Raw genomic sequence first — 57,671 nt, 5'->3', positions numbered from 1 at the left:
TGCAAACATTCGATTGGTTAAAACTGGCCGAAGGCATGCAAATGCATTACGAGGAGTATGAACACCGGCAGGTGCCCGATAAAAACAGTTGTGTACTATGGGCTAAAGAGGTGCTGGAGGCTGTTTTAAAGCAGCAGGAAATGGCGGAAAAATTCACCCGGCAACTTGACCAGTTATTACCCAATGCACCGCAGGATGGCTACCAATTTCTACACCAACGGGTTTCGGCCGGAAGCACTTACTTTTTACAGGCCATGGAGGAAATGGAAAGCTCCATAAAAAACCATACGGCCACTATAAAAGTAAAACCGAAGGCTAAAAAATACGTATCAACCCTGCAACAGTTAATACTGCTGCCACAACGAAAAATTCAACAATTAAAACAGGCTGTACAAATTACGGAAGGACTGATGAATGGCGTAACCGCCACCGATTTGCTCGACCTGGTTGAACAGAAAAGAACGGAAGTCGTTAAAACAATAGAAGAACCGGAAAAGAAAACGGCCAAACCTCAAAAAGGCGATTCGAACCGGATAAGCCTGCAATTGTTTAGAGAAGGCAGGAACATTCTTGAAATAGCTACCCTGCGTGAATTAGCCCCTTCAACCATCGAAAGCCACCTGGTATCATTTATAAAGACCGGCGAAGTAGACGTAAAAGAACTGGTTGCTGAAAGTAAGATAACCGTTATTATTCAGGTTATAGAAGAACTGAATTTACAAACGGCGGCCACCACCCCGGTCAAAGAAAAACTGGGTGATGAGTTTACCCATAGTGAAATAAGAGCAGTGCTAAATTACAGGGAATGGTTACAGGTTAGTAAAGCCGCTGATTAACTGGTATTAATATATAGCATATGGACCAAACGAATCTGTCGCCCCAGGAAAGAAAGGTAGCCGACAAAGTGCTTATTCTTTCAAAAGATCTGATCATTTTACTGGGCATATTCACCATTAGCCTTTTCGGTTTTGTGGTGATCGCCTTCCGCGTTTTCTATCTCGATAAAACCGGGGCCGATAATAAAGCTTTTGACTTTGCTCATTCGCTGGTAAGTGATAAAACCACGAAAATAATGGAGTTTATAACCTTTTTCGGGTCGCATTACTTTTTAATTCCTGCCAATATTTTATTGTGTGTTTATTTCCTGCTGCGCAAAAGATCGCGCTACTCAATCAAGATCAGCGCCATTGCACTCAGCAGCTTGTTGATCATGTTGGGATTGAAATTGTTGTTTAACCGCCATCGCCCCCTGATTCCCTTGCTTGAACCGGCCAGGGGCCTTAGCTTTCCCAGCGGTCATGCCTTTATGAGCGTATGTTTTTATGGCTTGCTGATGATCATTATCTGGCGCGAAGAAAGACCGCATCCGGTGTTGAAATGGGTATTATTAATATTGGTGGTCATGCTGCTATTATGCATCGGCTTTAGCCGTATTTATTTACGGGTGCATTATTTTACAGATGTGCTGGCCGGCTTTTGCATTGGCTCTACCTGGCTATTCCTCAGCTCCTATTTAATTGACCGCATACGACCCGCCGGGCTGAAAAAAGCCTGACCTTGTGCGACCGGATCCACCCGGGGGATTACGCTTTATTGATCACCGGTTTGGGCGCCACTTTACGCGTCCAGCGTGACAGTTCGGTTTGATCGAACATAAGGATCAGCATGCCACTCTGTAGCTTGTAACTGTTTGTACGTAACAGGCTTTCGAGAAATGCCTTCTCATTATAGCCAACACAAACCATTTTAGTGGTAACGATCCGCTGATTGAATTGCAAGGTGGTATCGGTAAAATCGAAACTACCGCTCATATTATTGCAACCGGTGTTCCCCGTGAATTTTTTAGTGGCCAGGTTAAATTCCAGCCGGGGTATTTTACCCGTTGCCGTATCAGAAGCCAGCACCGGTTGTAAAAACCACAGGCCACCTAATTTGGTGGTATCCTTTGGTATTTGCGCAGGCGCCAGGGCAATAGGTGTGTCTTTTTTTGCCGGTTCTGTACTATCGTTAGCCGGTAAATGGTTGTTGGTAGAACTATTACAAGACAGTACCAGCATACATATATAGGTAAACGGTCTCATAGGAGAGTTACCTTAAAAAATAATGCCACCCCGGGGTTCCAGGTGTGGCATTTAATATTGTTGAGCTCTATATATTATTGAATCTCAAACTTCAAAATCAATTCAGGGAAGGATCGTTAAATGTATTACCCTGGCTCATATCGCCGGTTTCAAATCCCTTTTTAAACCAGTATACCCGTTGGGCCGAAGTGCCATGGGTAAATGACTCTGGCACTACATAACCGCGGGCTTCCTTTTGTAACCGGTCGTCCCCAATAGCATTGGCTGCATTCAGCGCTTCTTCAATATCATTTGCTTCCAGAATGTTTTTCATCCGTTGGGCGTGATGCGCCCATACACCGGCCAGAAAATCGGCCTGCAATTCAAGCTTTACAGAGTATTTGTTGTATTCTTCTTCGCTCAATTGTTGACGTAAACGGGCCATTTTATCACTGGTCCCATTCAGTTTTTGAATATGATGCCCCACTTCATGCGCTACTACATAAGCCATGGCAAAATCACCGCTTGCATGTAAGTGGTTTTGCATTTCTTCAAAAAACGAAAGATCGAGATATACTTTTTGATCGCCCGGGCAATAGAAAGGTCCCGTTGCAGCACCAGCCATACCACAGGCGCTTTGTACCGATTCCCTGAAAAGCACCAGCGTGGGGTCCTGGTACGTTTTACCGGCGTCTGCAAACAGCTTGCCCCAAACATCTTCAGTATCTGCCAGCACCACTTTTATAAAACTGGCCCGCTCATCATCCAGCTTCTTTTCTTCAGCACTCATTTCCTGGGCAGGCGCATTTTGTGGCAGGGCCTGGGGAAGCTCGGAAACGTCTCCGCCCAAAAACACCTTTAATAAAATGACAATTACGCCAATAATACCGCCGCCAACAGCCAGTCCGCCCCCTGAAATACCCCTGCGGTCTTCAACATTGGTGCTTTCGCGCCGTCCGGTCCATTTCATATTTAATGATTTTATATTACAAAAATAGGTACTAACCTCTTATAAAAATATTATACCCCGGGCCTCCTTTTTTCATTTTGGCGGTTTCATTTCCATGACCACGGTTTGCTAATTCGCCGGAAAAACCTGATTTAATCTACCTGTTTTACTGACAATGTTCATGTTTCGGTTTGACTCACATCAATAGCCGCCTGCTTCTTCGCATATAGCTTTGTTACACCAAACTAACCCATACCAACAGCTAAAATTTAAAAAAGAATTACAAATGAAACCTTTCATTAAAACTACACTGTACACTTTAAAAATAATCACCTGCACCCTTATTATTTATAGTGTAAGCGTATTCAACACAGTTAATTCCCAAACCACCTATCAGTCAGCAGGCCCTGTTAAGATCACGATCGAAGGCACATCCAACATTCACGATTGGGAAATGAATGCCGACAAAGGCAACAGCACCGCGGTATTTGTAACAGATGCCCACGGCGCCATTAACAGCCTGTCGTCATTAACATTCACCATGCCGGTAGAAAGCCTGAAAAGTGAGCACACAGCTATGGATAAAAATGCCTATAAGGCTATGCGAACCGACAAATATGCCTCACTTACGTTTACCGTGCTTTCTGCTTCGGTTCGGCCTGCGGGTAATAACTACCAGGTATATTCAAAAGGCAGGTTAACAATCAGTGGAGTAAGCCGCGATGTGGATGTAGTGGCCATCTGCACGGTAAATGCCGACAAAAGCATTTCAGTAAACGGCTCTTACAAACTTAAAATGACAGCTTATAATGTAACACCGCCCAGTATCATGCTGGGAACCATAAAGACCGGTGATGACCTCACCGTAAAATTCAACCTCCTCTTTAAAGCCCGTTAATTAAAAAATTAAAAAACCAAAAAAAATTTACGACTATGAGATACAATTCATGGCTTATAAAAGCCCTCCTGATAACAGCCTGTTGCGGCCCTGTAGCCCTGATGGCCCAGTTCAGCGACAGCATCGCCTATATGCGGTATAACGACAAACGAGGCATCAATGTATTTGAAACGCCTAAAGAAACTTCCATTCAGTATACCGGTTTAAAGGTTCGCTTTGGCGGTGGCTTTACCCAAACCTTCCAGGGACTGAAACATGAAAACAGTTATGGGAAAAATACAACCATAAAACTGTACAACATCACCCCCGGTTTTAATACAGCAGAAGCCAATCTTACCATGGACGTTGCGCTGGCAGATGGCATCCGGTTGAACCTTACCTCTTATCTTTCATCAAGACACCATAACGAAACCTGGGTAAAAGGCGGATACATTCAGTTTGACAAACTGCCTTTAAAAGGCAAAATATTCGATGATATCATGAAAGTGACCACCATTAAAGTAGGTCACATGGAGATCAACTATGGCGATCAGCACTTCCGCAGGTCAGATGGCGGCCATACCTTCTACAACCCATTCATCGAAAACTATATCATGGATGCCTTTTCAACCGAGATCGGTGGTGAAGTATATGTTCAGAAAAATGGTTTCATTGGTATGGCTGGTGTTACCAACGGTTTAATAAAAGGTAATGTAGATACAGTAAAAATTACTGACCAGGACCAGGTTCAGCACAAAAGCCCTTCTGTTTATTTCAAAGGCGCTTTTGACCGGCAAATAACTAATAACGTACGCGTAAGGCTGGCTGCTTCTTACTACCACAATGGTAGCGCCGGCACAAATGGCAACACCCTGTATGGTGGCGACCGCACCGGTTCCAATTATTTCATGGTGCTTGAACCCGCATCAGGTAGTTACTCCACTAATGCCTTTTCAGGACGTTTAAACCCCGGATTCACCAAAAAAATAGATGCAACCCAATTCAATGCATTTTTAAAAGTATACGGGTTAGAAGTGTTTGGAACTTATGAAAAAGCCAGGGGAAGAACCAATAGCGAAACCTGGTCAAGAAAAATGAACCAGTTTGCCATCGATGGCGTATACCGCTTCGGCCAAAATGAAAACCTGTTTATTGGCGGACGTTACAATTATGTAAAAGGAAGATTGCAGGATATAGATAATGAAGTAAGTGTTGAACGGTTAGTGGGCAGCGCAGGCTGGTTTGTAACCAGAAATGTGATGCTGAAAGGCGAGTATGTAACACAAAAATATTTCAACTTCCCGTCAAACGATATCAGGAACGAAGGAAAATTCCATGGCTATATGATTGCAGCTTCTGTAGGATTCTAGCTTCAATCTCGACAACAGAAGGTCCCGCCCGTGTGCGGGGCCTTCTCTTTCAAGACACTTCAAATCCTTCCGGTTATGATCATTATATTCTTTCTCCAGTTGTTGGTTGGCCTGCATTGCTCAAATAATAATAACGCAAAGTCCATCTTAAAACGCTGGGCGGTTGACAGCAACAGTTCTTTAAATATTGAAGGCCGGTCGAATCTAAACACATTTTATTGCGAGGTTACCAAATACCTGGAACCAGATACCCTGGCATATGTGAACAATGAAACAACCCGGCAGTTTGTTTTTACCAATAGTTGCCTTTCGGTCGACATCAATGATTTTGATTGTCACCAACGCATGATTACCAGTGATTTCAGAAAAACCCTGAAAGCCGATCAAAACCGATTTTTAAAAATACATTTTATCAGCCTCGATGCTTTCGATGTACGTAATCATAACCAGGTTGTAAAAGGAAAAGTTGAGATCCTGCTGGCCGGTCAAATCAAATGCACCACTATCGATTTCCAAATAAATACAACCCCTACCGGTCTTATTCAAATGAACGGATCAAAGAACATGTTATTCTCCGAATTCAATGTGGCGCCACCCAGCAAACTGGCAGGATTTATAAAGATCAAAGAAGAGATAAAAGTAAACTTTCAATTATTGTTTAAACCGGTGGCATGAGCCCTGGGGACCTGGTTATTTCAGGTATTTCAAAATCACTTTGAACAACTCATCGGGGTTAAATGGTTTCACAACAATATCGGTAAGTCCGGCATTTTGTACATCTTCTTCAACTTCAGCCGGCAGGCTCGCAGTCAATGCAATAACCGGTAAGGTAACTCCACGGGCGCGCAAACGCCGGGTAGCCTCAAACCCATCCATTACAGGCATATTCAGGTCCATTAACACCAGCCGGTATTTTCCGGGTTGAATTTTTTCCAGGGCTTCTTCCCCATTATTGGCAACATTTACAATAGCCCCGCTGCGCTCAAGCAACGATTGCGCTACCATTATGTTGAACGGATTGTCTTCCACCACTAAAATGGGAACATCCTGCAGCTGCTTTTCAGGCACTACGTTCTTATTGAGTTGGTCTTCTGAAGTCAGGGGCTCATTGCTTAAGGAAAATGTTTGCGTGTAATAAAACTCCGAACCTTTGCCTGGTTCACTGAAGAGGTTCAGCTCAACACCCTGCAGCTCCAGAATACGTTTGGTAATGGCCAGTCCAAGCCCGGTTCCACCATAACTGCGCGAGGTGGACGAATCTGCCTGCGTAAAGCGATCGAATATCAATTGCTGCTTCTCCGGTTCAATACCAATACCCGTATCGGCAATGCGGATGGTAAGCGTTATCTGGTCTTCGGTTATTTTCTCAACCCGTATCGCTAAAAGAACAGATCCCGCTTCAGTGAATTTGATAGCATTATGCACCAGGTTAAAAATGACCTGGCTGGTGCGTGTAGGATCACCGATAATTTTGCCGGTGATCCGGTCGTCGATCTCCGTAGTTAAAGTAATATTCTTTTCAACCGCCTTGCTGCTTAACCCGCCGGTTATATGCTGCGCAATGAAAACAATATCCATGGGGATCATTTCAAAATTGACCTTGCCGGCTTCAATCTTATTATAGTCCAGAATATCGTTTACGATCGACAACAGGTTATTGGCCGAAAACAACAATACATTCAGGTTCTTCTCCTGGTCTTTCCGCGGCGTATCGCGCAGCAGCAAATGCGTCATGCCGATCACCACGTTTAATGGAGTGCGTATTTCATGCGACATGGTCGACAGGAATTCGGTCTTTGCCCTTAAGCCCTGTCGTGCATCATCGGCAGCCTTTCTAAGTGTAAAGGCAAACCGGTGCGATAATACCAGGGATTGTAAAAAGAAGAACAGCACGTAGCCGGCAAATACAATCCATTTATCAGTGCCAACCAGCTGGAAATAATTCAGGTTGATGATCAAAAACACCAGCAGCATAACGGCACAGCTCATGAGCGCAAAGGGCGCGCCCACCCGTTTATATTTTACAGCCCGTATACAGGAGTAAAACGCAAACCCGATATACAGGAACATGACCACCAGGAAGGGTATTATGCCTTTGGTAAAGATCCAGGTGGGAGTAACCAGGACCAACAGGGAATAGAACAAACAGATCCATACCACGATATTCACGATATGCCTGTTGGCGTCTTTTGGATATACGCTTTGAAAATACCGGGAGAACAGGGCTACACCAAGCGTAAGGCTCAGGTATTCGATGCGGATGGTCACAAACCAGCTGAGATCAGGAAAAACCGAATGCAATACATACAGGCTGGTCCCGATCATGCGGTAACTATACACAATACAGAACAGCGAAAAATACAGGATGGCTTTATCGCGGCTGCCAAATGCATAAAAACCAAAAAAGAACAACCCGCCCATGAACAAACAACCCGCCAGCAACAGATCATACGCTTTGTCCCGTTGCAGGTGTATGGTCAGCTTCCGGCTTTCACCAATGAACAACTCTTTATAAGTTCCGCCCTTTGTATGCCAGTAATTGGCCACCTGCAATAATAAACTCAGGGTATCGGAGGTGGCAGGGAGATCAACGGTTTGGGTAAACCAGCCGGGAGCAGCGGTTTGAACCGATGTATCGGGGCGGCCATTCGAAAGGTAGAGTGAATCGTTTATAAACAACCGGTACGAACAATACACATCAGGCATCAGCAATGCCAGGTGCGGCCGGCTTTTTGGCAATAGTACAGTGAGAGAATAAGTAGCATACCCTTCAACGGGAAGTGTTTGCCCATGCAATTTGATCCTGTTCCAGAGCGAAGGGTAGGGAACAAAGTCGGGTGAGGCAGAGATGGTATCGCCCGGTTGCAATAACCGGCGCCAGTAAAATTGCCATTCGCCACTTAAAGAAAATGAGCCCTCGTTCAAATTGGCTGAACGCAGGTCAAGTACTCCGTGGCGGGCAGGTATTTTAGTCAATGGTTCATCCTTTGCCAGGCAAAATGGCAACAAGCCCCCTGTTAAAAGGGCAAACAAAATGATCCATCTGACGTGTTTCATAATAACCGGTCTGGGCGTTTCCTTAGGGTTTCGTTTCTCAAACGAATCGCAACCTGAAAAATGATCGACGAACGGACAAATTATCGCATTCACAGGGTTTGTAAAAGAAATAATGTCATTGAAGACTAAAATTAAACATCATTGAACAAATTTTAGGTAAAATCACTTAGAACCATACCCGCATTAAAAAGGCCTCCCGATCTATCGGGAGGCCTTTGATAATTTGTAAGGATAATTATCCTTATTTCTTAGGCTCCAGTAATTTAAAGAATTGATCAAGCTGTGGAAGGATCACGATCCTTGTTCTGCGGTTGGCAGCACGGCCTGCAGGCGTATCGTTTGGTGCTACGGGTAAATATTCACCGCGGCCGGCAGCTGCGATATGGGCCGGGTTAAGACCATACTGGTTTTGCAGCACACGTACAACAGCGGTAGCGCGGTGCACGCTCAGGTCCCAGTTGTCGAGCAGCAAGCCTTTTGCAAATTTCACGTTATCAGTATGGCCTTCTACCATGAATTCAATATCAGGTTGCGCTTTTAATACTTTAGCCACTTTACCGAGCACTTCATTTGCTTTCGGGGTTATAACATAGCTGCCGCTGTTAAACAGCAATTTGTCGCTAATGTCAATGTATACAACGCCTTTGTCAACCTTGATGTTGATGTCCTCATCGGCCAGGTTGCCAATAGCACCTTTCAGGTTCATCACCAGCGCCATGTTCAATGAATCTTTACGCGCCATGGAAGCCTGCAGGTCCTGTATATAGGCATCTTTAGCACCGATATTATCCAGTGATTTCTTTATGCTCTCGGCTTGTGTGGAAGAAATAACCGACAGATCCTGCAGCTGCTTCAGGGCTGTCGTATTGTTCTCCTTTAAAAAATCATTTTGCTTTTTCAGATTTGCAATTTCGTTTTCCAGGGCTGTTTTATTACGGGCATATTCAGCTTTAGCATCTTCACAGCTTTTCAGGTCACCCTGCACTTTGATATAGTTACCATTCAATTCATCATACTTTGCCACCTCCCCTTTAAATTTCTTTGAGCTAACGCATGAAAAAAGTAACAGAGAAGAAAGCCCTGTAAATAACACCTGTTTGCATTTCATATTTATGTTGTTTTTATTGATTAGCCAATTGCCTCACGATCACTTCCCTTTATTGAGCCCCTTACGCAAGTATTGTGCCCAGCAGTCGCAAAGGTATTGATGAAACCATTTAACCCGCTGTCAATTTTGTATAAATCAGGAATTTAAGATCGTTTTAATAAATTTTTTTTGCTATGCGGTGTATAGCATACAAACTGACATTTTTTTTAACGCGTGCAACCGAAGCGCTTCACGTTTCGTCGCCGTAGCATTGCCTAGACAACCGCTTTTGGAACATACGTACAAACTAACGGCGAATGGTATTCGTTACGCAATGCATGGTAACCGGAGATTATTTTAACAAAGTTCTTTTTCGATCCGTTGCACCGCAAACCAAAAAACGGGTCGTGGCTTACCTGGTGATTACGCCTTACGCAATCGTGTGCCTCCTTTGAGAATGTCAAAATTACCCTCCCGGTTGTATGTTCTCCGGAGCACATCGCCGAATAATACCAATTGCTGTTACACCCATTACATGTAAAAAATCCTGCTTGTATAATTTGTAATTGGCAGATTGTCATGCCAAATGCTGATCTAAATGGTGTATGCGCAAAACAACCCGGTCTTTTAAACACAACCCGTGACTAAAAAATACCACTAAGTGGTATTGATTGGTATTGGGATTTATTGTCACTTTGTTGCCTCACATGGTTTCAGCCATTGCCTTTTCCAGAAGTAGTTTTCTCTAGAAATTTCATGTGGGTAACCCTGCTACGTCGCGCTGGCAGGGTTTTTTATTTTGTTACCGGTTACCGGGATGCCGGTTACCAGGTAGCTGAAATCTCAGGATTCCCGATAATAATTAGTAGTCCCGAATGCTAAAGCCCGGAAACCGGAAACTGGTAACCGGTAACTTATGAATCTTCCTGACAACCAGGTATCCCCAAAATAATTAGCCCTTTATTACTAAAATAATTAGTGTTGATAATATAATTTTCTCTACATTTGGCAATCGGTAAATTTGAAAGAATTAAAAACAACCCATTATGTCACAGAACGAAAAACAAAAAGCGCTTAAGCTAACTATAGATAAAATTGAAAAAGATTTCGGTAAGGGCAGTGTGATGATGATGAATGAAAAGTCAACAGAGCCCATGGAAGTAATTTCAACCGGCTCAATTGGCCTCGATTCAGCCCTCGGTATTGGCGGTTTGCCAAAAGGCCGTATCGTTGAGATCTACGGACCTGAATCTTCCGGTAAAACAACCATCGCCATACATGTTATCGCTGAAGCCCAGAAAAAAGGCGGGATGTGCGCCATTATCGATGCGGAGCACGCCTTTGACAGCCTGTACGCCAGAAAGCTGGGTGTTGATGTAGACAACCTGCTCATTTCCCAACCCGACTATGGTGAGCAAGCCCTGGAAATAGCCGACCGCCTTATATTATCAGGCGCGCTGGATGTAGTGGTGATCGACTCAGTGGCCGCCCTGGTACCCAAAGGTGAGCTGGAAGGTGAAATGGGCGATAGCAAAATGGGTTTACAGGCCCGCCTTATGTCACAGGCCCTGCGTAAACTGACCGCCACTATTAATAAAACAAATACCATCTGCATCTTTATTAACCAGTTGCGTGAAAAAATAGGCGTCATGTTCGGTAACCCCGAAACCACAACCGGTGGTAACGCCCTGAAATTCTACGCTTCGGTTCGTTTGGATATTCGCCGCACCGCACAAATAAAAGACGGTGACGAAGCCATCGGTAACCGGGTTAAAGTAAAAGTGGTAAAAAATAAAGTAGCTCCTCCTTTCCGTGCAGCAGAATTCGATATCGTATTTGGCGAAGGCATCTCAAAAGCCGGTGAAATCCTCGATATGGGCGTTGAACTGGGTATTGTGAACAAAAGCGGTAGCTGGTTCAGCTATAACTCTGATAAACTGGGACAGGGACGCGATGCGGTTAAACAATTATTGCTCGATAACCCCGAACTGTCGAACGAAATTGAAGTCAAGATCAGGGAAAAGATCAAAGAAATGCAACAAGCTTCATAGGTATAAATGATCAGCGATGTAATACCACCCTCAACTATACAGGTATTACAGCTTAAAAGCCTCGTCGCAGATCAGTAAATAGGTTCAGTTGAATTATATGGGTTAGTAAGTAAATGTCCCGACTTTCGTCGGGACATTTTTTTTGGAACAAATTTTATTAAAGCGAAATATATCGGGTAGGTTAGTACGACAGTTGTATAAAATAAAAAAGGGGTCTGAATAGAAATTCAACCCCGCTTTTAAAATCCAATATCCTATGAAAAACCGAGGTAAAAATAGTGTTGAATTCTGATATCTGCAATACCATTTTGTGGTAATAGTAAAAATACCAAGGTAAATGAGGCCTTTTATACCTGATTTTACGTATAAATACACACTTACTTTATCCCTATAATAACAAGTAAATCAATTATATACATATTAATACTTAGCCTTTTGGCGAATAACAGGATGGCAGATCAGGAAAGTTATTGACATTTTGAAACAGCAAGTTCCTTCAACATGCTATTATCGGTTGAGCATGGTTTCTTTAATTTACTCTTTTAATTCTTCAGTAATTTTTCCTGGGTAAGAAGCCCCGTTGTGTGATTGTTTATGCGCAGAAAATAAATGCCTTTCTCGAGCCCGCTCACATTCAAAGTTTGCAGCCCCTGCAAATTGTTTATACCGATCCGTTGTTTACCAACTGCATCAACAACCTGAATATCGAGTACTGCTTCAGACCGTATAATAAGGATATTATCTACGGGGTTAGGATAAAAGCGAAAAGAAATATCACCCGCAATTAACGTTTCTACCGCCTTTGAATAGGCTGGTTGTACTTCTTTACCTGAAAAACGAACCCGGTATAAACTGCGGCCCTTGGGCGGCGCTTCGTCTATCCATTCATTTTCGGGTTTTATCTCCGATTGTTTCAGCACAGCCACAACCTCAAAATTACGGCCACCGGTGCTTCGTTCTATAACAGCAAATGTGAGGGAAGTATCTTCGGGTTGTTTCCAGTTGAGGATGACCCGGGCGTTTTCAAAAATGCTCACTGAAAGATTGGTGATATACGATGAACTGTCTGCAGGAAATTGGTTTACCAGCGGTGTTACCGTTGGTACTTCCTGCGCTATACATACATGCACGAGCAGGCATATTAAATATACCAGAACGCCTTTCTTCATGAATTTAATGGGTCAAAAATCAGAACATCACTATTAACAATTACTGTGCCCGAATGTGGAAAACGTTGAAGGCGCTAATAAAATTCAAACCGGGGAGTTAAAGTTTTTCAAAAGTCAATTACCTTGTTCCCCTATATAAAATATCATCAAGAACACAAGTCTATGCTTAAAGTAAGAAAATTAAACGCCCGTAAACGCATTGCTTTGGTAGCGCACGATAACAAGAAAAAAGACCTGATAGAATGGGCAGAGTTTAATAAAACAGTACTGGCCCGGCACGAACTGTATGCGACCGGAACAACCGGCAAACTGTTGGAGAACAGCCTCGACCGCCCGGTAAGAGCCTTGCTCAGCGGGCCTTTGGGCGGCGATCAGCAAATTGGCGCCATGATCGCCGGCGGCGATATAGACATGTTGATCTTCTTCTGGGACCCCATGGAAGCACAACCGCACGACAGTGATGTAAAAGCATTATTACGGGTAGCCATTGCCTGGAACTGCATTGTCGCCAACGACCGGGCAACAGCCGACTTCATACTTACCTCGCCCCTCATGAACGAAGAATACATGGTGAACATTCCTGATTACACAACCTATCTCAATAGAAAAATTTAACATTTCACAAGCTACCGCGACTATGCGATAAGCCAACCCTTATTCAAATTGATGGTGCTTTTCCGCAGCCTTCCCCAAATACCCGGCTACCAAACAGGTGCGGGTTTACCGGCAGGAACCACTCAGCGCCCCAACCCCCAGCGGCTTCCCCATCCATGAACATTTAATAGCCCGGTTCGTTTTAATATAAACACTACCCTTTCCAAAGCCACACAACTTTGGAAAGGGACCAGGTGGTAAATTTGTGAACGGGATTGCACCTTTGTGTTAGTCTTTACACGAAATTTACCAGCTCCTATCTACACAATAATATTATGGCCTTTAAATTATTCGCTCCATATCAACCTGCCGGCGATCAGCCGGAAGCTATTCGCCAGCTCACAGCAGGACTGCGGGACGGTGAAAAATACCAAACCCTGCTGGGGGTAACCGGTTCTGGTAAAACCTTTACCGTTGCCAATGTTATTCAGCAGGTACAAAAACCTACTTTGGTGCTCACCCATAACAAAACCCTGGTAGCCCAGTTGTATGGGGAATTCAAACAGTTCTTCCCCGAAAATGCCGTAGGGTATTTTGTAAGCTATTACGACTATTACCAGCCCGAGGCCTATATGCCGGTGAGTGATACTTATATTGAAAAAGACCTGAGTATCAACGAAGAACTGGATAAACTGCGGCTGCAGGCCACCACCGAATTGCTCAGTGGCCGCCGCGATATCATTGTAGTAGCCTCGGTAAGCTGTATCTATGGTATCGGTAACCCTGCCGAATTCGAGAACGGGATCATCCGCATTCACCAGGGCCAGGTGATCAGCCGCCAGGGCTTTTTGCATGCATTGGTTAACTCCCTGTATTCGCGCAGCACGATCGATTTTAACCGGGGTAATTTCAGGGTACAGGGCGATACGGTTGATATCAACCTCCCTTATGTTGACTTTGGTTACCGCATCACTTTTTTTGGCGATGAAATTGAGACCATTGAAACCCTCGATATAAAGACCGGCAAACGGATCGGCATGGTAGAAAATGCCGCCATCTTCCCGGCCAACCTGTACCTGGCGCCCAAGGATATGATACAGCAGATCCTCGCCGAAATACAGGATGAAAGCGCCGCCCAGGTTGCTTATTTTAAAAGCGTAGGAAAATTTATTGAAGCCCAGCGCCTCAACGAGCGTGTGAATTATGATGTGGAAATGATCCGCGAACTGGGTTATTGTAATGGGGTAGAAAACTATTCGCGCTTCTTTGACCGCCGCTTCCCCGGCACCCGGCCGTTCTGCCTGCTGGATTATTTTCCGAAAGACTTTTTATGTGTAATAGATGAAAGCCACCAGACCGTGCCCCAGGTTAGCGGCATGTATGGGGGCGACCGCAGCCGTAAACTGGTGCTGGTTGACTATGGCTTCCGCCTGCCTTCTGCACTGGATAACCGGCCTTTGAACTTTCACGAGTTCGAGACCATGCTCGATCAAACCATATTTGTATCGGCCACGCCCGGCGATTATGAGCTGGAAAAAACAGGCGGCGTCGTAGTGGAACAGGTGGTGCGCCCAACCGGTTTGCTCGATCCGCCGATCGAGATCCGCCCCAGCGTGAACCAGATCGACGACCTGCTCGATGAAATTGACAAACGGGTGAAGAAAGGCGACCGGGTACTGGTGACCACGCTCACCAAGCGGATGGCCGAAGAAATGGACAAGTACCTACATCGCATCAATATCAAATCAAAATACATTCACAGCGAGGTAGATACCCTGGAGCGGGTTGAAATATTGCGGCAGTTGCGCCTGGGTGAAATTGACGTACTGGTTGGGGTGAACCTGTTGCGCGAAGGACTCGATTTGCCCGAAGTATCGCTGGTAGCCATCCTCGATGCCGATAAAGAAGGATTCCTGCGTAATGAAAAATCGCTGACCCAGACAGCCGGCCGCGCCGCCCGTAACGTTGACGGACTGGTGATCTTTTATGCCGACACCATGACCGTAAGTATGCAGCGCACAATTGATGAAACCAGCCGCCGCCGCGAAAAACAGATCGCCTTCAATACCCTTCACGGCATTACTCCCAAAACCGTGAAGAAATCGCGCGACCAGGTTTTTGCCCAAACTTCCGTGCTGGATATTAAAGGGTACGATCCGGCCAACCCATACGCGTTGGCGCCGAATGAAGAGCTGGTGACCACCGCGGCCGAAGAACAGGTTGTTTATCAAACCATACCCCAAATGGAAAAGGCGATCGCCAAAACCAAAAAGGAAATGGAAAAAGCCGCACGCGACCTCGACTTTATGGAAGCTGCCCGCTTACGCGATGAAATGTTTGTCTTGCAAAAACAATTGCAGGAAATGAAGGGGTAGGAAAGTGCCCGTCATATTGTTAATCACTAAATCTTTTTTGCCTAAGATATAATATTATCCACATCGGCCCGTTTTTAAAGTGTTCTGAATCAACCCCTAACCCCAATATCTTTTTATCATGAGAGCCCGTCGTATGCGCCGTCGTTTATTCAACCTGTTCGCATTTGCCTTACTGGCATTTGCTATTTACCTGGTAAAGTTTTCAAAAACTGAAGACATGAACCCGAATCACACTGCACTTAAAAACAGTCCTAAATCAAGTACTGTTGCCACCACTCATTAATAATGTAGTGAGCAGTTCATTTTACATTGTAACAACCATGAATACGCTGCCCATCTGCCGGCTGGTGGATGGCCTTCTCCATATTAGGTTAATTAGCCATCGGGTTTTGCACCGGTATAACTATCGGGCCGATGGGCTAATTAACCGTCTTTTTTAAGCTTCATAGTTCCTAACTTCGGGGCATTGTGAAACTTAACCAGAGGATACCATATGGAGAATCAATCAAATGATAAGAAAGTTTTTTTGCTCGATGCACTGGCACTCATCTTTCGTGCCTATTATGCCCTTATCCGCAACCCACGAATAACCTCAAAAGGCAAGAACACCAACGCGCAATTTGGTTTTATTAATACCCTGCTCGACCTCATCAACAACCAGAAGCCTACACACATGGCGGTTTGTTTCGATACGCAGGCGCCCACCGAACGGCATACAGAATTCACCGATTACAAAGCCAACCGCCAGGAAGCGCCTGAAGACCTGCTGGCCGCTATTCCGGATATTAAAAAACTGATCCGCGGCTTTAACATCCCGGTACTCGAAGTTGATGGCTATGAAGCAGATGATGTTATAGGCACCCTGAGTAAAAAAGGCGCCGCTGCCGGTTATGAGGTCTTTATGGTTACACCCGATAAAGATTATGGCCAGCTGGTCGATGGCAATATCAAAATATACAAACCCGGTTACCAGGGCGGCGATGCAGAGATCCTTGGCGCCAAAGAGGTTTGTGAAAAATGGAATATCAAAGAAGTTCACCAGGTAATTGACATTTTAGGTTTAATGGGCGATGCCGTGGATAATATTCCAGGCATTGCCGGGGTGGGTGAAAAAACAGCAGCCAAACTACTGGCCGAATACGGCACCCTGGAAAATGTGCTCGAAAATGCCGACAAAATAAAAGGCGCCCTGGGCGAAAAGGTGCGCAATGGCAAGAACTCCGCCATCCTTTCCAAAAAACTGGCCACCATTATTACCAATGTACCCATCGAATTTCATGAAGAAGATTTCCGCCTGAAAGAATGGAATCGCGATCTGCTGAAAGAAGTTTTCATAGAACTGGAATTCAAGACCGTTGCCAAACGCATTTTGGGCGAAGAGTTAAGCATTGTTCCGGGGGCAGTACCACAGGGAGTTCAAACCGATCTGTTTGGTAATGCAGTGGAAGGAAAATCAAAAGCGGAGCCAAAAACCCCCAAAGCGGAAGTAGCAGAAGAAACAGGCGATACTGATCGTGCTGAAGATGGAGACATTGTGCATGCCGGCAAAAATATTCAAAATACCGCCCACCAATACCGCACCATACAGGAAGAGGCCGCAATTAAAAACCTGGTAAAAGAATTACTCGAAGAAAAAGAGATCTGCTTCGATACCGAAACCACCGGTATAGATGCCAACGATGTGGAGCTGGTAGGTATGAGCTTTTCTTTTAAACCCGGCGAAGCGTATTACATTCCCTGCCCCGCCGACCAGGAAGCAACACGCGCCATTCTGAAACAATTTGAACCCGTATTCAATAGAAAAGATGTACTGTGGATTGGCCAGAACCTGAAATACGACATGCTGGTGTTGAAATGGTATGGCTATGAGTTATTTGGCGAAACCTTTGATACCATGCTGGCGCATTATGTTATTGAGCCCGATGGAAAACGCAGTATGGATATGCTCAGCGCCCGCTTTTTGGGGTATGAACCGGTTCATATTGAAGAACTGATCGGTAAAAAAGGAAAGAACCAGTTGAACATGCGCGATGTAGCCATTGATAAGATCAGCGATTACGCCGCAGAAGACGCCGATATTACCCTGCAATTGAAACAGGTGCTTTCTCCGCTGATTAAAAGCAAAGAGGTTGAAAAAGTATTTCATGAGGTAGAAAATCCGCTGGCAAAAGTGTTGATGGAAATGGAATATGAAGGCGTAAAGGTAGATCAGGATTTTCTGCACGAATACTCAAAGGAGTTGGAACGCGAAGCAGCCAAAGCAGAAGACAGCGTATATGAACAGGCGGGAGTAAAATTCAACCTGGCTTCGCCCAAGCAATTAGGGGAAGTGCTTTTTGAGAAACTGAAGCTCGATCCCAAAGCCAGGAAAACAAAGACAGGGCAATACGCTACAGGAGAAGATGTGTTGATGAAACTTGCCCACGAGAACAAGATCGTTGAAGACATTCTGGCATTCCGCGAACTCACCAAACTCAAATCAACATACGTTGATTCGCTGCCCGAACTGATCAATCGTAAAACCGGCCGCGTGCATACCTCCTATGCACAGGCTGTTGCCGTAACGGGCCGGCTCTCCAGCAATAACCCCAATCTGCAAAACATACCTATCCGTACAGAAAGGGGCCGCGAAATTCGAAAAGCATTCGTTCCGCGTGATAGCAACCGGGTACTGATCTCGGCCGACTATTCGCAAATTGAATTACGCATTGTGGCCGGCATCAGTGGCGACCCGGCCATGTGCGATGCCTTCAAAAAGGGAATCGACATTCATACCGCTACTGCCGCAAAAGTGTATGGGGTTGAAGAATCTGCTGTAACCAAGGAACAACGCTATAAAGCCAAAAGCGTAAACTTCGGTATTATCTACGGCCAGGGGGCATTTGGGTTGGCCGACAACCTCGGTATCAGCCGCACCGAAGCCAAAGAGATCATCGACAACTATAAAAAACAATTTGCCGGTATCGATACCTATATGGAGAGTACAAAAGCCTTTGCACGCGAAAATGGCTATGTACAAACGCTTATGGGTCGCAAACGCTGGTTGCGTGATATCAATTCATCAAACTTTACCGTGCGTGGTTTTGCCGAACGAAACGCCATCAACTCACCCATTCAGGGAACGGCCGCAGATATGATCAAACTGGCCATGATAAAGGTCTATCATGAATTCCGCAAACATAAGTTCGAATCAAGAATGATCCTGCAGGTGCATGACGAGTTGGTGTTCGATGCGGTGAAAGAAGAAGTGGAAACTATTAAACCCATCATTCTCGATTGTATGCGATCGGCATTGCCATTACCCAATGAAGTGCCGGTTGAAGCAGAAATAGGATCAGGTATTAACTGGCTCGAAGCGCATTAAAAACATAAGATAAAGCCCTGGCAACAATAAGCTGCCAGGGCTTTATCTTATACGATCGTTCTGCTATTACTGATTTTCCGCATTCAATTGTTCTATCCCCAGCATCGACGCTACCTTGTTCCAGATATCATGGGCGATAAGATCAGGCGTACGGTCGCCATTGACCATAAATATTTTTTCAAGGGATTTCAATTTCTCAAACGCTTCCACATACTTTGCCCGCACCAGTTTCTGGTTGTCAATTGTTTCATAGATCTCCATGTTGTCTCTGCTGGAGTGCAGACGCTGCATGCTTATCTCGGGCGAAACATCGATAAAAATATTTACATCGGGTCGCAGTATTTGCGCACTCATGGAGTTGGCCTGTATTACCCAATCCATATCCATATGCGCACCCTGATAGGCATAGGAAGAAAAACAATACCGGTCACAGATCACCGTATAACCTGCTTCTATTTTTTTCACAATCCCATACTCCTCATTCAATAAATGATCTAAACGGTCGGCCACAAACAAACCGGCAACCACCCGGTTATCGGCTTTCACCTTACCACTGAAAATGTTTCTGATCATTTTACCGATCTGGTTATCGGTAGGTTCAAAAGTGCTGTATACTTTGTGGCCCAGAGCCGTTAATTTTTCCGTTAACAATTTCGTCTGGGTACTTTTACCGCTGCCATCGATTCCTTCCAGGGCAATAAATAAGTTTTTCCGATTTTTCATAACTCGCTCAAAAATACACGTAAATGGCTAAATGTCAGTGATTGCAACAACCACCTTGTTAAAAAGGCATAAATTTATCCACCAAACCCGCTCCGTTAACATTTGATTTGTCTAATATTTTGTCAATGTTCCGTTATTTACAAACCTCACACTAAAACTGCCGTCTAATTTGTAGTAAATTAAAGTAAGAAAATCGTCGTAATGGACAATTGTAAAAAAATAAACTTTCCCATATGAAGATCTTTACATTGGTGGCCGTTTTGTTAGGTAGCATGATCACGCATTTGGTCATGGCGCAGGAGAATTGGCCCAAAACTGCCACCACTTCCGAAGGGACCATCATTAAGCTGTACCAATGGCAGCCCGAATCATATGCCGATAACACATTGAAAGCCCATGCAGCCATTTCTATAGTGGAAAACGGCAAGTCAGAACCAGTGTTTGGCGTAGCCTGGTTAAAGGCCACTACCGAAACCCATGGCAAAGAAGTACAGGTAAAATCAATTTACATCACCAACATTAAACTCCCGGGTGTTACCGATGACGACAAACTCGAAAGCATCGCCAACACTATGGAAGACAAAGTGCCTTCCTGGGATATTTCATTTGGGGAAAGTGATTTGCAAACTTCGCTTGACCTGAACAAACAACAGACCAACCTGGCCACTCAAATCAACAACACCCCACCAAAAGTTATTTACACCAACGTGCCTTCCATCCTGGTTTCAATTGATGGCGCACCCAAACTGCAAACCAATAAAGACTGGGGTGTTGAAGCAGTGGTGAATACACCTTTTGTTATGGTCAAAAACCGCGACAGCAGGTATTACCTGTACGGTGGCAAGCACTGGTATATGGCGCCCGCCGCAACCGGTCCTTATAAAATGATCTCCGACATTCCTTCCAATCTCCAGAAAATTGAAGAGGCAATGAAAGAGGCGGATAAGAAAAACCCGGAAGAAGGAAAGGAAACAGATCCCAATACCATTTACAATATTGTAGTTACCACTGAACCCGCAGAATTGGTACAGTCAAAAGGCGAAGCCAATTTTGCAGCTGTTCAAAATACCGGTTTACTGTATGTGTCCAACTCAGAGAATGATATTTTCATGGACATCAATTCACAGGAATATTATGTGTTGCTGTCAGGACGCTGGTACAAATCAAAAACCCTGAGCGGCAACTGGCAGTATGTGGCGGCAGATCAGTTACCGGCCGATTTTGCAAAAATTCCCAAAGGCTCGCCGAAAGACAATGTACTGGCCAGCGTAGCCGGCACCGATCAGGCCAATGACGCCATTGCCGAAGCACAGGTTCCGCAAACCGCCAAAGTAGAGCGCAATAAAGTACATGAAGACGTAAATTATGATGGAGACCCTGAGTTTGAAGCAATTGATGGAACCGACATGTACTACGCTACCAATACACCGGTATCGGTACTTCGCTGGCGCGGCCGCTACTATAGTGTTGATAACGGTATCTGGTACGAATCGTACAACGCAGTTGGTCCCTGGAACGTTTGTATTAACCGCCCATATGCGGTAGCGCTCATTCCGCCCCGCTATCCCGTGTATTACATGAAATATGTTTACATCTATGATGTTACACCCGATTATGTTTACATGGGCTACACACCAGGTTATTTGAATGCTTATGTATACGGTCCTACAGTAGTATATGGAACCGGTTATTACTATCGCCCCTGGTACGGTCACTACTATTATCCCCGCCCATACACCTGGGGATTTGGTATCCGTTACAACCCCTGGTTTGGCTGGGGATTCGGCCTCGGATTTGGTTACGATTGGTTTAATGTAAGCATAGGATATGGCGGTTACAATCCCTGGGGTTACTGGGGTTATGGCGGCTGGTGGGGACCACGCGTTTACCGCCCCTGCTACTATGGACCATCCTATTACTACCGCAGCGGATATTACGGCTACAACAGCTACAGATCATATCGTCAGTACAACAATGTAACGGTTATAAATAACTATTATGCCCGTACCAACATATACAACGGCAGAAACGGCGTAGTGACCCGGAATTATCGCCCCAATGGTCCCGACGGAGGTGGCCGTTATGGCGGTGGTTATAATGGGGGCCGCATGGATGTGGCAGGTAACGGACGCTTCAGCAGCAACGGTAACAATAACGGCCGCAATCAACGTTTTGGTAATGGCGGTTCCAACAATCCGGGTTACGGAATGTACAACCGCGACAGACAGAACCCAGGCAATAACGGCAATGACAGAGGTTGGAGAACCCCGGGTAATTCAAACCCCGTGGTAAGTCCGCAAAACCAGGGCGGCAGATTTAGCAGCCCATCCAACAACGGCAACAACAGTGGCCGTGATTGGAATAGCAATTTCCCCAGCCGCGGAAACGGCCGGGAACTGCAACCACAGAACAGTCAGTCCGACCGAAATATTCAACGCCCCAATGGTGGCTGGCAGAACCAGGTTCCGCCACAGCGTAGTTTTGATAATCCAGGTGGTAACAGAGGAGGCTATGGCGGAGGCAGAAGCTTTGAACAACCGAGCCGGCCTGTTCAACAACCACAAGGTAATTACTCACCACGTGGCGGCGGCGGCGGTAATGGCCCCGGTTTCTCCCGGCCTTCAGGTGGTGGAAATTTTTCAAGACCTTCGGGCGGAAACAGTGGCAACAGCGGTGGCGGTTCATCTGGTGGCGGTGGCCGTTCTTCCGGTGGTGGTTATGGTCGCTTCGGAAGACATTAAAACAGGGTAATAAAAATTATATATAATCCCTCTGGTTAAACCGGAGGGATTTTTTTTGCTTTGTCCGCTGAATCCGCCAGCCGGCTAAGAAGGCGCGGGCATTGCCCGTTGTAACTGTAGCGAAGGCGGGTATCTGGGTATTATTGAGACCTACCATCAAAAAAATTTAGATAATTTGTTTTCCGGTGTTATTCTTTTCATGCTGATAGAAAAGGCCCGGGAAAAGATGAAATAATAATTATATGCAATTTGATCGGTTCATTAGCGGCCATCATATAGATCTTGAACGATTTACAAATGATCATATTTCCGAATTGGAATCAATTGTATTTGATGAAAGGATCTGGAAGAACCTGCCCTATAACCCTGTTGATAAAACGTCCTTTGAAGAATTTATCAAAGACATCCAACATAAAAATGGGAATGAGGAACGGGTAACATATGTTATCAGGAACAAAACAAATAACAAGGTTTGTGGCAGTACCGGATTCAACTTTATTGATGCAGTGAATCAACAGGTGGAGGTAGGCCCCAGCTGGCTGTCACCAATTGTTTGGGGTACAAAGGTTAATATAGAAAGTAAATATTTACTATTGATGCAGTGTTTCGAAAGACAGCAGATCATGCGCGTAGAATTCAGAACGAGAGAAACCAATATACGATCGCAAAAAGCCATTGAAAAGATCGGCGGCATCAGAGAAGGAATACTGCGGTGCCATCGAAAGAACGACGACGGAACATTCCGCAACACGATTGTTTACAGTATTATTCAACCAGATTGGCCTTCTACAAAAACCATGTTGGAAGCATTGATTAGTAAATGATTGATAAAGGTTTTTTTAAGCAAACATTTCACTTTTACAGAAATATTTTTGATCTTTCGGCGTTCTTTTTACAGAAACTCGTTTCTGTGAATTATACCCTTAATCTTATACTATGAAACGAATTTTAGCTATTTGTGTCATTTGCTTTTTATTTATTTTCACTCTGTACGCCCAATACGACACTTCTCAGTTTACGGGTTTGTGGGTACTGCAGTCTGTTAAGTTTAAGCACCCCGTTGATCTCAATAAAGATGGATATCGTTCTTCAGATGCTTTTTGGGAATATGATGAATGCAGAAAAGATCAGCAAATGGAATTACTTCCCGACTTCAACGCCAAAACCTATAATGGTTGCAGCCACAACGGATGCACCAACGAGATCAGGTTATACAAGTGGAATTTGAAAGAAGAATTGGTAAAAGAAGTGAAATATGATATGGGCAAAAGAGTGGTTGATGAAAGAAGACCAACCGTATTAAAGCTGAATGACGCAACCGGTAATGATGCACAGGTGTTTGTTGTGATCGGCGTTGATGAAAACATTCTCACGCTCAAAGGCCTGGTAAAAACCGGTAAAAACACCACCGAAGAAGCCATTCTCATTTACAGGAAAAGAAAAAAATAACAACAAAAAAAGTACTAATATCTCTACCGGCAACGGCTATCTGTGTAAGCATAGATAGCCGTTTTTTATTAAATTTTGCAAGGATAGCTGTAATTTCATTATTAATATGGAGCCCGTCATCTTTTATTGTTACGATGCATATTGCAACTGGTGTTATGCATTTAGTCCGGTTATGTTACGAATAGCTGAAGACTATAAGAACAAGGTTCAGTTTGAAGTGCTTTCAGGCGGTATGATCATTCCTGAAAACCCCAAACCAATCAGTGTAATGGCCGATTACTTTATAAACAATTGCCAAACGGTGACAACACATACCGGCGCCCGCTTTGGAGAAGATTTTCTATGGCATATTAAAAACCCCGGTCTAAGTGACTGGTTCCCCAATTCGTTAAAACCGGCCATAGCCATGTGTGTATTTAAAGAATACCATCCCGATAAACAGATAGCATTTGCAGCCGATCTGCAATATGCCTTACAATACGAAGGACGCGATCTGTGCGATGACGAGGCTTATCGGCATTTGCTGGAGAAATATGCCATTCCGGTGAATGAGTTTTATCACCTGTTGAAAGACCCTGCGTATAAAGAAAAAGCTTTCCACGAATTCTCCATCTGCACCCAGCTAAAAGTAACCGGGTTCCCGGCAGTATTATTGCAGGTCAATGAGTCGAAGTTTATTATGCTGGCATCAGGGTATACAACTTACCATGACCTGCAGCAACGAATTGAAAGCGCGTTACAGGATACAGATCACCCGATCAGGGATGGTGTTTAGGTCCTGAGCATCCTCCCTTTTACACCACCGGTTTCCAATTGCAACCAAATGCACCTAATTTGTCAAAAATTTGTTGCATGAGGACACTAAGCATCATCGCCGGTTCCCTTCTACTGCTTCATACCGCCTGTGCGCAATCATCGCACATGGATTTTGAAAAATATACGCCAACATCAACGCTTGTTGTACCGGAACATAAATTAACCCGCGCCAAATATCCATTCATCGATGTACATAATCACCAACGAGGCATGTCGCCCTCAGATCTCAAAGACCTGGTAAAAGACATGGACAAACTCAATATGGCAGTGATGGTGAACCTCAGTGGCGATAATGGTAAAAGCCTGCAAAACAAGATCGACAATATTCGCTCAACCAGCCCCAAACGGTTTATTGTTTTTGCCAATATTGATTTCAGTGGTATAGGCGAAGCCGGCTGGACGGAAAAAGCGGTGAAACAATTGGAAGAAGATGTAAAATATGGCGCCAATGGCCTGAAGATATTCAAGAACCTGGGACTATCTGTAAAAGACAATACCGGCAAACGGGTAACGGTTGATGATCCCCGCCTCGACGCCATTTGGGATAAAGCCGGTGAGTTAAAAATACCGGTGATCATCCATACCGCCGATCCCAAACCTTTCTGGGACCCGGAAGATGAACACAATGAACGCTGGCTCGAGATCGAATCACACCCTGGCCGCAAAAGAAGCGATACTGACCCCGCGCCGTGGGAAGTATTGATCGAAGAACAACACCGCATGTTCAAAAAACATCCCCACACTACATTTATTGCCGCGCATTTTGGCTGGTATCCCAATAACCTCCCCAAACTCGGACAGCTGTTAGATGAAATGCCGAACGTAGTGGTTGAATTTGGCGCTGTGATTGCCGAACTGGGCCGCCAGCCCCGTATGGCCCGCCAGTTCTTTGAAAAATACCAGGACCGTATTTTGTTTGGAAAAGACAGTTGGGTGCCCGAAGAGTATACCACCTATTTCAGGGTGCTGGAAACAGATGATGAATATTTTCCTTACCACAAAAAGTACCATGCATTCTGGGCCATGTATGGCATGGGATTACCCGATGCTATTTTGAAGAAAGTATATTATAAAAATGCATTGCGCATTATTCCCAATATCGATAAATCGCAGTTTCCTGATTGAGGCGCGAAGTAAGAAGTAGGAGATATGCTTCCCATCCTCCTGAACGGTCCATTCTTCGTATATGGCCCCACGTTGCATATCCATTTTTCACAAACCGCTTAAACCGTGTAGTGGTTTAAACTCCTTACCGGTATAAGTTACCTGTTGGCCGAAAGATGCATGTATACATACCAGCAACAATGCCGTAATAGCAAGATATTCTCTCATAACGTTATGTTTTTGGATAACTGCTTGAAGGTACAGATCCCGTACTGATCCCCTGCCTTTTCATCCCTTCGCATTCCTGTTTCATCGGGTATTAATTGATATTGATCAGTTTGCATATTGGTACCTTTTTTGATTTTGTAATTTTAACTAAAACTAACAGACATGAAAAAGCTAGTCATTGCGGTATCTGCCGCTCTGTTCTTCATCTACGGCTTTCAGGCCAGTGCACAAACACAGGATCAAATGAAAGCCTGGACGGATTATATGACGCCTGGCGATGTACATAAGATGATTGCCAAATGGGATGGAAAATGGAAAGAGGATGTAACCTTTTGGATGCAACCAGGCGCCCCACCCACCAAAAGCACTTCTACCTGCGTAAATAAAATGGTGATGGGCGGCCGTTACCAGCAAAGCACACATACCGGCAACATGATGGGCCAGCCCTTCGAAGGCCAGGGTACTTTAGCCTGGGACAATGCAAAAAAAATGCTTATCAGTACCTGGATCGATAATATGGGAACCGGCATAATGTATATGGAAGGCACCTGGGACAATGCCACAAAAAGCGCTACCATGAAAGGTAAAACAACCGACCCTGCCACCGGCAAGGAAATGGATGTAAGACAGGTTTTTACCGCGGTTAATGACAATACCCAAAAATTGGAAATGTATATGAACCAGGGTGGTGAGGAGTTCAAGACTATGGAAATTACGTTTACCAGAATGAAATAAATAGTCCGGCAAGGCATAACCGGCAAGGCGTAAAAGGCGTCCCGATGCATCGGGGCGCTTTTTTTATTTACAGCCAGTTGACCAAATTTTTTGGGCGGTACAACGGATTTTTAGGATCCCGCCCGAAACAAACAGGGGTTTTTCAAGGACTTAAAAAGGACCTCATAAGGATAATATCCTGGTAAGGTCCCGGTGAGGTCCCTGTTATGTCCGGGTTAGGTCCCTGTAAAACCCAAAAGATCTTCTACTTAGGTTCACGTAAGACCGCACTTCTGAAAAACAAAGGTCCCGGGCTTTTTAAAACCCGGGACCTGTATTATAAACGCCCTTCAGGAATATTTTTCGATCACTTCGGAAGGACACTATGTAGAATAAGGTAGTAAGCGAGCTTAATAATGCTCAGTAATTTTTCAAGGCTATACATTAGAACAAAAGTTATACTATGCAGGTGTTATCAAATTTTTATCTATCGCCAGGCTCCAATAATGGCGCCCATTAATGTAAGCGCCACCATACTGTAAAATCCGTTTATACAGATCAGCCGCCAGGGCTTTAGTTCAAACAAACTGTGTATGGCGATGGCGCAAAAGGTCCAGATGCCGGCCAAAAAACCGGCTGTGGCGCCCCAGGCAATATCAGGTTTGGCCGCACATTCCGAAGGACAACCAGCCGGCGTTGCCAGGAACATGGCCAGGTTAACAGCCATCAACAGCGAGAAAATAAGCGTAAAGCCAAATATCTTTCCTTTATTCCCGCCCTTTCTTATTTCCTCTTCGGTAAAATTGTTGTCTTTCATCCAGGCCCTTCCAAACAAACCTGGTGAATACCATATTCCGCCTACAACAAAAGAAGAAATGCCGGCAACAAGCACCGCCCACCAGTTTATTAAGGGCATCATCATAAACAAATAATTTTTCATAAAACCGCCGGCGTACCTGTTTATCATGGCATATGGCGAACCCCGACACGTTTTATGGTTATTTCAAATCTATTTGCTAATTTTTACACCTTCAACTAAAAGGGAATCAGGCTGGAAAAGCAGGCGATCAATATCAAAAATAAGCCGATCAAAAAAATACCCGGCGCCGAGCCGCTGAACGATATCGGGTTCAGGGTAATACTTATTCCCGCCTGCGGGGTGGTTATACCGTTGGTTACCGGTATGGTCGATCAACATGCCCTGAGTACCTGGACAATCAAGCTCAGTTTTTTATTTACCATTGGCATTGCCTTTATAATATGGGAGGGGAACCGTTATTTGCTTTTTACCCTGCGCAGTTATTTTGACTGGTTCAATAAACCGGTTCGTAAAATTGTTGTGCTGGTGCTGGCCATCTCATTCTATACTATTCCAATCAGCGCTTTGTTACTGGTTATCTGGTACAAGCTATTCAATAGCGGCGTGGTGCAGTGGGAAACCATCAGGACCACCACCCTGATCATTATGATATGTGTGTTGTTCATTACACATATCTATGAAACTGTTTTTCTGGTGCGGGAAGCCGAAAATGAAAAACTGAAAAAAGAACAGTTGGAAAGGGCGCGGGCCGAAGCAGAGCTGCAGGCGCTCAAAAATCAGATTGACCCGCATTTTATTTTTAATTCGCTGAACGCTTTATCGCATCTTATTGAAAAAGATCCGCCCAAAGCAAGGCGGTTCAACGATAACCTGGCTGATGTTTACCGTTATATTCTTCAAAACAAGGCCCGGGAGCTGGTATTGCTGCATGAAGAAATGGGATTTTTAACCGATTATTTTTCCCTGTTAAAGATCAGGTTTGAACAGGCGGTACAATTGCAGGTACATTTTGACGCAGCTTTGTACGATCAGTATCTTATTCCACCCATTTCATTGCAGATACTGGTTGAAAATGCCATCAAGCACAATGAGTTTTCAGATGCCGTTCCCCTGGTAATTACCATCGAAATGCAAAACGATGAATTGATCATTCATAACCAGGTACGGAAAAAAGTTTTACGAAAAACCTCTTCGCGCATTGGTTTACATAACCTGGGCGAACGTTATAAATTAACAACCAGTAAGGAGATCAGCGTAAAGGAATCAGCCAGTGATTTCACGGTTTCATTACCGGTGCTGAAAATTGCCTAACAAATATTATTCGGATGAAATGTGTAATCATAGAAGACGAAAAACCGGCAGCAGAAAAATTATTGTCATTGCTGGCCGTTTGCAATCAACCGGTTTTTGTTGAAGGGGTGCTGGGCAGTATTAAAGAAGCCATCAGCTGGTTGCAGGAGCATCCCGCACCCGATCTTATTTTTATGGATATTGAGCTCAGCGATGGATTATCCTTTAAAATATTTGAAGAAATAAACGTGGAATGCCCGGTTATTTTTATTACGGCGTATGACGAATACTGGCAGGAAGCGTTTGAGCATAACAGCATTGATTATCTGTTGAAGCCGGTAAAACCCGAAAAACTGGATGCCGCCCTTAACAAATACCAAAAGCTGAAACAACATTTCACCGCCGGTTACAAAGCCCTGGCCGACTGGCCCCAGGCAGCTTCCCAACTATCCCAATCGGGTTATAAAAAGCGGTTCCTCGTAAAACGCGGCACCGACTACATCAGTATTAAAACGGAAGAGGTGGCCTATTTTTATGCCACCCACAAGCTGGTGTGTATGGTTGACAGCAGCGGTCAGAAGTTTATCATGGACCAGTCGCTGGCCGATATTGAGACCCAGGTTGACCCTGCCGCTTTTTACCGGGTTAACCGCAAATACCTGGTAAATATGAGTGCTATAAAGCGGATAAAGACCTATCCCAAAAGCAAGCTCCTGCTCGAGGTGGTGCCCCTGGTCACCGAGGACATTATAATAAGCCAGGAAAACGCCGCCGCCTTCAAGCAATGGATGGGGCAATAGGGGTGAATGGTCAATGGTGAATAACTCGCGAATCGGTAGGATTCCGGACAAACGGAAACCTCAAAAATTCGGATCCATTGACCATTCACCATTGACCAAAAAAAACCCCGATAATATAATTACCGGGGTACATCCTATAACGTGTGCATCAAAGCCATTAATTGTTACCGCCACCGCCGCGGTTGCCACCAGGGCCTCCACCGCCGCGTTGCGGGCGGGTAGTAGGCTCTATTTCATCGTGCCACTTTTTGAATTGATCTTCAGTAAAGATCTTTTTCAGCTTTTCGTCGCGTTCTGCGGCCAGTTTTTGCATTTTTTCACGCATGGCGTCGCGGTCAGGGGCGCCACCACCGGCCCGCATCTCTTCAAACATTTTTTCCTGCGCTTTATAATAATCTAAAAAAGCGCTGTCGCTTTTGGTAGTTTGGTCCTTATCCAGCTTCAGGTCGGTCAGCTTTTCCTTAACCATCTTCAATCTTTCTTCCGGAGTCCGGCGCTGAAATCCGCCGCCCCCGCCGCCCTGGGCCTGTACGGCTAATACACCGGTTATGGCAATCGCTAGTAAAAAAATCACTTTTTTCATGATGCTATGAGATTTAGTTTAAGTAAGTGTATGGATATTGGATGCTGCTTTAGCTAAAAACCTGCGGCTGAATGAAAATTTAGGGCCCTAAAAGTCGTAAAAAGCCCCAAAAGCGGTTGGCACTACCCCAACACCGGCCCCCGGCCCTGTATTGGGATACTTATCTTTCAGACTATTTTGGAACACCGTTTGCCAAAATCAGATTATCTTGCAACTCCTTAAAAATTTTGAATTGATATGGAATACGCTAAAATTGTTGCCGTAACAGGTTTACCAGGATTGTTCGAATTGGTGAGCAGTAAATCTGATGGCGCTATTGTACGGTCACTGGAAGACAAGAGCACAAAATTTGTTTCGAGCAGGGTACATAATTTTTCTCATCTCGAAAGCATTGAAGTATATACCGTTCGGGATAATGTTAACCTGGTTGATATTTTCACAGCCATGGACAGCAGCGGCGAAAAACTGCCCGATGAAAAGGATAACGCAGCCGTTAAAAAATATTTCGAAAAAGTATATGCCGACCTCGACTTCGACCGGGTATACTCCAGCGATATGAAGAAAATGGTAAAATGGTTCGGCGTGCTGAAATCAAATAATGTTGAGATCAAATTAAGAGAAGCTGCCCCTGAGGAAGAACTCGTAGAGGAAGCTGCTCCCGTAGTAGAAGAAAAAGCCACGGCCAAAGAAGAAAAGCCAAAAGCCGCCAAAGAGCCTAAAGAGGCCAAAGAAGCTAAAGAAGTAGAAGCGCCCAAGAAAAAAGCGGCCCCCAAGGCTAAAAAAGAAGACAGCGAAGCTGGCGACGAAGAAAAGAAGGAAGCGGCCCCCAAGAAAAAAGCGGCTCCCAAAGCCAAAAAAGAAGACGCTGACGGTGCTGAAGAAGCGCCTGCTAAAAAGAAAGCGGCTCCTAAAAAAGACGCCAAAAAGTAATTTAGAAAACTTTAATAAACTAAAGCTACAGGCTGCTGGTTTTTATACCTGAAGTTTGTAGCTTTCTTATTTAAAAAGGTGATCAAATGAATTATACTGCAGACATAAAAAAGTTGCCCCGGCAGTTTTTACCGGAAGATTTTACTGTAACTACCTGGGACAATCTGGAACCTTATTTCAAGAACCTGCTCGACAGACCCATTAATTCAAAAGCTGACCTGGAGAAATGGTTGCACGACATGAGCGAGCTGGAAGCCGTGGTGAGTGAAGATGCCTGCTGGCGCCAGATCAAAATGACCTGCGATACCGAAAACAAGGCGCTGGAAGAAGCATTCGTTTTCTTTGTAACGCAAATTCAGCCCCAAATTCAACCCTACGCCGATAAGCTGAATAAAAAACTGGTTGAAAGTCCGTTCATCACTGCGCTCGACAAGGATAAATATTTTACTTACCTGCGCAGTGTACGCAAAAGCATAGAGCTGTTCCGCGAAGAAAATATTCCCCTGCAATCAGAGCTGGCCGTACTGGCCCAGCAGTTTGGCACCATTGCCGGTAAAATGACGGTTGAGGTTGAGGGAAAGGAATATACCCTGCAACAGGCTTCCAAATTTTTAGAAAGCCATGACCGTGCTTTACGCGAAAGCGTTTACCGCAAGATCAACGAAAGACGCTTACAAGACAAGGCGGCGCTCAATGACCTGTATACGCAATTGGTGCAGAAAAGACACCAGGTGGCTAAAAATGCCGGTTTTGATAATTACCGGGATTATAAATTCAAAGAGCTGGGCCGTTTTGATTATACCAAGGAAGATTGCTTCCAGTTTCACGAAGCAGTAAAACAGCACATACTGCCCCTGGTAAATATTATCAATGAACGGAAAAAGAAAAAACTGAACCTCCCTTCCTTACGCCCCTGGGATTCGGAAGCAGAACCCGAAGGCATTACGCCGCTGAATCCGTTCAGCACAGCCGGTGAACTGCTTGAAAAAAGCATTGCATGTTTTGACCAGGTACACCCCTTCTTCGCCGATTGCCTGCGTAAAATGGGTGAAATGAAAAGGCTCGATCTCGACAGCCGCAAAGGGAAAGCCCCCGGCGGGTATAACTGTCCGCTCGCCGAAACAGGCGCCCCCTTCATTTTTATGAATGCGGCCGGGCAAATGAGCGATGTTACCACCATGGTACATGAAGGCGGTCATGCCGTGCATTCCTTCCTCGCCCATCCATTGGAGTTAACCTCTTTCAAAGAGTATCCCATGGAGATAGCCGAAGTAGCCAGCATGTCGATGGAATTGTTCAGCATGGATGCCTGGGATGTTTTCTTTGACAATGAAGAAGACCTGATCAGGGCAAAAGAGCACCAGCTGGAAAGAGTGATCACCATTTTCCCCTGGATCGCCACCATTGATAAGTTTCAACACTGGGTATACGAAAACCCTTCACATACCACAGAAGAAAGGGCGGCAAAGTGGATGGAGATCCTGAACGAATTTTCGAGTGGGGTAATTGACTGGGAAGGACTTTCAGAATATCGCACCTATGCCTGGCAAAGACAGCTGCATTTGTTTGAAGTGCCCCTGTATTACATTGAATATGGTATTGCCCAGTTAGGCGCCATCGGGTTATGGATGCAATTCAGACAAAATAAAGCAGCAGCACTTAATAACTATATGATGTCTTTACAATTGGGTGGAACCAAAACACTGCCTGAATTGTACAGCGCAGCAGGACTTGTATTTAATTTTTCTCCCGACTACATAAAGCAGTTAATGCAATTTGTTAAAGGCGAAATGGACAAGCTAAACGTTCATCCCTAGCCGGGAAAAAAATACCCAGTTCATGGTATGCGAAATATTAATTCATTCTATTATATTTGTAGCACTAAAAATAGTTAGATAAGGGTAGTTCAACTACCTGCCATCATAAAATAGCTACTAATCAGAGCCTTAACCAAAAGTCCCGGTGTTTCTACATCGGGGCTTTGTTTTTTTATATATTTTAATAGTTTTTTAATTATTCTAAACAAAGCAAAACCAGGCCTGGCCTATGTTTTGATTGATCTAAGCAAAATTGATTGAGCGTTGCTATTTAGTTAATCAATTCAGTGCTTTTCTCAATATATTGATCACAGAACAGGCATACAATAAAAAACCGGTTATTGTACACCGGGATACACGGCTTTATTTTCTCCTAATACACCGTTGCCGGGTAACCGGAGATCTAAATTTCATGATCTTCGTCAAGTTTTTACCGGCACTCCTTGCACAGACCGGTCACAATCATCTGGTATTCGTGTGGCAGAAATCCACCGGGCAGTTTTACTTCAGGGATGGTAATATCGGCTAGACAAATAGTTTTCCCACATTCACGGCAAATAAAATGAACATGGTTATCGTGGTGATGCCCCTCGGTGCAATTGTCTTTGCACAGGGCATACAGCACCGAATTATCGGGGGTTGGTATTGTATGAATGATGCCTTTTTCGAGAAAGGTTTGCAGCGTACGATATACGGTTACCCGGTCGAATTTTTCGCCGGTCTTTTTTTCAATATCTCCATGCGCCAGCGCCCCGTTGCTCGCCAGGAATAATTCCAGGATCCGTTTGCGGCTACCGGTCACACTCAATTGATTTTTACGAAGTATTTCGTCTATCTGTGCTTCCATTATTTGATCTTCTTTAACCACAGGTAGTGTTAGCTGCCAAATATATTATTTGAGAACCGCTCATTTGAGCCGCGTTCTTTCAACAATCGCTTTATGTCTTTCTTCAATTCTTCTATCTCGGCTTTTTTCAGTCCATCATAAATTTTACGAACCCGTCCGTTCCTGTCGACCAGGGCAAAGAACTGGGTATGCAGGAACTGGTCGTTTATGTTCTGCAGGTTATTCGCGGGGTCATCGAGCAGGTAGCTGTTGCGGGCGGCCTGGTACAGGCTGTCTTTTCGACCCGTTACAAATATCCAGCGCTGGGTATTTACGTGCATGGAATCGGCATACCATTTTAACCGGGCCACATTATCGTTCTCGGGATCAACGGTGTGCGACAGGATCAAAAAACCGGGTTCATCCTTAAAAGCCTCGTAGATCTTCTTCATATTGGTGTTCAGCATGGGGCATATACTGGGGCAGGTGGTAAAAAAGTACTCCGCCACATATACTTTGCCTTCCATGATTCTTTCGGTGATCTGCTGCCCGTCCTGGTTGGTAAAGCTGAAGGGTTGAACGCGGCTTACCACTGGCAGTTTAACCTCGCCAAAGCCCGGAATAACCTGCGTTAAGGCCACATAAAAGCCAATAACCAACACCAAAAAAAACCCAATATAAAAGATCCATTTCCGGCGCATAATAGAAATCATTTTTCAGCCATCAAAGGTACGGTTACCCGTTCCGCCCACCAATGAATTTATTTTATAACGAATCATTTTGCAACAAAGTTGCATGCGTTTGAATTTACTTCTTATCTTCGGGCAATGAATTTTAGAGTAAACTGGGATGCAATGGGGGTGGCGGCTTCACTGGCCTGCGCTATCCATTGCGCAATATTGCCCCTGCTTTTATCCAGTTTGCCTGTTTTAGGCATAAATATCATTGAAAATCAGGCCTTTGAATATTTTATGATCCTGCTGGCCTTTGGCATTGGCGTTTATTCACTGCGCCATGGTTATAAAAAGCATCATCACAGCCCCTTCCCCATAATCATCTTTTCTGCCGGCATTACCGGGTTGATTGCCAAACAAATATGGCATCAATACCAATTGTGGATCCTGCCTTTTGCCGTATTATTGATCGTTTCCGCTCATTTGATCAATTTCAGGGCCTGCCGGGTACACAACCACGCCCATGAAGATGATTGCGATCATTAAAAAAGGCTAACCGGGGACCAGAAAACCCTCCGTATACGGCTTTAGCCCTCCTGGAATGGTCAATTAGCCGCCCGGCCTATTTTATTTCACCGCGCAAAGATTTCCAAAATAAGAAACATTTGCAGCGGGCATTTGTTATTTTTGTAATCAACTTAAAAGAAGGAAGTATCATGATCAAAACAGGAAATCCTGTCATTAGTATTTATACAGAAATGACGCCTAATCCGGAGACAATGAAATTTGTGGCTAACAAATTATTGTACCCGGGTAAAAGCATTGATTTTCCGGATGTGGAAAATGCAAAGCCTTCACCACTGGCTACTGAATTATTTGGTTTTCCCTTTATAAAAGCCGTTTTTATTGCCAGCAACTTCGTAACGCTTACAAAAACTCCTGAAACAGAATGGAATGATGTTATACCTACCATTCGCCAGTTTTTGAAAGAATACCTGGAAGAAAATAAAGTAGTGATCAATGAAGAAGAGATTGCTACCATTGTACCGGAAAGCTCCAATATGGTAGCTGCCGATGACGATGATGTGGTGAAGCGTATTAAGGAATTGTTGGAAAACTATGTAAAGCCTGCAGTTGAAATGGATGGTGGCGCTATTCAATTCAAAAGCTACAGCGATGGTGTTGTAAACCTGATGTTGCAAGGTTCGTGCAGCGGTTGCCCTTCATCGATGATAACCTTAAAAGCAGGTATTGAAGGAATGATGAAGCGCATGATCCCTGAAGTTAAAGAAGTAGTGGCAGAAGCAGAATAACATATCTCTGTTAATATAATTTAACGCGTTTTTAAACCTTCCCCAAAAGGGAAGGTCTTTTTTTGTACATATGTGAACGGGAAAATTTCACCTTTCATAAACCGTAGAAGACCGATTAAACCATTATCCATCGAAAAGGTCAAAACAAGAACCCAGATAGTACAACCTGTACTTACCCCCTAAGCGTACCCCTTATCTGAACAGCTAAAATTTTAATGGCACTGATTTGTTTCAACAGGCAGCATATTTCCCATGCAGCCGGTTGAAGAAGGCAACCTTTGTCTTAACCATAAAACGACTATTTATTTAACTAAAATCAAGATTTATGAAAGTACACATCCTGTTTATTACTACTGCAGCAGCCACAATGATCGCAACAGTTTCAAAAGCACAGCTCAGTTTGGGTGGCGCTACTTCGGCCACCTTGCATACTGCTTCCAGTATTAGTACCAGCGGTGCCAGCACAGCCGTTCAATCGACCCATTCAAGTGTTCAAAGTGCCTCACAAAAAACAGTGAATACCACCAGATCGGTGACAGCCAATACTGTTTCAGCAACAAAGAAAGGTGCAGCCAATGCCGGTTCGCAGGTAAGTAATGTAACAAGTAATACTACTGTGAATGCCAATGCCGGCGCCAATGCGCAGGGCAATGCAGGGTCAGCTACTACACTTAACAGTGATAACAACGTGGCTGTAGCTGCAGGTGCTGGTAATGGCGTTACCATTAACAGCAATTCAAATAACCAGGCGGGCAACCAGGTACCCGGCGCCGCAATAGAAAAAGTTCAAAAAACAAAAGAAGTGGCCGTTGAAAAAACCCAGCAAACAGCCGGAAAAGTAAGATCAACTACTGCCAACACCGCAAAAGCAGTGAAAGAAACCGCTTCAAACACGTCCGTTTCTTCATCTACCCAGGCAAGCAGTGAAACTGCCGTAACAGCCAGCAAACAATAGTCCCTATGCTTCTATAACCTTCCCGGTCATGGACCGGGAAGGTATTTTCAACCCGCACTTTCAACATGGTTTTTATGAAAAAAGTAATCACCCTTTTTCCATTGGCTATTGCATGCCTGGTATTACAGGCGCAACAAACCGATTCCGTTGTCACTTCTGCAAAAAAGAAAATAACTTTTACCGCCGGCGTATCATTTAATTCGGGGCTCAATTATTATGGCAGAACCGACAGTCTTAAAAGCCAGGCTTTCTATCCTTTTGCCGGCATTACGCTAAGTAATGGATTGTACCTGTTCTCGAATTTTATTTTCATCAATAATGCCATTGCTACTTCCTATGGAGCTACTACCATAGAGGCAGGTTACAAGTTCAAAAACAAAAAAGGCAATTGGAGCGGAAGTATTTTTGGTGCCCGCTTTTTTTACAATGCCGATATAAGCTTATTGCAATCAGTAGTAAAAGAACAGGCAGGCATAAGATTCACCAATACCAACAAAGTGATTTCTGTAAACGGTGGGGCCGATGCGAAATTCAGCAATCAAACTGATTTTGGCGCCTATGCCGGGCTCGACCATGCTTTCAGGATTGACCCCGTAGGGAAAAGCGGCGTTATTGTGATCACGCCTGCAGCATACAGTTATTTTGGTACACAGCGATTTTCTAAAACCTGGCTACAGGAAAAAAAGTTTCTGATCTTTCCTGCCGGGCAACAAACTGTAACTGAAAGCAGCAGCCGGTTCAGCATATTATCGTATGAACTTTCCTGTTCCATTATATATGGTATTGGCAAAATGAATTTCATCATAACACCTGCGTATGTTTTACCCCAAAATGTAGTAACAGCCAATGGCAGTTCGCAAAAAGCCGACAATCTGTTTTATTCCACGGCAACCATGCGGTTCGACTTTTAATTTGTGGCCGGTTATTTATGCACCGGCTTGGCTGTGTTGCGGGAATGCAGTAAATTCAGCAAAACAGCAGGTTTATGACCTTTCTGTATATTTTGGCAGCATTGGTGGTGGTGATAGTGCTCCTGTTGATCATCGCCTTATTTTTACCGGATGGGTATTTTATAGAGAAATCAGCTATAATTAAAAAGCCGTGTGATTTTGTGATGGATAAAGTGGCCGATTTTCACAATCATATATTATGGAATCCCTGGCAGCCAAAAGATAGCCCCAGTGAAAGTAATATAACCGGTATATCGAAACGGCCGGGCCATAAATATTCATGGAAACGAACAAAGATCGGCGCGGGCTGTCTTACCCTGCGCGACATTGACGAACGGCATATTCATTTCGATTTTGAATTGCTGAAACCGGTAAAGGTTTCTGCCCGCGATAACTGGCAATTTGAAGAATGGGGCACCGATGAAACCAAGGTCACCTGGCTCAACTTCGGCACTTTCCCTTACCCAATAGGGCGTTTAATGGGTTATATGCTGCACAAAAATCTCAAACAGCAGGTTACCCAGGGATTAATGGACCTTAAAAAATTCTGCGAATTGTATGATGGCACTATTGCGGTACGGCATTTTTAAATACCCTGATGGCCATCGATGGAAATAACCGCATCAGGTGAATGGCCATCCATTCCTGTGAAAAAGGCCGGCCTACATATTTTTCGAATTTCCCCTTTTGTATCGCATGCAGGATCTGTTGAGCGGTTTTACCCGCCTCGTAGCCATGCCCAATGTTTTTACCCAGCTCATTCAATTTCTCGCCCGAAGCAGTAACCGCATTCAGGGAAACCTGCGTTCGAATATATCCCGGCATAATAAGGGTCACTTTTATCTTGTCGTTCCACACTTCGGCGCGCAGGCAATCAAAAAATCCGTGCAGGGCATGTTTGGCCGCCGCATACGCCGAGCGCATGGGAGTTCCTATTTTGCCCATAACACTGCTGATGGCGACAATATGCCCCGTCTTTCTTTGTTGCATATGCGGCAACAACAGCCTGGTAAGTTCTATATAGCTGAAATAATCAACCTCCATTACTTTTCGTTGTACGGCAGGCAGCGTGTCTATTACCGTACCCCGCTGGCTTATACCCCCATTGTGGATCATGATATCTATCTGGCCAAATGCGCTCACGGCTTCCTGTACTTTTGAAGGAAAGGTCGCCGCAGCTTCCAGGTCGAGGGGGAGAATGACTATATTCGAGCCGCCGGCCTGCCCGGATGATCCGTTCGGACAGGCCTGTTGTTGTACGCGTTTAAGCTCTGCTTCGCGGCGGGCCGATATAATAATTTTTGCGCCCTGTTTGGCCAGTTCATACGTAAGCGCTTCTCCAATGCCCGAAGAAGCGCCGGTTATCCAAACGGTCTTATTGGTAAAATAACTCAATTGATAACTATTTTGTTGGTCAAATATCGGAAACCGGCATGACGTGGGGAGAATTGGGTCACGATAAATATTTCTTCAATAGAACTATCTTGCATTTTTTTACAGCATGACGTACGAAGAAGTAATCAGTCAGTTCGTTAATGACATGCGCAACACGACGTGGTGGGAGTATATTGCCGTGTTTGCAGGCATTGCCAGCGTATGGTTTTCACGAATTGAAAATATTCTGGTATACCCGGTAGGCCTTATCAGCACCGTAATTTACATATTCCTGAGCGTGGATGGCCACCTGTATGGCGAGGCGAGCGTTAACCTGTATTATACCATCATGAGTATTTACGGATGGGTATTATGGGTGAAAAAAGATCAGGAGCAGCATTATGTGGTAACCGTTCAATTATCCACCGGCCGTGAATGGGTTCAGCAACTATTATTTTGTGCATTTTTCTATGTTGCCATTTTCAGCGCACTTACCTGGCTTAAATCTGCATTTAATTCAGCCACCATTCCCTGGGCCGATGCATTTGCCTCTTCCACCGCTTTCACCGGCATGTGGCTGATGGCAAAAAAGAAAGTGGAGAGCTGGTTCTGGTGGATCGTCACCAACATAGCCTCCATACCGTTATACTTTGTTAAGCATTATGTGTTCACCAGTGTTTTTTATTTTATATTATTGGTAATGGCGGTGTTCGGATTACTGGAATGGCGAAAGCGGGCACTGAAAGCAGCTAACAAAATTCCTGAACAGGTTGACCTTTTTGGCAAAAACAATTAATGGGGATAATGAAAAAAGTGGTTGTAATAGGCCCTGAGTCAACGGGCAAAAGTACATTGAGCGAACAACTGGCCAATTATTATAAAACCAGTTGGGTGCCTGAATATGCCCGGGAATACTTATTACAACATGGCACCGAATATACCTACGACGATTTGCTTACCATTGCCCAGGGGCAGGTGGCGCTTGAAGAAAGCTATATTGAAAAAGCGGGCCATTCAAAATTACTGTTCATTGATACCGACCAGTACGTAATGAAAGTATGGTGTGATTTTGTTTTTGGCAAATGCCACACCTGGATACCTGATCAGATTACAAAAAGAAAATATGATTTATACCTTTTATGCAATATTGACTTACCTTGGGTAAAAGATATTTTACGTGAGTACCCCGATCTGACCCGCCGACAACAGTTATACAGCATCTACAAAAATATCCTGACCAATCAATCTGTTCCCTGGATTGAGATTTCCGGAAATTATGATGAGCGGTTTCAAAAAGCCGTTCAGTCGGTGAATGATTTATTTGAGTAATAGAACTCTTTTTATGATTGCATTGTTGTTGTCGTATGCAAAACGCTCTGCAGAGAAATCATCGTTTGCTATTTTTTCTTGGATGGGCTTTGATAAATATTATTCAGGCAGCCACCACAGAATTACTCGATGATGAAGCCTATTACTGGGTGTATTCCCGGTTTTTAGATTGGGGGTATTTTGATCATCCCCCAATGGTTGCTGCATTGATAAGAGTTGGTTATGCGATCTTTCATAACGAACTGGGCGTTCGCCTGTTTATTGTTATCCTGAATACCGCCACTATATATTTTGTTCATCAACTCACCTGTAAAAAAGACGATCGATTATTTTATGCCGTAGCGTTATCACTGGTGGTTGCACAAATTGGCGGCATGCTGGCGGCTCCTGATATACCGCTGTTATTTTTTGTAGTACTCTTCTTCTGGTTGTACAACCGGTTCCTGCAAAACACCAATTACATCAGCGCCCTGCTGTTGGGCATTTGCATGGCTTTAATGTTATACAGCAAGTACCATGGTATACTGGTGATCGCTTTTACATTATTATCGAACCCTAAATTATTTGCCAACCGTTATACCTACGTAGCGGCACTGGTTTGCCTGGTGTTATTTGCACCACATCTTTACTGGCAGTATAAACATAATTTCCCCTCGGTTCAATATCATTTGTTCGAACGGAATGCTTCGCACTACCAGTTCAGGTTCACTACCGAATACCTGATTGGACAAATTCTTTTTGCCGGTCCGGTCATGGGCTGGTTCCTGCTGTGGGGGGCGTTTAGATACCGCCCGGTTTCTGGACTGGAACGGGCATTGAAGTACACATTAGCCGGTACGTACATCATATTTCTTATAAGTACTTACAAAGGCCGGGTTGAAGCCAACTGGACGGTTGTAGCCTTTATACCGTTGATGGTGTTGAGCCACCGGCACCTGGTACAACATTATCAATTGCAAAAATGGTTATACAGAAGTTTGCCGGTTACCTTATTACTTGTGCTGGCAGCCCGCCTTTATCTTATGTCCTGGTTCCCGGCCGTTTCCTGGATACAGCGGAATGAGTTCCATGGAAACCGGGAACGAACAACCGAGATACGCAATAAAGCGGGGAATTTACCGGTTGTATTTGTAAACACCTACCAGCAGGCTTCCAAATACTGGTTCTATTCGGGAAACATCGCATTCTCCCTAAACTCGCCTTATTATCGCCGCAATAATTATAATATGTGGCCTATAGAAGATTCATTGATCGGCAAAGATGTTTATGTTGACCTGCCCGATGATGATGCGTATCTCAGGAGTATCTTTAAACCACATGGGTGGTCGTTTCCGCATGAAAGTATAGTTAAAGGTTTTTATTCATTTTCGAGGGTGCTGTTCTCAGGCATCAGTTGTTCTGTTCCGCAACCCCACACAATTCAAATAAATACAAAGATCAGTGCGCCCAATCACTATAAAGCCCTGTTTCAGCAGCCGGCCTATAGCGAAACGAACATCTGGCTGGCATTGTATGAAGATTGGGATGTAATAGCACTTATTAATTCGGGGTCTACCGTAAAAAATTTAACCGGCAATACCCTCACGCTTACAGTTAACATTCCCGCCTATTTACCGAAAAAGAAATATACCGCCCGTATATGTATCGGCAGTGTGCTGACCGGTTTCCCGACCATCAACAGCACTGAATTCGAATTGGAAGTGAAATAGCTATTGCAGTATTTTTTGAATATCGGGGTCGTTTTGCAAAAAGGCCATTTGTTTCATAACCCAGGGGTAACGGGTAGCCACATATCTTGATAATGGTTTTACCGTATATTTTTTGGGGTTGGGCATGCATGATGCAATCATAGCCGCTTCGGCCCGGGTGAGTTTTTTGGCGGGCTTTTTAAAATAATTCTGTGCGGCGGCTTCTATCCCGAATATACCGGGTCCCATTTCTGAAACATTCAGGTACATTTCCATAATGCGGTTCTTTCCCCATAACAATTCGATCATGAAGGTGAAATACACTTCCAATCCTTTACGAAACCAGCTGCGGCCCTGCCACAGGAAAACATTTTTGGCTACCTGCTGGCTGATGGTGGACGCACCCTTAATACGGTTGGGCTTCTTTTTGTTGTATTCCATCGCCTTATTAATGCTTTTCCAGTCGAACCCATTATGATCGGGAAACAGTTGGTCTTCAGCAGCAATGAACGACAACCGCGCATAGGAAGAAACTTCTTTCATATGCACATAATCCCGCTTCAACCCATTTCCGCCAAATAAGCTACCCAATTGGGTTAAGGTAAACGGCGGGTCAACCCATTTTAACAGGAGAATATAAAATAGCTGGAATAGAAACAGAAAGAGTAAAGTCCGTTTTACAATACGCCAGATCCTAAGGGCTTTTTCTTTCGTTTTAGTTGACATGAGTAGGGAACTGCTTTGGCCTGCAAGATACAATTTTGATTGCTGTTCATTTAACGTTGCGGCGGGTGACAATATTTTCTTAATGGCTGTTTTTCACATACACCACTTTGTATTTGCCGCCTGCTTTATCGCTCTTATTCTGAAAATAAGTAATGGCAAAACCGGTGACGGCCACTCCGGCCGCAATGCCTAAAGGCACCAGTTTATTATTAGCAGTAATGGATTCTCCTCTGTATGCGGTATTCACCAGTTCCAGAGTGAGAAAGCCAACGCCCCCCAGCCGCATCAGGCGGGGAATGGTTATTACAGCAAATCCTCTTTTGCGGCCCCAGGTATACTGACTGGTGTAATGAAATGATTTAATGTCGTGGTAATCGAACGCTACCAAATAGGCTACGGTATCGAGCTCCATGCCAAAGCCCTTGTTTACCAGCTGCCGTTCCTCCTGATGAATGATGATAGAATCGTTCCTGATCTCTTTTATAAATCCGTTTATAGCGAAACCATTATATGTTTTGGCCGAAATAAAAGCGCCGGGATAGTAGGTCTTTAAAGTACGGTTGTTCCGTTTTTTTAATACAATAAAATCTGAGGTTTGGGATAAGGCTACTTCCGTTACAGATACCAGTAATATTAATAGTATAGCTTGCTTCATGCGGCAACAAGTTACACAGGGCCGTTTTGTTATTTAACTAATGATTTGTTAAAGGAAGCTGAAAAGAAACGGCGGATCTGTTATAGCAAAATTTGTTAATGGCCCATGATCCTGTCGGGATGAAAAAACGCAGCATAAAAGAGCACGAGACCAAACCCTACCAGGATGATGCCCGAGATCTTGTTTATTAATGAAATGTTGTGCAGGGTAAGTTTGTTGCGCAATTTACCGGCCAGCATTACTTTTAAGATATCTGCAGCAATATTTACGGCCAGGCAAATGGAGAAGATCAGGAAGCGTTGGTTAAAACTGTATTTAGAACAAGCCGATGCGGTGCCCAGCCAAAAAAGAAAGATGCTGGGATTAAGGGTATTCAATAAAAAGCCGCTGGAAAGGATCCTAAACATGTCGCGTTTGCGGAATTTCAGGGCATTGCCTTCGGCATCGGTACGCAGGGTCACTTTTTTAAAGAACAAATAAAAAATGCCAACTGCCACCAGAAAGGTGCTGCCCAAATAGCCAATGACACTTTTGTAAGCCATTAACCCGGTAACAAATGCTGAAAAGGCATTGCTTACAACCACTAATATTATATCACTGATCCATACCCCGGTCACAAAAGCCAAACCACCGGTATGTCCATTATTCAAACTTTGCTTTATTACGGTAAATATTACGGGCCCTACAGAGAGCGCAAGTATACATCCCAGCGTTAACCCATAAATTATGGCTTGCCACATGCTGATTCCTTATAGATCTTCCAATTTTATTATACGTGAACGCAAGGTAGGAAAACATATTGGGGATTTCGAGATTTCGGGATTTCGAGATCTTGAGAATTCTCAATATGCGGGCGTATGCGCAAAATTTCTAAATCCAAAAATCAGCAATTGCTATACTGGTTGCGAAATAGTTCCCGTTTCTATGAATTTTGCCCAGTCTTCGAACATCTTACCCTTCATAACACGCGGAAATTTATGCTGCCCACCGATCTTTCCCTTCAGTTGCATGAATTCCATGAATTTTGAAACAGGCAGCACATTCAGGTAAACTTCCTTCAGCGCGCTGTTCCTTTCCACCGCATAGTCGTCGTTCAATTCTTTGAGGCAGTTGTCGATCTTCTGACGCAGTACATCAGTATCCACGGCATCGTCGCAGGCTATCCACCATTGGTGGGCAAAGAACAGGCCGTGGGGGATACCCGCCACCGTATATTCGGGAATGTTCACATTCATTTCTTCGCTGGCCAGCTTGATGGCTTTATTCATATTATCAACACTCAGGTGTTCGCCAACAAGGCTCAAAAAGTGTTTGGTTCGGCCGGTGATGATTATTTCGCAACGTTCCTTATCAACAAAGCGGATGGTATCGCCAATCAAATAACGCCAGGCGCCGGCAGTAGTGCTCAGCAGGATCGCATAGTCTTTCCCTTCTTCAACCTGGTGAATCATCAGGGCTTCCGGGTTTTCAACCAGGTTGCCGTCGGCATCGAAATTATCCCCGTTAAAGGGCACAAACTCAAAAAAGATATGGTCGTTCAGCGCCAGCTTCATACCTGGGGTATCCTGGCGGTCCTGGTAAGCGATAAAGCCTTCCGAGGCCAGGTAGGTTTCAATAAATGTAAGCGGTTTGGCCACCAGTTTATTAAAACCCTGTTTATACGGTTCAAAGGAAACGCCCCCATGTACAAAAAAGGCCAGGTTCGGCCACATATCGTGGATGGAATTGAGCTGGTAACGTTCAATGATCTTTTCCATGCACATCTGGATCCAGGCCGGAACGCCTACCACAAAACCAATGTCCCAGTTAGGCGCTTCTTCAACAATAGCTTCAATTTTGCTGTTCCAGTCTTTGGTACGGGCAATTTTTTTACCTGGTTTATAAAAGGGGGAGAACCAGAACGGTACTTTTTTAGCGGTTATACCGCTAAGGTCGCCGGCATAGTACCCGGGTCCTTTTTGCAGGTCGGTACTACCGCCCAGCATCAACCAGCCTTTGCCAATACTTTTTACAGGAATATCGTGATAAGTGCGTAAAGAAAGTAATTGTTTGATCATGACGATGCGGTTACCCCGCATCAGATCATTGGTGATGGGTATATATTTACTGGCAGCTTCGGAGGTTCCGGAGCTGAGGGCAAAATATTTGATCTTTCCAGGCCAGCAAATGTCCCGTTTCCCTTCTAGTGTTTTATGCCACCATTCTTCATATATCTTGTTATAATCATAGGTGGGGACCAGTTGCTGGAATTTTTTCCCGGCATGTTTGCTCAATAGGATCTCATCGAACCGGTATTTTTGACCGAATTCGGTAAACCGGGCTTTTTTCAGCAATTTCTTTAACACCCTGATCTGCTGCCTTCTGGGCGACTTCGCAGGCAACCGCAACGCTCTGGCAACCGACCGGGGTAAAGAGATATCAATTAGGGCCATTCATTAGTTGCCCGTTTGGTCAGGCATTACCAAAATTAAAGGTTTTTAGCCTGATATATTGCACATTTTGCAAAGATTAGCGTTCGCTGCATGGGTTAAAAGAAAAAAACCCGCCGGTTTATGCGGGTTTTTGAAAATCGTTTATTTGGGGATTGAGTCCCTTGAATAGATTTCGTATTTGGTTAATTCAAACAGATTATTTACTGATCAATACTTTTTTAACGGCTACCTTATTTTGTGCATTTACTTTAATAAAGTATAAACCGTTTGATAAGTGCTGTAAGTTTAGTTGTATCTGGTTACTTTCCGATTTGTTACTCATTTTATATACTATCCGGCCCGATTGATCTGTCACTGTTATTTCTGCATTCAGTAATTCAGATCTGTTAAATTGAATATTTACCAATCCGTTGGATGGCGATGGATAAATTTTGACATTTTCCAGTTTCGGTTGTTCCAATGCTACCTCGTTTTGAATATTGCTGACCCCGGAAGCAACCCTGAATGCCTGAGTGCAGGGAGCTGTAGACGGCAATATCCTTAACGTTCGTATGGCGCCTGATGGGTCTGCTGCATAAGCAATAAAGCCTGGCGAAAGCCTTATCGAAGGTGCGGTAAAGCGCCTTACGAAAGTAGATCCGGCCGCCGGTAAGCTCGACGTTTTGAAAGCATCACAATTAAGTGATATTGGATTAGCCGCTCTTACGTCTACACTTTTATTCCAAACCTGGCTACAAAAATCAAAAGTGCCATTCTGGTAACAGGTATAGGTAGGCGGTACGCCATGATCAACAATTTCCAGGGAAATAAGCAATAACCCGGTCTCGTCGAATTGTAAAGGAGACGTAAGTATCCACAGGTTGAAGTAATCCTTTCCTGGTACAAAATCAAAAGATGAGGTGGTTTCACTTTTGGTAACTGTAAATTTAGTTGGATTATCCATATCGACGCGTGGAAGGTATCCAAGCCCACAACCATCATTATATCTTGGCGGATCATTGGTAAATCCGGCAATTAAATAAGGATAAGCTACTAACTGTGTGGAGGGTAGGCCCTTATATTTGAATTTAATCGTGTATGATTTACCTGCTTTAAACAGATATGCAAACGTAAGGCCCTCCCCTAGCTGTTCTGTGGAGGTTAATGCTGCCCGAAATTCAATTGATGAATCTGCCGCATAAAATTTCGGCGACCCGTGTGTTGCCCGAATGACAATTGACTGTGTGCAACTATAACTATTCAAAAAAGGATTACACGCTGTGGAGTAGCCGCAGGAGGTTTTAAAGGGAAGGTTTATATTCTGTGCAATGGCAACGCTGCCGAAAAAAAGTAGCAGCAATACCGCAAGCCATTTATATATTAAGTATTTCATTCGATTAATTTTAGTGAGGTAAGGTTTGCTTATTTAGCTATCGATGCTTCCTTTTCCAGTTTTTCTATTTTTTTATTAAGTTCAATAACATGTAACGTCAATTCTTCTATTTTCTCAAGCAACTTCGTATTCATTTTTCCAAGCTCAATACCGCCATTTTTTTCTACGTCAGCAGCAGAAGGAATTCCTGGCAAATGTTTGTTCTGGTTGATATAATTTTCCAGATTATTAAGACTCTTCAATTTGTATTTTGAGTCAAACACATAATCGGGAAAAGGATTTTGCAAAGTAACCTGTACTTCACGCGCGCCAATTCTGCCTTCAACGGCCAGTTGCATGGAACCAGGGTTATCAGTGCCAATTCCCACTTTACCTGTAAAAAGCGCATCACCATTTACAGCAAGCCTGTATCCTTTTGGATCAATCGTATTAATACACACGTTACCATCCTGATCAACTCTCATCCGTTCCATTTCTGTTCCATATACTGCACCCGACGAGAAAATAATGCTTCCATATTCACGCATCTCCATTTTATCTTCATCACGCCTGAACAGGATGCGGTGCATGTTGTCAAAACTGCGGATCTGCCCATTATCGGCAAAAAACAATTCATCATTAGCTGGCAGGGTTAACGCAAAAAGAAAAGGGATGGCAATAATACCAATTGCAACTAAATAGATCCTACGAATTTTCATAATAAGTGAAATTTAAATGGTTATGAAATGATAATTAATGATACCATGGCCCGGCAATAGCCAGGCGCAATAAATTGAGATCGTATAGAGGAATTAAACAGTAATGCTACTATGGATGGGACATATTTCTGCCAGCAGGTCAAATTGATTAACCAAATCTACAATAGCTGTAAATAGTAAGTTTTAAAATTTAATATTCGTGCAATTTTGCCAATAGGCGTGTAAAAATGACCGATAGATGTGCAACTGTTTTTTATAAATCCTTAAAGTGGCGCCGGGGACTGGTGTAATATATTTACGGGTTCATAGTAAATAGTGAATTATGCCGCTAAACTAAGTAATTGAAGAAGGTATAACGATAAACAGGCAGGTTATCTTTACTCACGTATTCACCCAGGTAATTTTGCACTTACTCCAGCACAATCACAAATCCCCGCTGGTCTTTTGAATGACTTCCCACAATAGTATAAGTACCACTGGCATGAATAAATGCTTTTAACCAGGGCGGACAGGTTTTCAATTGTTCAATCATTTGCCTGAACAGGAACGAAGGGCCTTCGCAGAAGATCCATTCCCGGGCGTCTTCATTGTTGGTGGTAATGCTATACCTGGGAAATGCCGTTAGGATCGATCGCACTTCATTCGCGCTTTTTTCATCGCCGGCCAAATAAAAGGTGGGCGTGCCCTGGTATTTTAATGATCGTTCTTCATGTTCCCTGCTTACAAAAGTTAATCCTGCCCGTAACCAGATCACGGCTTCCAGCAAACCCGTATAAAACCAGGCCAGCTCCCCATGAAAGTGCTTCTGTACAAACTGCACCATCGCTTTGTAAAACTGGCGTACATACTTACTGTCCTTGCGGGTGCTTTCGCCTTTGAAATGTATAATGGAACAATGCGGAAAATAATAATTGATATGCCCCGCCTGCTGTAACCGGTAACTGAGATCGATGTCTTCGGCATACATAAAGAACTGCTCATCGAAACCACCGGTTTTATTCAGCGCAGACTTTTTTACCATCATATAAGCGCCGGAAAGTATATCTACTTTATTCACCTCCTGGTTACTCAAATGCCCCATGTAATACCGGGCAAATATCTTTGAAGTGGGGAACCAACGCGTTAACCCGCTCATTTTACAAAACGATACCCACATGGAGGGAAACCCTCTTTTTGATTCCTTCAGGTATTGTCCGGTACCATCTATCATTTGAACACCCAATGCCCCTGCATCGGGCGTTGATTCCATAAAGGCAATACAACTTGTAAAGGCATCTTCGGGTATAATGGTATCGGGGTTTAAAAACAAAATGTACTTGCCCTGGGCCTTTTGCAATCCCTGGTTATTGGCCCTCGAAAAGCCCTGGTTCGCCGAATTCTTTATAAATTGAACAAAAGGAAACCTTGGTTGCAGGTATTCAATGCTTCCATCGGTTGAATTGTTATCTACAACCCACACTTCCACATTCCGCTCGCCGGTTGCTACAGTCATTTCCCCAATAGCTTTCCGTACCGAGCACAGGCATTGCTCCAGGAAGTATTTCACATTATAGTTAACAATTATGACAGACAGCAACATAGGATGCAAAATAAACCAGAAATGCTTACAAGTTATCAGGTTCCTCAACACCCCCTTATCTTTGCGCCATGTTAAAAGAAACACTAATAAACGCCACTGAAGCCGGCGCCAGGGTGCTGCAGCATTATTTTAATTCAAAAACATTGCAGATAAGCAATAAAGAAGGTATAAACAACCTGGTTACCGAAGCCGACCATGCTTCTGAAAAAGCCATCATTGATACCATTAAACAACAGTTTCCCGACCATTATATCATGAGTGAAGAAGCCGGGGAAATCATCATGGACAGCCAGTATAAATGGATCATCGACCCAATCGATGGTACTGTGAACTTTGCCCATGGTATTCCTATTTGCTGTGTATCCATTGGTCTTGAGTACAATGGCACTATGATCATGGGCGCTGTGCTGAACCCAATAATAAAAGAATATTATTTCGCTGAAAAAGGAAAGGGCGCAACGCTCAACGGCGACACCATTCATGTGAGTACTGAAGCGGATGTCATGAGATCATGCCTGGTAACCGGCTTTCCCTATACTTATATCAACCAACCCAATGGCCCGCTCGAGGCATTTTCCCGCTTTATCAGGGCCGGGGTACCCGTACGCCGTTTGGGCTCTGCCGCTATGGACCTTTGCTGGGTAGCCGCCGGCCGTTTTGACGGTTTCTACGAACACAAATTAAATGCCTGGGACAGCGCCGCCGGATTTTTAATGGTTGAAGAAGCCGGAGGTAAAGTAACCGATTTTGAAGGCAATCCTTATTCACCCTACCAGCCACATATCGCCGCCACTAATGGGAAAATACACGACGATGTGTTAAAATGGGTGAACGACAAGGCATAAGAGGCCCATACCGGATACCTGCCGAATAATTCAATAACTTTAATAGTCTATTCAACCTGCTCCGCCTTCGCTTCGCGAAGGCGGAATATTGCTATTTATTTTAAAAGATAATACCATATCAGCATCATGAGTGAAAGCAGAACAGAAATAAGTTCGCTGGGCGAATTTGGATTGATAGAACACCTGACCAAAAATATTGAGCTGCAAAATGCCTCGTCTATCGTTGGCGTTGGCGATGATGCCGCGGTTATTGACCATTTTGGTAAACAAACCGTGGTTTCCACCGACTTGCTGGTCGAAGGCATTCACTTTGACCTCATGTATACCCCCCTTAAACACCTGGGGTATAAAAGCGTGATCGTTAACCTGAGCGACATTTATGCCATGAACGCCACGCCCACCCAAATTACAGTGAGCATCGCCTTCAGCAACCGCTTTAGTGTGGAAGCGCTCAGCGAATTTTATGAAGGTATTTATGCCGCCTGCGAAAAGTATGGGGTCGACCTCATAGGTGGCGACACCAGTTCTTCGCAAAAAGGGTTTGTGATCTCCATAACTGCCCTTGGCGAAGTAACGCCCGGTAAATATGTTAAAAGGAATACCGCCCAAAAAGGCGACCTGCTTTGCTGCAGCGGCGACCTGGGCGCCGCCTACGTTGGTTTGCTGTTCCTGGAACGTGAAAAACAGATCTACCTCGAGCACCCACAGGTGCAACCCGACCTGGAAGGCGAAAGCTATGTGATTGGCCGGCTGTTAAAACCCGAAGCCCGTAAAGACATCATTGAGTTCCTGGATGCGCAGCAAATTATGCCCACCTCCATGATGGATATCAGCGATGGACTGAGCTCGGAAGTACTGCACATTTGCGAACAAAGCCAACTTGGATGCGTATTGTATGAGGAAAAAATACCCATTGCCGAGGAAATGCGCAAAGCGGCCTTTAAATTTGAAATAGACCCAACGGCCTGTGCGTTAAGTGGGGGCGAAGATTATGAATTACTGTTCACTATGAAACAATCTGATTACGAAAAGATCGTTTTAAATGAACAAATTAGCGTGATTGGCTATATGACCGATGCCGCTGAAGGAATAAAAATAAATACCAAAGGCGGCCACGTGCATAACATTACAGCCCAGGGCTGGAACGCCTTTAAAAAATAAACCGGTGATAGCATGATGCAGAAGTTAGTTAACGTTGCCATTATTGTTTTGATTTCGGGCCTTGTTGGCTGCTCTGCATCACGGCAATCCTTTGATCCTCAGCATAAATACACTAAAAACCAATTACAGCAGGACTACCGCGTTTTCCGCGGGATCCTGGAAGAATCGCATCCCAGCCTGTACTGGTTCACCCCGAAAGACAGCATGGATCATTTTTTCGATGCCGGTTTCCAAAGCATCACCGATTCCATGACCGAACAGCAGTTCAGAAATGTTCTTTCCTTTGTTGTCAGTAAGATCCATTGCGGACATACCGCAGTTAAGTATTCCAAACAATTTGGCCGGTACCTCGATACCGCCAAAATAAAGATGTTCCCCCTGAGTTTCAAGGTTTGGAGCGATTCCATGGCTATAATCGCCAATATCAACAGAAAAGATTCCATCCTGAAATATGGTACGCTGGTGACCGCCATCGACGGGTACAGCACCAGGCAGCTTACCGATACCTTCCTGAACTATATTTCGGGTGATGGCAACAGCCTCAATGGCAAATACCAATCGCTTAGCAACAGCGGGGCTTTTGGCAGCCTGTACCGGAATATAATGGGGATGAAGGACCAGATCGCTGTAACCTATGTAGATAGCACGGGCGCCGAACAAACAGTAAGTGTACCGGTATTCGACCCTTCCGCAAAAGACACTACTAAACGGGTTCCCGGCAACAGGATAGCCACCAAACCGCCGAAAGATGGCACCCGCCATTACTCGTTCAGCGCCCGCATGGTTCAAATTGATACCAGCCTGTCTTCGGCTTACATGACCCTTCATACGTTTTCAAGAGGAAATAAATTACGGTCTTTCTTTCGCCAGGCTTTCCGCGAAATGAAAAAACGCAATATTCAACACCTGGTGGTCGATGTGCGCACCAATGGCGGCGGTGATGCCGGCATTTCTACCCTGTTGACCCGGTACCTGGTCGACAAGAAATTTAAACTGGCCGATTCATTGTACGCCGTGCGCAAAAGCAGCAAATACCACAAATACATAGCCTGGCAGCCATTTTACTGGTCACTGATGCAGTTTGTAACCCACAAACAGAAAGAAGATGGCCACTATCATTTCGGGTATTTTGAGCGGCATTATTTCCATCCCAAAAAACACAATCATTTCAACGGAGATATATACCTGGTTACAGGGGGCAATTCTTTTTCAGCCACTACCTTGTTTGTAAAAGCCCTGCAGGGCCAGCATAATGTGAAAGTGATTGGGGAAGAAACGGGTGGTGGCGCCTATGGCAATACAGCCTGGATGATCCCCGATGTTACCTTACCCAATACCAAAGTACGTTTCAGACTACCCAAATTCAGGTTGGTAATGGATAAAGACCTGGTAAAAGAAGGCCGGGGCATTATTCCCGATATACAGGTGTCGCCCACGCAGGAAACCATTCGCCGGGGTATTGATCCCAAAGCAGCCGTTATACGCCGCATGATCATGCATAAAATAGGGATCGCTCAACAATAAACCCGTTGCAGCTCAAGCATATCATCAAACACCACAAAATCGGCCTGAAAGCCTTTTTCAATTTTTCCCAGTTTTTCAGCAGTGATCAGTTGTGCCGGATAAGCCGCGGCCATACGCAAGGCTTCTTCGAGAGATATACCGGCATAAGCAACCGCATTTTTTACACACTGCAGCATGGTAAGCGCCGAGCCCGACAATGTTCCATCGGGTAAAGCATATCTGTCGCCCCTGAACAGGTGTTGATATTCACCTGAAGTAGTTTCAGCGACTGCATCGGTAATAAAGAACAGCCGGCGCCCCAATACTTTTTTGGCAATGTGTACCGCCGCATAATCAACATGAACTCCATCACAAACAATGCTGGCCCTTACAAAGGGATGATTCATGATGGCGCCCACCATACCCGGTTCGCGGTGTTGCAAAGGCGACATCGCATTAAATAAATGCGTGGCGGCCGGAATGCCTTTATTAAAAGCGGTCATCGCCTGTTGATAAGTGGCATTGGTATGGCCTGCAGAAATAATTATGTTATGGCTTTGCAACAATTCAATAATTGCATCATCACATGTTTCAGGCGCCACAGTCATCATTCTGAAAACGCCTTCGCCTTTTTTCAGCAGCATACTCACTTCTTCAACAGTAGGTGTTTTTATACAGGCCTCCAGGTGCGCGCCTCTTTTTACCGGGTTAATGTAAGGCCCTTCGAGGTGCAAACCCAGCAAGCCCTTACCACCCTGTTCGCGGTAAGCCCGCACTACCTCAAAACCCTGCAGGAATTTTTCAATAGTATTGGTGGCCATGGTGATCATAAAATGCGTACACCCGCCATGTAAACAATATTCATACGTAGCCTTCAACGATTCCACACTTAGATCTTGCGAGAATAATTTTCCATTGCCTCCATAGATCTGCAGGTCAACAAAGGCCGGGGCCAATGTAAATCCTTTCAGGTCTTCTGTTCTGTATTGGGAGGGAACGGCATCTGCATTCACTACGTCAACAATTACATCACTTTCTGTTAATACGGCTTTGTTAGCGGCTATTTCTTCTCCTGTAAATATTTTCCCGTTTGTATAAGCTGTATACATGCTGTTTATTCAATTGGTTGGGTGATGTGAAGCTGTCTATTAAGCAATGAGGAAGCGATCTCCATCTTTCAGGAATGGCAATTTATTCCGTACTTCTTCCAGTGATCCCTTTTCCAGGGTTATAGTGAAAATATCTTCTTCGTGTGATTTTGTATACAGCACAGTTCCCATAGCATCAACGATCATACTATCGCCGCTGTGGTAATTGCCATTGCCATCGTTCCCTACGCGGTTCACACCCACTACATAACATTGGTTCTCTATTGCCCGGGCCTGCAACAATGTTTTCCAGGCATGATTGCGGCGCTCGGGCCAGTTGGCAACATATACCAGCAAATCATACTCCGGCGACTGTTCAGTGGCTGATGAACCTGTTTCCTCCGGCGGGGGCATGGGAAAATCATGCGCTTCCATTTCCGAGGCAACGAGATCGGCGAGAGATGAATCGGCCGGTTTTTGCCGGCTCCACACCGGGAACCGCAGGTCGTAACATACCAGCAGGTTGATCTTCCAACCTTTCACGGAAGCGATCAGGCGTTTATTGCCGGGTGTATAATGCTGGTCTTCCTGGCCATAGGCAAACAAATGGCGTTTGTCGTAATAGCCGTATTGGCCATTAGGCAACATCCATACCAGGCGATTGTAATAATTGCCCTCGTCTTCAATGATCAAACTGCCGGTGAGGATGATCTTTTTTTCGGCCGATAGCTTCTTCATCCATGCAACAGTGGGGCCATCCATTTTTTCGGCCAGTTTTTCTGTTTGCATGCTAAACCCGGTGCTGAACATTTCGGGCAGAATTACTATTTCGGTCCGTTGCAACTGCCTGATCTTTTCTTCAAATTGTTGCAAATTGGCAACTTTGTTCTCCCAATGCAAATTGCTTTGTATGGTGGTAATGGTAAGTGTTGACATGATCTTTATTAGTATACCAAAGGTAATACTTGTGCATTTCGTTAAGTGCTGTATTTTTAATCTACTATGGTTGGAAATAATATCCTTATAAGGCCTGCAAAGGAGGAGGACGTTGCCGCCCTGGCATCGCTGATGAACGAACTGGGCTACCCCACAACGGTGGCTGAAATGCAGGCCCGTTATAACGGGCTGCAGCACCATCCCGACTATGCCACCTGGATTGCTGTTTGCAATAACCAGGTAGCAGGCATGATAGGGCTGGTGCGAAATATTTACTATGAAAAAAACGGAATATATATCAGTGTGGGGGCCCTGGTTGTATATAAAGCATACAGAAAACTGGGGTTAGGAAAAGCCTTGTTGCAAAAAGCAACCGACTGGGCAATTGAACTGGGCGCCGGCCACATCCTTTTAAACAGCGGGAACCGCGACGAACGAAAAGAGGCGCATGCCTTTTACCAGCATCTGGGTTTTGAACCGAAAACTACAGGATTTGTAAAGACACTAAATTTGTACCCATGAGAAGCGCATCCGTTCATGAACTAAAACAGGAATTATTGAATTTGCCGGCAGCAGAATTAACCGAACTGTGCCTGCGGCTGGCAAAATATAAAAAGGAAAATAAAGAATTACTAACGTACCTGCTCTTCGAAGCACATGATGAAAATGGCTTTGTACAATCAATAAAAAAGGAAATTGATGCCGAATTTGCACAAATAAACCATAGCAGTTTATATTTCGTTAAAAAAACACTGCGCAAAATATTAAGACACATCACTAAACATCTCAGGTATACCGGCTCTTCCCAGGTTACCGTTGAACTGCTGATCTATTTTTGCCAATCCATTAAGGAATCAGGCATTCCCATTGAAAAAAACCCCGTTATTGCCAACCTGTACAAAGGCCAGGTTCAAAAAATAAACAAGGCCCTGCTTGCTTTGCACGAAGACCTTCAACATGATTATGCCCGCGAAGTGGCGGCGCTGGAAATGTAACTGTCGTAATTACAAGTGAATACAAACGGCACAACAATCAGCCTAAGTGATTGTTATACATAAATGATGCTGTCGCAAAATTGGTAGCGGGCAGGTAGAAACTCACTGGTAGTTTTAGTTTAGAGAAAACCCCGCAGCCGAATTTTACGTAGATATTGTAGAGGTATTTACCAGTCGTTAACAAAATCTTCTCCTTTTGCATACAACTATTAAGTTAACCACGTTATCTTATAAGTAGCACGGTAACGTTGTATGGTAGCAGGCCATCGAAAAAAATGTGGTTTGTAATTTGTATTATAACTTATGTAATGTTACTACTATGAACATTTCTATACACCCCGAAAAGCCAGATGACATCGATGATGTCTTTGAGCTAAACAAATTGGTTTTTGGACAGGAAAATGAAGCCCGGTTGGTTGATCATGTGCGCCAGGGACCAAATTTTATTCCTGAACTATCGTTGGTAGCTTATTCAGATGGTCTTTTAATCGGATATATTTTATTTTCTAAGGTCACCATTACAAATGGCGACTACCACTACCAAAGCCTGGGTATTTCATCAATGGTAGTTCATCCTGTTTATCAAAAAAGAGGCGTTGGTGCTAAAATGATCACCTTCGGTTTACAAAAAGCAACTGAACTTGGTTATACCGATGTTTTCGTTTTTGGTCATGAATACTATTTTCCAAAATTTGGATTTTTACCCGCAGCCCGCTGGCACATCAGACCACCATTCGATGCACCCGCCGAAGTATTTATGGCTTTGGAATTAACCCCCAACGCATTAAAGAATGTGTCAGGGGTTGTAGAATTTCCTATAGAATTTTCTGTGATATAATTCAGGGCCACTTCTTTATCTGCTTCACGCTGATCTTATAGTTTATATCTTACCGCCAGTCCATTCGATTGCCCCATAAACGGCATTATAGAAAGATTTGGATTTTTGATCCATTTGGTGCGGTGAATGCGGGGTACCAGTAAGCCGGTCACTGTACCTTGTACTACACCTAATAAAATATCAGAAGGGAAATGCAGGCCACCAGCATGCCGTAAATAAGCGGTTGCACCGGTAGCAGCTGTTGCTATTCCATAAAAAACCCATTTTATTTTTGATTCAGGATGGTAGTCGGCATACACCTGCGCCATAAAGAAAGTGGAGGTGGCCACCAACGCCACGTGACCGGCATAAAACGAATTCTTACCGCCACCGCGCGTACGATAATCAAGATCAGTTTCTTCACTATATACATAGGGCCTGTACCTATTGGTAAAATAGGTTGACCCGGTATATAGCAATCCGGTTACCGACATCGCTTCCAGATACAGGAACGACAACTTTGCAAAATCCTTTCTCATTTTGTTATCGAATAAGAAAAATACCGGCATGGGCATCGATGCATAGAATGGAATATAACTGATATCATCGATCCTTTTTGAATAAGGCTTTATTGCCCAACGGTCGAACCTATTGACATCGCTTTTATTCAATGCCAGTATCGTTTCTTCGTTGGAAGCATCTTTGTTATAAATTTTTGTAAAGGCGTATAACGACCATATAGTTCCCGTAGCGGTCACCGGTATATCGGCCCCCAGGTTCAATTTAT

General features: G+C 44.3%; 55 protein-coding genes (2 of these 55 only partly in view). 34 read left to right on the top strand and 21 right to left on the bottom strand.

The window, feature by feature from the left end:
* Positions 1–836, top strand: partial view of a helix-turn-helix domain-containing protein gene (locus A3860_RS03190; protein ID WP_081145069.1) — the final stretch only. It extends 1,411 nt beyond the left edge of the window; only the last 836 of its 2,247 coding nucleotides appear in the window; its start codon lies beyond the left edge, outside the window; its stop codon occupies positions 834–836.
* Between the two features lie 20 nt (positions 837–856).
* A complete protein-coding gene (locus tag A3860_RS03185) occupies positions 857–1,555 on the top strand; it encodes a phosphatase PAP2 family protein (RefSeq protein ID WP_081145068.1) in 699 nt (232 codons plus the stop codon).
* 28 nt (positions 1,556–1,583) lie between these two features.
* Here the strand turns inward: A3860_RS03185 and A3860_RS03180 are convergent, their stop codons facing one another.
* Together A3860_RS03180 and ypfJ are read right to left on the bottom strand one after the other, a co-directional pair.
* Positions 1,584–2,057, bottom strand: coding sequence for an META domain-containing protein (locus A3860_RS03180; protein ID WP_158085125.1), 474 nt, complete (start codon positions 2,055–2,057; stop codon positions 1,584–1,586).
* Positions 2,058–2,178: 121 nt separating this feature from the next.
* Positions 2,179–3,030, bottom strand: a complete 852-nt coding sequence (gene ypfJ, locus A3860_RS03175; RefSeq protein WP_081145066.1) for a KPN_02809 family neutral zinc metallopeptidase — start codon at positions 3,028–3,030, stop codon at positions 2,179–2,181.
* A gap of 265 nt (positions 3,031–3,295) precedes the next feature.
* Here ypfJ and A3860_RS03170 point away from each other — a divergent pair, with 265 nt between their 5' ends.
* From A3860_RS03170 to A3860_RS03160, 3 genes are all read left to right on the top strand, one after another.
* Positions 3,296–3,907 carry a YceI family protein gene (locus tag A3860_RS03170; protein WP_081145065.1) on the top strand — a complete coding sequence of 204 codons (612 nt, stop codon included), beginning with the start codon at positions 3,296–3,298 and terminating at the stop codon, positions 3,905–3,907.
* A gap of 35 nt (positions 3,908–3,942) precedes the next feature.
* Positions 3,943–5,256 (top strand): hypothetical protein, encoded by a 1,314-nt coding sequence (locus A3860_RS03165; protein ID WP_081145064.1) that lies wholly within the window; start codon positions 3,943–3,945, stop codon positions 5,254–5,256.
* Positions 5,257–5,331: 75 nt separating this feature from the next.
* Positions 5,332–5,931: a hypothetical protein gene (locus A3860_RS03160; RefSeq protein ID WP_081145063.1), complete on the top strand. Its 600-nt coding sequence runs from the start codon at positions 5,332–5,334 to the stop codon at positions 5,929–5,931.
* Between the two features lie 15 nt (positions 5,932–5,946).
* Here A3860_RS03160 and A3860_RS03155 read toward each other — a convergent pair whose 3' ends face one another.
* A complete protein-coding gene (locus A3860_RS03155) occupies positions 5,947–8,313 on the bottom strand; it encodes a response regulator (RefSeq protein WP_081145062.1) in 2,367 nt (788 codons plus the stop codon).
* A gap of 241 nt (positions 8,314–8,554) precedes the next feature.
* Positions 8,555–9,421 (bottom strand): OmpA/MotB family protein, encoded by an 867-nt coding sequence (locus A3860_RS03150; protein WP_081145061.1) that lies wholly within the window; start codon positions 9,419–9,421, stop codon positions 8,555–8,557.
* Between the two features lie 1,025 nt (positions 9,422–10,446).
* On the opposite strand from A3860_RS03150, the gene recA reads away from it, so the two are divergent.
* Positions 10,447–11,451 (top strand): recombinase RecA, encoded by a 1,005-nt coding sequence (recA, locus tag A3860_RS03145; protein WP_081145060.1) that lies wholly within the window; start codon positions 10,447–10,449, stop codon positions 11,449–11,451.
* 542 nt (positions 11,452–11,993) lie between these two features.
* Here the strand turns inward: recA and A3860_RS03140 are convergent.
* Entirely contained in the window at positions 11,994–12,620 is a 627-nt protein-coding gene (locus A3860_RS03140) for a T9SS type A sorting domain-containing protein (RefSeq protein ID WP_081145059.1), read from the bottom strand.
* A 162-nt stretch (positions 12,621–12,782) separates the two neighbouring features.
* Between A3860_RS03140 and A3860_RS03135 the strand changes: the two genes are divergently transcribed.
* The 4 genes from A3860_RS03135 to polA all read left to right on the top strand — a co-directional run bounded on the left by A3860_RS03135 (position 12,783) and on the right by polA (position 18,953).
* The gene (locus A3860_RS03135) at positions 12,783–13,235 is read left to right on the top strand and encodes a methylglyoxal synthase (protein ID WP_081145058.1); all 453 of its coding nucleotides are present in this window, start codon (positions 12,783–12,785) and stop codon (positions 13,233–13,235) included.
* A gap of 314 nt (positions 13,236–13,549) precedes the next feature.
* Positions 13,550–15,589 carry an excinuclease ABC subunit UvrB gene (gene uvrB, locus A3860_RS03130; RefSeq protein ID WP_081145057.1) on the top strand — a complete coding sequence of 680 codons (2,040 nt, stop codon included), beginning with the start codon at positions 13,550–13,552 and terminating at the stop codon, positions 15,587–15,589.
* 118 nt (positions 15,590–15,707) lie between these two features.
* A complete protein-coding gene (locus tag A3860_RS40915) occupies positions 15,708–15,872 on the top strand; it encodes a hypothetical protein (RefSeq protein WP_158085124.1) in 165 nt (54 codons plus the stop codon).
* A 210-nt stretch (positions 15,873–16,082) separates the two neighbouring features.
* Positions 16,083–18,953, top strand: coding sequence for a DNA polymerase I (gene polA, locus A3860_RS03125; protein WP_081145056.1), 2,871 nt, complete (start codon positions 16,083–16,085; stop codon positions 18,951–18,953).
* A gap of 66 nt (positions 18,954–19,019) precedes the next feature.
* Here the strand turns inward: polA and tmk are convergent, their stop codons facing one another.
* Entirely contained in the window at positions 19,020–19,676 is a 657-nt protein-coding gene (gene tmk, locus A3860_RS03120; RefSeq protein WP_081145055.1) for a dTMP kinase, read from the bottom strand.
* A gap of 233 nt (positions 19,677–19,909) precedes the next feature.
* On the opposite strand from tmk, the gene A3860_RS03115 reads away from it, so the two are divergent.
* The 6 genes from A3860_RS03115 to A3860_RS03090 all read left to right on the top strand — a co-directional run bounded on the left by A3860_RS03115 (position 19,910) and on the right by A3860_RS03090 (position 26,749).
* The gene (locus A3860_RS03115) at positions 19,910–22,417 is read left to right on the top strand and encodes a hypothetical protein (protein WP_081145054.1); all 2,508 of its coding nucleotides are present in this window, start codon (positions 19,910–19,912) and stop codon (positions 22,415–22,417) included.
* 242 nt (positions 22,418–22,659) lie between these two features.
* Positions 22,660–23,241 carry a GNAT family N-acetyltransferase gene (locus A3860_RS03110; RefSeq protein ID WP_081145053.1) on the top strand — a complete coding sequence of 194 codons (582 nt, stop codon included), beginning with the start codon at positions 22,660–22,662 and terminating at the stop codon, positions 23,239–23,241.
* A 112-nt stretch (positions 23,242–23,353) separates the two neighbouring features.
* Positions 23,354–23,866, top strand: coding sequence for a hypothetical protein (locus A3860_RS03105; RefSeq protein ID WP_081145052.1), 513 nt, complete (start codon positions 23,354–23,356; stop codon positions 23,864–23,866).
* A 106-nt stretch (positions 23,867–23,972) separates the two neighbouring features.
* Positions 23,973–24,641: a DsbA family protein gene (locus A3860_RS03100; RefSeq protein WP_081145051.1), complete on the top strand. Its 669-nt coding sequence runs from the start codon at positions 23,973–23,975 to the stop codon at positions 24,639–24,641.
* 77 nt (positions 24,642–24,718) lie between these two features.
* Complete coding sequence (locus A3860_RS03095) at positions 24,719–25,807, top strand: amidohydrolase family protein (protein ID WP_081145050.1); 1,089 nt, start codon at positions 24,719–24,721, stop codon at positions 25,805–25,807.
* Positions 25,808–26,176: 369 nt separating this feature from the next.
* Positions 26,177–26,749, top strand: a complete 573-nt coding sequence (locus tag A3860_RS03090) for a DUF1579 domain-containing protein (protein ID WP_081145049.1) — start codon at positions 26,177–26,179, stop codon at positions 26,747–26,749.
* Between the two features lie 466 nt (positions 26,750–27,215).
* Here A3860_RS03090 and A3860_RS03085 read toward each other — a convergent pair whose 3' ends face one another.
* Entirely contained in the window at positions 27,216–27,650 is a 435-nt protein-coding gene (locus tag A3860_RS03085; protein WP_081145168.1) for a DUF1761 domain-containing protein, read from the bottom strand.
* A gap of 261 nt (positions 27,651–27,911) precedes the next feature.
* On the opposite strand from A3860_RS03085, the gene A3860_RS03075 reads away from it, so the two are divergent.
* Together A3860_RS03075 and A3860_RS03070 are read left to right on the top strand one after the other, a co-directional pair.
* Complete coding sequence (locus A3860_RS03075; protein ID WP_081145047.1) at positions 27,912–28,859, top strand: sensor histidine kinase; 948 nt, start codon at positions 27,912–27,914, stop codon at positions 28,857–28,859.
* 14 nt (positions 28,860–28,873) lie between these two features.
* Positions 28,874–29,638 carry a LytR/AlgR family response regulator transcription factor gene (locus A3860_RS03070; protein ID WP_081145046.1) on the top strand — a complete coding sequence of 255 codons (765 nt, stop codon included), beginning with the start codon at positions 28,874–28,876 and terminating at the stop codon, positions 29,636–29,638.
* A 157-nt stretch (positions 29,639–29,795) separates the two neighbouring features.
* Here the strand turns inward: A3860_RS03070 and A3860_RS03065 are convergent, their stop codons facing one another.
* A complete protein-coding gene (locus A3860_RS03065) occupies positions 29,796–30,221 on the bottom strand; it encodes a hypothetical protein (RefSeq protein WP_081145045.1) in 426 nt (141 codons plus the stop codon).
* Between the two features lie 237 nt (positions 30,222–30,458).
* Between A3860_RS03065 and A3860_RS03060 the strand changes: the two genes are divergently transcribed.
* Together A3860_RS03060 and A3860_RS03055 are read left to right on the top strand one after the other, a co-directional pair.
* Complete coding sequence (locus tag A3860_RS03060; RefSeq protein ID WP_081145044.1) at positions 30,459–31,151, top strand: DUF5606 family protein; 693 nt, start codon at positions 30,459–30,461, stop codon at positions 31,149–31,151.
* An 86-nt stretch (positions 31,152–31,237) separates the two neighbouring features.
* Positions 31,238–32,968 (top strand): M3 family oligoendopeptidase, encoded by a 1,731-nt coding sequence (locus tag A3860_RS03055; RefSeq protein ID WP_081145043.1) that lies wholly within the window; start codon positions 31,238–31,240, stop codon positions 32,966–32,968.
* A 430-nt stretch (positions 32,969–33,398) separates the two neighbouring features.
* Here A3860_RS03055 and A3860_RS03050 read toward each other — a convergent pair whose 3' ends face one another.
* Together A3860_RS03050 and A3860_RS03045 are read right to left on the bottom strand one after the other, a co-directional pair.
* A complete protein-coding gene (locus A3860_RS03050; protein WP_081145042.1) occupies positions 33,399–33,815 on the bottom strand; it encodes a Fur family transcriptional regulator in 417 nt (138 codons plus the stop codon).
* 29 nt (positions 33,816–33,844) lie between these two features.
* Complete coding sequence (locus A3860_RS03045) at positions 33,845–34,495, bottom strand: SCO family protein (RefSeq protein ID WP_081145041.1); 651 nt, start codon at positions 34,493–34,495, stop codon at positions 33,845–33,847.
* 126 nt (positions 34,496–34,621) lie between these two features.
* On the opposite strand from A3860_RS03045, the gene A3860_RS03040 reads away from it, so the two are divergent.
* The 5 genes from A3860_RS03040 to A3860_RS03020 all read left to right on the top strand — a co-directional run bounded on the left by A3860_RS03040 (position 34,622) and on the right by A3860_RS03020 (position 38,276).
* The gene (locus A3860_RS03040) at positions 34,622–35,014 is read left to right on the top strand and encodes a MerC domain-containing protein (RefSeq protein WP_081145040.1); all 393 of its coding nucleotides are present in this window, start codon (positions 34,622–34,624) and stop codon (positions 35,012–35,014) included.
* Positions 35,015–35,184: 170 nt separating this feature from the next.
* Complete coding sequence (locus tag A3860_RS03035) at positions 35,185–35,781, top strand: NifU family protein (RefSeq protein WP_081145167.1); 597 nt, start codon at positions 35,185–35,187, stop codon at positions 35,779–35,781.
* Between the two features lie 325 nt (positions 35,782–36,106).
* Positions 36,107–36,736: a hypothetical protein gene (locus tag A3860_RS03030; protein ID WP_081145039.1), complete on the top strand. Its 630-nt coding sequence runs from the start codon at positions 36,107–36,109 to the stop codon at positions 36,734–36,736.
* 74 nt (positions 36,737–36,810) lie between these two features.
* A complete protein-coding gene (locus A3860_RS03025) occupies positions 36,811–37,647 on the top strand; it encodes a hypothetical protein (protein WP_081145038.1) in 837 nt (278 codons plus the stop codon).
* Between the two features lie 74 nt (positions 37,648–37,721).
* Complete coding sequence (locus A3860_RS03020; protein WP_081145037.1) at positions 37,722–38,276, top strand: SRPBCC family protein; 555 nt, start codon at positions 37,722–37,724, stop codon at positions 38,274–38,276.
* Here A3860_RS03020 and A3860_RS03015 read toward each other — a convergent pair.
* A complete protein-coding gene (locus tag A3860_RS03015) occupies positions 38,254–39,081 on the bottom strand; it encodes an SDR family NAD(P)-dependent oxidoreductase (protein WP_081145036.1) in 828 nt (275 codons plus the stop codon). The genes A3860_RS03020 and A3860_RS03015 overlap by 23 nt on opposite strands.
* Positions 39,082–39,187: 106 nt before the next feature.
* Here A3860_RS03015 and pnuC point away from each other — a divergent pair, with 106 nt between their 5' ends.
* The 3 genes from pnuC to A3860_RS03000 all read left to right on the top strand — a co-directional run bounded on the left by pnuC (position 39,188) and on the right by A3860_RS03000 (position 42,098).
* Positions 39,188–39,856: a nicotinamide riboside transporter PnuC gene (pnuC, locus tag A3860_RS03010; RefSeq protein WP_081145035.1), complete on the top strand. Its 669-nt coding sequence runs from the start codon at positions 39,188–39,190 to the stop codon at positions 39,854–39,856.
* An 8-nt stretch (positions 39,857–39,864) separates the two neighbouring features.
* Positions 39,865–40,389, top strand: a complete 525-nt coding sequence (locus A3860_RS03005) for an AAA family ATPase (RefSeq protein ID WP_081145166.1) — start codon at positions 39,865–39,867, stop codon at positions 40,387–40,389.
* Between the two features lie 89 nt (positions 40,390–40,478).
* A complete protein-coding gene (locus tag A3860_RS03000; protein WP_158085123.1) occupies positions 40,479–42,098 on the top strand; it encodes an ArnT family glycosyltransferase in 1,620 nt (539 codons plus the stop codon).
* Here the strand turns inward: A3860_RS03000 and mtgA are convergent, their stop codons facing one another.
* The 7 genes from mtgA to A3860_RS02965 form a co-directional block, all read right to left on the bottom strand.
* The gene (mtgA, locus tag A3860_RS02995) at positions 42,099–42,803 is read right to left on the bottom strand and encodes a monofunctional biosynthetic peptidoglycan transglycosylase (protein ID WP_081145033.1); all 705 of its coding nucleotides are present in this window, start codon (positions 42,801–42,803) and stop codon (positions 42,099–42,101) included.
* A gap of 79 nt (positions 42,804–42,882) precedes the next feature.
* Positions 42,883–43,458, bottom strand: coding sequence for a hypothetical protein (locus tag A3860_RS02990; RefSeq protein WP_081145032.1), 576 nt, complete (start codon positions 43,456–43,458; stop codon positions 42,883–42,885).
* A 95-nt stretch (positions 43,459–43,553) separates the two neighbouring features.
* Entirely contained in the window at positions 43,554–44,198 is a 645-nt protein-coding gene (locus A3860_RS02985) for a LysE family translocator (protein WP_245843461.1), read from the bottom strand.
* A gap of 153 nt (positions 44,199–44,351) precedes the next feature.
* Positions 44,352–45,890 carry a GH3 family domain-containing protein gene (locus A3860_RS02980; protein ID WP_081145031.1) on the bottom strand — a complete coding sequence of 513 codons (1,539 nt, stop codon included), beginning with the start codon at positions 45,888–45,890 and terminating at the stop codon, positions 44,352–44,354.
* A gap of 196 nt (positions 45,891–46,086) precedes the next feature.
* On the bottom strand, positions 46,087–46,833 hold the full coding sequence (locus tag A3860_RS40910; RefSeq protein WP_158085122.1) for a T9SS type A sorting domain-containing protein: 747 nt from the start codon (positions 46,831–46,833) through the stop codon (positions 46,087–46,089).
* Between the two features lie 458 nt (positions 46,834–47,291).
* Positions 47,292–47,960 carry a hypothetical protein gene (locus A3860_RS02970; protein WP_081145029.1) on the bottom strand — a complete coding sequence of 223 codons (669 nt, stop codon included), beginning with the start codon at positions 47,958–47,960 and terminating at the stop codon, positions 47,292–47,294.
* Positions 47,961–48,369: 409 nt separating this feature from the next.
* Positions 48,370–49,539, bottom strand: coding sequence for a glycosyltransferase family 2 protein (locus tag A3860_RS02965; RefSeq protein WP_081145028.1), 1,170 nt, complete (start codon positions 49,537–49,539; stop codon positions 48,370–48,372).
* Positions 49,540–49,607: 68 nt separating this feature from the next.
* On the opposite strand from A3860_RS02965, the gene A3860_RS02960 reads away from it, so the two are divergent.
* The 3 genes from A3860_RS02960 (at position 49,608) to A3860_RS02950 (ending at position 53,069) form a co-directional block, all read left to right on the top strand.
* Positions 49,608–50,384, top strand: a complete 777-nt coding sequence (locus A3860_RS02960; protein ID WP_081145027.1) for an inositol monophosphatase family protein — start codon at positions 49,608–49,610, stop codon at positions 50,382–50,384.
* Between the two features lie 126 nt (positions 50,385–50,510).
* Positions 50,511–51,545 carry a thiamine-phosphate kinase gene (gene thiL, locus A3860_RS02955; RefSeq protein ID WP_081145026.1) on the top strand — a complete coding sequence of 345 codons (1,035 nt, stop codon included), beginning with the start codon at positions 50,511–50,513 and terminating at the stop codon, positions 51,543–51,545.
* Positions 51,546–51,557: 12 nt separating this feature from the next.
* Complete coding sequence (locus A3860_RS02950) at positions 51,558–53,069, top strand: S41 family peptidase (RefSeq protein ID WP_081145025.1); 1,512 nt, start codon at positions 51,558–51,560, stop codon at positions 53,067–53,069.
* Here the strand turns inward: A3860_RS02950 and nagA are convergent.
* Both nagA and A3860_RS02940 read right to left on the bottom strand, forming a co-directional pair.
* Complete coding sequence (gene nagA / locus A3860_RS02945; RefSeq protein WP_081145024.1) at positions 53,060–54,157, bottom strand: N-acetylglucosamine-6-phosphate deacetylase; 1,098 nt, start codon at positions 54,155–54,157, stop codon at positions 53,060–53,062. The two genes, A3860_RS02950 and nagA, sit on opposite strands and share 10 nt — an antisense overlap.
* A gap of 39 nt (positions 54,158–54,196) precedes the next feature.
* Positions 54,197–55,072 carry a nitrilase family protein gene (locus A3860_RS02940; RefSeq protein ID WP_081145023.1) on the bottom strand — a complete coding sequence of 292 codons (876 nt, stop codon included), beginning with the start codon at positions 55,070–55,072 and terminating at the stop codon, positions 54,197–54,199.
* A 66-nt stretch (positions 55,073–55,138) separates the two neighbouring features.
* Here A3860_RS02940 and A3860_RS02935 point away from each other — a divergent pair, with 66 nt between their 5' ends.
* The 3 genes from A3860_RS02935 (at position 55,139) to A3860_RS02925 (ending at position 56,905) form a co-directional block, all read left to right on the top strand.
* The gene (locus A3860_RS02935; RefSeq protein WP_216823359.1) at positions 55,139–55,594 is read left to right on the top strand and encodes a GNAT family N-acetyltransferase; all 456 of its coding nucleotides are present in this window, start codon (positions 55,139–55,141) and stop codon (positions 55,592–55,594) included.
* On the top strand, positions 55,591–56,067 hold the full coding sequence (locus A3860_RS02930) for a hypothetical protein (protein WP_081145022.1): 477 nt from the start codon (positions 55,591–55,593) through the stop codon (positions 56,065–56,067). Before A3860_RS02935 ends, A3860_RS02930 begins: the two co-directional genes overlap by 4 nt.
* Positions 56,068–56,386: 319 nt before the next feature.
* Positions 56,387–56,905: a GNAT family N-acetyltransferase gene (locus tag A3860_RS02925; protein WP_081145021.1), complete on the top strand. Its 519-nt coding sequence runs from the start codon at positions 56,387–56,389 to the stop codon at positions 56,903–56,905.
* Between the two features lie 35 nt (positions 56,906–56,940).
* Here A3860_RS02925 and A3860_RS02920 read toward each other — a convergent pair whose 3' ends face one another.
* Positions 56,941–57,671 carry the 3' portion of a phosphatase PAP2 family protein gene (locus A3860_RS02920; protein ID WP_081145020.1) on the bottom strand. 142 nt of this gene lie beyond the right edge of the window, so only the last 731 of its 873 coding nucleotides appear in the window; its start codon lies beyond the right edge, outside the window; it ends in the stop codon at positions 56,941–56,943.

Source organism: Niastella vici, from assembly GCF_002077945.1.
GTDB classification, from domain to species: Bacteria; Bacteroidota; Bacteroidia; order Chitinophagales; family Chitinophagaceae; genus Niastella; species Niastella vici.
This window is presented reverse-complemented; position numbering and strand designations above follow the sequence as displayed.

Coding starts and splice junctions, on each gene's coding strand:
- pnuC (WP_081145035.1), top strand. CDS start 39,188: ATGACGTACGAAGAAGTAATCAGTCAGTTCGTTAATGACATGCGCAAC.
- A3860_RS40915 (WP_158085124.1), top strand. CDS start 15,708: ATGAGAGCCCGTCGTATGCGCCGTCGTTTATTCAACCTGTTCGCATTT.
- A3860_RS03070 (WP_081145046.1), top strand. CDS start 28,874: ATGAAATGTGTAATCATAGAAGACGAAAAACCGGCAGCAGAAAAATTA.
- A3860_RS03150 (WP_081145061.1), bottom strand. CDS start 9,421: ATGAAATGCAAACAGGTGTTATTTACAGGGCTTTCTTCTCTGTTACTT.
- A3860_RS03055 (WP_081145043.1), top strand. CDS start 31,238: ATGAATTATACTGCAGACATAAAAAAGTTGCCCCGGCAGTTTTTACCG.
- A3860_RS03025 (WP_081145038.1), top strand. CDS start 36,811: ATGAAAAAAGTAATCACCCTTTTTCCATTGGCTATTGCATGCCTGGTA.
- A3860_RS02985 (WP_245843461.1), bottom strand. CDS start 44,198: ATGTGGCAAGCCATAATTTATGGGTTAACGCTGGGATGTATACTTGCG.
- A3860_RS03110 (WP_081145053.1), top strand. CDS start 22,660: ATGCAATTTGATCGGTTCATTAGCGGCCATCATATAGATCTTGAACGA.
- A3860_RS03105 (WP_081145052.1), top strand. CDS start 23,354: ATGAAACGAATTTTAGCTATTTGTGTCATTTGCTTTTTATTTATTTTC.
- A3860_RS03045 (WP_081145041.1), bottom strand. CDS start 34,495: ATGCGCCGGAAATGGATCTTTTATATTGGGTTTTTTTTGGTGTTGGTT.
- A3860_RS02990 (WP_081145032.1), bottom strand. CDS start 43,458: ATGAAGCAAGCTATACTATTAATATTACTGGTATCTGTAACGGAAGTA.
- A3860_RS02935 (WP_216823359.1), top strand. CDS start 55,139: ATGGTTGGAAATAATATCCTTATAAGGCCTGCAAAGGAGGAGGACGTT.
- A3860_RS02980 (WP_081145031.1), bottom strand. CDS start 45,890: ATGGCCCTAATTGATATCTCTTTACCCCGGTCGGTTGCCAGAGCGTTG.
- A3860_RS03160 (WP_081145063.1), top strand. CDS start 5,332: ATGATCATTATATTCTTTCTCCAGTTGTTGGTTGGCCTGCATTGCTCA.
- A3860_RS03085 (WP_081145168.1), bottom strand. CDS start 27,650: ATGATGATGCCCTTAATAAACTGGTGGGCGGTGCTTGTTGCCGGCATT.
- A3860_RS03035 (WP_081145167.1), top strand. CDS start 35,185: ATGATCAAAACAGGAAATCCTGTCATTAGTATTTATACAGAAATGACG.
- thiL (WP_081145026.1), top strand. CDS start 50,511: ATGAGTGAAAGCAGAACAGAAATAAGTTCGCTGGGCGAATTTGGATTG.
- A3860_RS03005 (WP_081145166.1), top strand. CDS start 39,865: ATGAAAAAAGTGGTTGTAATAGGCCCTGAGTCAACGGGCAAAAGTACA.
- A3860_RS03165 (WP_081145064.1), top strand. CDS start 3,943: ATGAGATACAATTCATGGCTTATAAAAGCCCTCCTGATAACAGCCTGT.
- recA (WP_081145060.1), top strand. CDS start 10,447: ATGTCACAGAACGAAAAACAAAAAGCGCTTAAGCTAACTATAGATAAA.
- A3860_RS03135 (WP_081145058.1), top strand. CDS start 12,783: ATGCTTAAAGTAAGAAAATTAAACGCCCGTAAACGCATTGCTTTGGTA.
- A3860_RS03020 (WP_081145037.1), top strand. CDS start 37,722: ATGACCTTTCTGTATATTTTGGCAGCATTGGTGGTGGTGATAGTGCTC.
- uvrB (WP_081145057.1), top strand. CDS start 13,550: ATGGCCTTTAAATTATTCGCTCCATATCAACCTGCCGGCGATCAGCCG.
- A3860_RS03090 (WP_081145049.1), top strand. CDS start 26,177: ATGAAAAAGCTAGTCATTGCGGTATCTGCCGCTCTGTTCTTCATCTAC.
- A3860_RS02925 (WP_081145021.1), top strand. CDS start 56,387: ATGAACATTTCTATACACCCCGAAAAGCCAGATGACATCGATGATGTC.
- A3860_RS03155 (WP_081145062.1), bottom strand. CDS start 8,313: ATGAAACACGTCAGATGGATCATTTTGTTTGCCCTTTTAACAGGGGGC.
- nagA (WP_081145024.1), bottom strand. CDS start 54,157: ATGTATACAGCTTATACAAACGGGAAAATATTTACAGGAGAAGAAATA.
- A3860_RS03060 (WP_081145044.1), top strand. CDS start 30,459: ATGGAATACGCTAAAATTGTTGCCGTAACAGGTTTACCAGGATTGTTC.
- tmk (WP_081145055.1), bottom strand. CDS start 19,676: ATGAAAAATCGGAAAAACTTATTTATTGCCCTGGAAGGAATCGATGGC.
- A3860_RS02940 (WP_081145023.1), bottom strand. CDS start 55,072: ATGTCAACACTTACCATTACCACCATACAAAGCAATTTGCATTGGGAG.
- A3860_RS03115 (WP_081145054.1), top strand. CDS start 19,910: ATGAAGATCTTTACATTGGTGGCCGTTTTGTTAGGTAGCATGATCACG.
- A3860_RS03095 (WP_081145050.1), top strand. CDS start 24,719: ATGAGGACACTAAGCATCATCGCCGGTTCCCTTCTACTGCTTCATACC.
- ypfJ (WP_081145066.1), bottom strand. CDS start 3,030: ATGAAATGGACCGGACGGCGCGAAAGCACCAATGTTGAAGACCGCAGG.
- A3860_RS03050 (WP_081145042.1), bottom strand. CDS start 33,815: ATGGAAGCACAGATAGACGAAATACTTCGTAAAAATCAATTGAGTGTG.
- A3860_RS03040 (WP_081145040.1), top strand. CDS start 34,622: ATGAATTTTAGAGTAAACTGGGATGCAATGGGGGTGGCGGCTTCACTG.
- A3860_RS02970 (WP_081145029.1), bottom strand. CDS start 47,960: ATGAAAATTCGTAGGATCTATTTAGTTGCAATTGGTATTATTGCCATC.
- A3860_RS03170 (WP_081145065.1), top strand. CDS start 3,296: ATGAAACCTTTCATTAAAACTACACTGTACACTTTAAAAATAATCACC.
- A3860_RS03030 (WP_081145039.1), top strand. CDS start 36,107: ATGAAAGTACACATCCTGTTTATTACTACTGCAGCAGCCACAATGATC.
- A3860_RS03185 (WP_081145068.1), top strand. CDS start 857: ATGGACCAAACGAATCTGTCGCCCCAGGAAAGAAAGGTAGCCGACAAA.
- polA (WP_081145056.1), top strand. CDS start 16,083: ATGGAGAATCAATCAAATGATAAGAAAGTTTTTTTGCTCGATGCACTG.
- A3860_RS03100 (WP_081145051.1), top strand. CDS start 23,973: ATGGAGCCCGTCATCTTTTATTGTTACGATGCATATTGCAACTGGTGT.
- A3860_RS03075 (WP_081145047.1), top strand. CDS start 27,912: ATGGTCGATCAACATGCCCTGAGTACCTGGACAATCAAGCTCAGTTTT.
- A3860_RS02950 (WP_081145025.1), top strand. CDS start 51,558: ATGATGCAGAAGTTAGTTAACGTTGCCATTATTGTTTTGATTTCGGGC.
- A3860_RS02965 (WP_081145028.1), bottom strand. CDS start 49,539: ATGTTGCTGTCTGTCATAATTGTTAACTATAATGTGAAATACTTCCTG.
- A3860_RS02930 (WP_081145022.1), top strand. CDS start 55,591: ATGAGAAGCGCATCCGTTCATGAACTAAAACAGGAATTATTGAATTTG.
- mtgA (WP_081145033.1), bottom strand. CDS start 42,803: ATGTCAACTAAAACGAAAGAAAAAGCCCTTAGGATCTGGCGTATTGTA.
- A3860_RS02960 (WP_081145027.1), top strand. CDS start 49,608: ATGTTAAAAGAAACACTAATAAACGCCACTGAAGCCGGCGCCAGGGTG.
- A3860_RS03180 (WP_158085125.1), bottom strand. CDS start 2,057: ATGCTGGTACTGTCTTGTAATAGTTCTACCAACAACCATTTACCGGCT.
- A3860_RS03140 (WP_081145059.1), bottom strand. CDS start 12,620: ATGAAGAAAGGCGTTCTGGTATATTTAATATGCCTGCTCGTGCATGTA.
- A3860_RS40910 (WP_158085122.1), bottom strand. CDS start 46,833: ATGGATAATCCAACTAAATTTACAGTTACCAAAAGTGAAACCACCTCA.
- A3860_RS03065 (WP_081145045.1), bottom strand. CDS start 30,221: ATGAAAAAAGTGATTTTTTTACTAGCGATTGCCATAACCGGTGTATTA.